General features: G+C 58.3%; 51 protein-coding genes, 1 tRNA gene and 6 pseudogenes (2 of these 58 running past the window's edge). 38 read left to right on the top strand and 20 right to left on the bottom strand.

The window, feature by feature from the left end; genetic code table 11:
- Both ACXPVS_RS08480 and ACXPVS_RS08475 read right to left on the bottom strand, forming a co-directional pair.
- Nucleotides 1-13 (bottom strand): annotated as a pseudogene (locus ACXPVS_RS08480) (terminase); its annotated part reaches 218 nt to the left of the window's first position; the annotation flags it as partial.
- A 124-nt stretch (nucleotides 14-137) separates the two neighbouring features.
- A complete protein-coding gene (locus ACXPVS_RS08475; protein WP_458509518.1) occupies nucleotides 138-1,619 on the bottom strand; it encodes a methyl-accepting chemotaxis protein in 1,482 nt (493 codons plus the stop codon).
- 178 nt (nucleotides 1,620-1,797) lie between these two features.
- Here ACXPVS_RS08475 and ACXPVS_RS08470 point away from each other — a divergent pair, with 178 nt between their 5' ends.
- From ACXPVS_RS08470 to ACXPVS_RS08440, 7 genes and pseudogenes are all read left to right on the top strand, one after another.
- Entirely contained in the window at nucleotides 1,798-2,328 is a 531-nt protein-coding gene (locus tag ACXPVS_RS08470) for a hypothetical protein (RefSeq protein WP_458509517.1), read from the top strand.
- Between the two features lie 64 nt (nucleotides 2,329-2,392).
- Nucleotides 2,393-2,584, top strand: a complete 192-nt coding sequence (locus tag ACXPVS_RS08465; RefSeq protein WP_008148797.1) for a PLDc N-terminal domain-containing protein — start codon at nucleotides 2,393-2,395, stop codon at nucleotides 2,582-2,584.
- Between the two features lie 214 nt (nucleotides 2,585-2,798).
- Nucleotides 2,799-3,032 (top strand): hypothetical protein, encoded by a 234-nt coding sequence (locus tag ACXPVS_RS08460; protein ID WP_458509516.1) that lies wholly within the window; start codon nucleotides 2,799-2,801, stop codon nucleotides 3,030-3,032.
- Between the two features lie 213 nt (nucleotides 3,033-3,245).
- Nucleotides 3,246-3,587 carry a ribonuclease E inhibitor RraB gene (locus ACXPVS_RS08455; RefSeq protein ID WP_008148805.1) on the top strand — a complete coding sequence of 114 codons (342 nt, stop codon included), beginning with the start codon at nucleotides 3,246-3,248 and terminating at the stop codon, nucleotides 3,585-3,587.
- A gap of 396 nt (nucleotides 3,588-3,983) precedes the next feature.
- Nucleotides 3,984-5,393 (top strand): circularly permuted type 2 ATP-grasp protein, encoded by a 1,410-nt coding sequence (locus ACXPVS_RS08450; protein ID WP_458509515.1) that lies wholly within the window; start codon nucleotides 3,984-3,986, stop codon nucleotides 5,391-5,393.
- Between the two features lie 12 nt (nucleotides 5,394-5,405).
- Nucleotides 5,406-6,280 (top strand): annotated as a pseudogene (locus ACXPVS_RS08445) (alpha-E domain-containing protein); the annotation flags it as partial.
- A 68-nt stretch (nucleotides 6,281-6,348) separates the two neighbouring features.
- A pseudogene (locus tag ACXPVS_RS08440) lies at nucleotides 6,349-7,072 on the top strand (transglutaminase family protein).
- Nucleotides 7,073-7,077: 5 nt separating this feature from the next.
- On the opposite strand, the gene ACXPVS_RS08435 reads toward ACXPVS_RS08440, so the two are convergent.
- Nucleotides 7,078-7,899, bottom strand: coding sequence for a c-type cytochrome (locus tag ACXPVS_RS08435; protein ID WP_458509514.1), 822 nt, complete (start codon nucleotides 7,897-7,899; stop codon nucleotides 7,078-7,080).
- A 582-nt stretch (nucleotides 7,900-8,481) separates the two neighbouring features.
- Between ACXPVS_RS08435 and ACXPVS_RS08430 the strand changes: the two genes are divergently transcribed.
- From ACXPVS_RS08430 to ACXPVS_RS08420, 3 genes are all read left to right on the top strand, one after another.
- The gene (locus ACXPVS_RS08430) at nucleotides 8,482-9,687 is read left to right on the top strand and encodes an acetyl-CoA C-acetyltransferase (RefSeq protein WP_458509513.1); all 1,206 of its coding nucleotides are present in this window, start codon (nucleotides 8,482-8,484) and stop codon (nucleotides 9,685-9,687) included.
- Between the two features lie 24 nt (nucleotides 9,688-9,711).
- On the top strand, nucleotides 9,712-11,856 hold the full coding sequence (locus tag ACXPVS_RS08425) for a 3-hydroxyacyl-CoA dehydrogenase NAD-binding domain-containing protein (RefSeq protein ID WP_458509512.1): 2,145 nt from the start codon (nucleotides 9,712-9,714) through the stop codon (nucleotides 11,854-11,856).
- 95 nt (nucleotides 11,857-11,951) lie between these two features.
- Nucleotides 11,952-12,683, top strand: a complete 732-nt coding sequence (locus ACXPVS_RS08420; protein ID WP_458509511.1) for an amidotransferase — start codon at nucleotides 11,952-11,954, stop codon at nucleotides 12,681-12,683.
- A gap of 26 nt (nucleotides 12,684-12,709) precedes the next feature.
- Here ACXPVS_RS08420 and ACXPVS_RS08415 read toward each other — a convergent pair whose 3' ends face one another.
- From ACXPVS_RS08415 to ACXPVS_RS08405, 3 genes are all read right to left on the bottom strand, one after another.
- Complete coding sequence (locus ACXPVS_RS08415) at nucleotides 12,710-13,681, bottom strand: magnesium and cobalt transport protein CorA (RefSeq protein WP_458509510.1); 972 nt, start codon at nucleotides 13,679-13,681, stop codon at nucleotides 12,710-12,712.
- Nucleotides 13,682-13,843: 162 nt separating this feature from the next.
- Nucleotides 13,844-14,566 (bottom strand): lysophospholipid acyltransferase family protein, encoded by a 723-nt coding sequence (locus tag ACXPVS_RS08410; protein WP_458509509.1) that lies wholly within the window; start codon nucleotides 14,564-14,566, stop codon nucleotides 13,844-13,846.
- Nucleotides 14,567-14,779: 213 nt separating this feature from the next.
- Entirely contained in the window at nucleotides 14,780-15,469 is a 690-nt protein-coding gene (locus ACXPVS_RS08405; protein WP_458509508.1) for a crotonase/enoyl-CoA hydratase family protein, read from the bottom strand.
- A 64-nt stretch (nucleotides 15,470-15,533) separates the two neighbouring features.
- Here ACXPVS_RS08405 and ACXPVS_RS08400 point away from each other — a divergent pair, with 64 nt between their 5' ends.
- The 9 genes and pseudogenes from ACXPVS_RS08400 (at nucleotide 15,534) to ACXPVS_RS08360 (ending at nucleotide 21,365) form a co-directional block, all read left to right on the top strand.
- A complete protein-coding gene (locus tag ACXPVS_RS08400; RefSeq protein ID WP_185049171.1) occupies nucleotides 15,534-15,683 on the top strand; it encodes a hypothetical protein in 150 nt (49 codons plus the stop codon).
- Between the two features lie 93 nt (nucleotides 15,684-15,776).
- Nucleotides 15,777-15,866 (top strand) — tRNA-Ser (locus tag ACXPVS_RS08395).
- Between the two features lie 760 nt (nucleotides 15,867-16,626).
- Complete coding sequence (locus tag ACXPVS_RS08390; RefSeq protein ID WP_458509507.1) at nucleotides 16,627-17,169, top strand: hypothetical protein; 543 nt, start codon at nucleotides 16,627-16,629, stop codon at nucleotides 17,167-17,169.
- Nucleotides 17,170-17,633: 464 nt separating this feature from the next.
- Nucleotides 17,634-17,921, top strand: a pseudogene (locus ACXPVS_RS08385) (cell envelope integrity protein TolA); the annotation flags it as partial.
- Nucleotides 17,922-18,850: 929 nt separating this feature from the next.
- Entirely contained in the window at nucleotides 18,851-19,171 is a 321-nt protein-coding gene (locus ACXPVS_RS08380; protein ID WP_458509506.1) for a YbjQ family protein, read from the top strand.
- Between the two features lie 608 nt (nucleotides 19,172-19,779).
- On the top strand, nucleotides 19,780-20,151 hold the full coding sequence (locus ACXPVS_RS08375; protein ID WP_458509505.1) for a bacteriocin: 372 nt from the start codon (nucleotides 19,780-19,782) through the stop codon (nucleotides 20,149-20,151).
- A gap of 182 nt (nucleotides 20,152-20,333) precedes the next feature.
- Nucleotides 20,334-20,762, top strand: a complete 429-nt coding sequence (locus tag ACXPVS_RS08370) for a glycine zipper domain-containing protein (RefSeq protein WP_458509504.1) — start codon at nucleotides 20,334-20,336, stop codon at nucleotides 20,760-20,762.
- 128 nt (nucleotides 20,763-20,890) lie between these two features.
- Complete coding sequence (locus tag ACXPVS_RS08365; protein WP_458509542.1) at nucleotides 20,891-21,079, top strand: hypothetical protein; 189 nt, start codon at nucleotides 20,891-20,893, stop codon at nucleotides 21,077-21,079.
- A 106-nt stretch (nucleotides 21,080-21,185) separates the two neighbouring features.
- Nucleotides 21,186-21,365 (top strand): hypothetical protein, encoded by a 180-nt coding sequence (locus tag ACXPVS_RS08360; RefSeq protein ID WP_458509503.1) that lies wholly within the window; start codon nucleotides 21,186-21,188, stop codon nucleotides 21,363-21,365.
- 154 nt (nucleotides 21,366-21,519) lie between these two features.
- Here ACXPVS_RS08360 and ACXPVS_RS08355 read toward each other — a convergent pair.
- Nucleotides 21,520-21,720, bottom strand: a pseudogene (locus tag ACXPVS_RS08355) (hypothetical protein); the annotation flags it as partial.
- A gap of 260 nt (nucleotides 21,721-21,980) precedes the next feature.
- Here ACXPVS_RS08355 and ACXPVS_RS08350 point away from each other — a divergent pair.
- Nucleotides 21,981-22,676, top strand: coding sequence for an HAD-IA family hydrolase (locus ACXPVS_RS08350; protein ID WP_458509502.1), 696 nt, complete (start codon nucleotides 21,981-21,983; stop codon nucleotides 22,674-22,676).
- Nucleotides 22,677-22,746: 70 nt separating this feature from the next.
- On the opposite strand, the gene ACXPVS_RS08345 is transcribed toward ACXPVS_RS08350, so the two are convergent.
- Nucleotides 22,747-23,493 carry a 3-oxoacyl-ACP reductase family protein gene (locus ACXPVS_RS08345; protein WP_458509501.1) on the bottom strand — a complete coding sequence of 249 codons (747 nt, stop codon included), beginning with the start codon at nucleotides 23,491-23,493 and terminating at the stop codon, nucleotides 22,747-22,749.
- A 265-nt stretch (nucleotides 23,494-23,758) separates the two neighbouring features.
- Here ACXPVS_RS08345 and ACXPVS_RS08340 point away from each other — a divergent pair, with 265 nt between their 5' ends.
- Both ACXPVS_RS08340 and ACXPVS_RS08335 read left to right on the top strand, forming a co-directional pair.
- Nucleotides 23,759-23,965 carry a hypothetical protein gene (locus ACXPVS_RS08340; protein ID WP_458509500.1) on the top strand — a complete coding sequence of 69 codons (207 nt, stop codon included), beginning with the start codon at nucleotides 23,759-23,761 and terminating at the stop codon, nucleotides 23,963-23,965.
- Between the two features lie 144 nt (nucleotides 23,966-24,109).
- Nucleotides 24,110-24,724, top strand: coding sequence for a YitT family protein (locus ACXPVS_RS08335; protein WP_458509499.1), 615 nt, complete (start codon nucleotides 24,110-24,112; stop codon nucleotides 24,722-24,724).
- A 16-nt stretch (nucleotides 24,725-24,740) separates the two neighbouring features.
- On the opposite strand, the pseudogene ACXPVS_RS08330 reads toward ACXPVS_RS08335, so the two are convergent.
- Nucleotides 24,741-24,829 (bottom strand): annotated as a pseudogene (locus ACXPVS_RS08330) (aspartate/glutamate racemase family protein); the annotation flags it as partial.
- An 84-nt stretch (nucleotides 24,830-24,913) separates the two neighbouring features.
- Nucleotides 24,914-25,654, bottom strand: coding sequence for a phosphoadenylyl-sulfate reductase (locus tag ACXPVS_RS08325; protein WP_458509498.1), 741 nt, complete (start codon nucleotides 25,652-25,654; stop codon nucleotides 24,914-24,916).
- A gap of 173 nt (nucleotides 25,655-25,827) precedes the next feature.
- Here ACXPVS_RS08325 and thrH point away from each other — a divergent pair, with 173 nt between their 5' ends.
- Nucleotides 25,828-26,445 carry a bifunctional phosphoserine phosphatase/homoserine phosphotransferase ThrH gene (thrH, locus tag ACXPVS_RS08320; protein ID WP_458509497.1) on the top strand — a complete coding sequence of 206 codons (618 nt, stop codon included), beginning with the start codon at nucleotides 25,828-25,830 and terminating at the stop codon, nucleotides 26,443-26,445.
- Nucleotides 26,446-26,505: 60 nt separating this feature from the next.
- On the opposite strand, the gene pabB is transcribed toward thrH, so the two are convergent.
- From pabB to rloA, 4 genes are all read right to left on the bottom strand, one after another.
- The gene (pabB, locus tag ACXPVS_RS08315; protein WP_458509496.1) at nucleotides 26,506-27,843 is read right to left on the bottom strand and encodes an aminodeoxychorismate synthase component I; all 1,338 of its coding nucleotides are present in this window, start codon (nucleotides 27,841-27,843) and stop codon (nucleotides 26,506-26,508) included.
- A 145-nt stretch (nucleotides 27,844-27,988) separates the two neighbouring features.
- A complete protein-coding gene (locus tag ACXPVS_RS08310) occupies nucleotides 27,989-28,975 on the bottom strand; it encodes an alpha-L-glutamate ligase-like protein (protein WP_458509495.1) in 987 nt (328 codons plus the stop codon).
- Nucleotides 28,975-30,510 carry an osmotic stress tolerance membrane protein RloB gene (gene rloB, locus ACXPVS_RS08305; protein ID WP_458509494.1) on the bottom strand — a complete coding sequence of 512 codons (1,536 nt, stop codon included), beginning with the start codon at nucleotides 30,508-30,510 and terminating at the stop codon, nucleotides 28,975-28,977. Before rloB ends, ACXPVS_RS08310 begins: the two co-directional genes overlap by 1 nt.
- A 5-nt stretch (nucleotides 30,511-30,515) precedes the next feature.
- Nucleotides 30,516-31,052, bottom strand: a complete 537-nt coding sequence (gene rloA / locus ACXPVS_RS08300) for a retropepsin-like aspartic peptidase RloA (protein ID WP_458509493.1) — start codon at nucleotides 31,050-31,052, stop codon at nucleotides 30,516-30,518.
- A gap of 302 nt (nucleotides 31,053-31,354) precedes the next feature.
- On the opposite strand from rloA, the gene ACXPVS_RS08295 reads away from it, so the two are divergent.
- The 6 genes from ACXPVS_RS08295 (at nucleotide 31,355) to prpD (ending at nucleotide 39,590) form a co-directional block, all read left to right on the top strand.
- On the top strand, nucleotides 31,355-32,074 hold the full coding sequence (locus ACXPVS_RS08295; RefSeq protein ID WP_177327884.1) for a GntR family transcriptional regulator: 720 nt from the start codon (nucleotides 31,355-31,357) through the stop codon (nucleotides 32,072-32,074).
- A complete protein-coding gene (gene prpB / locus ACXPVS_RS08290) occupies nucleotides 32,071-32,961 on the top strand; it encodes a methylisocitrate lyase (RefSeq protein ID WP_458509492.1) in 891 nt (296 codons plus the stop codon). Before ACXPVS_RS08295 ends, prpB begins: the two co-directional genes overlap by 4 nt.
- A gap of 54 nt (nucleotides 32,962-33,015) precedes the next feature.
- Nucleotides 33,016-34,143, top strand: coding sequence for a bifunctional 2-methylcitrate synthase/citrate synthase (gene prpC / locus ACXPVS_RS08285; protein WP_458509491.1), 1,128 nt, complete (start codon nucleotides 33,016-33,018; stop codon nucleotides 34,141-34,143).
- Nucleotides 34,144-34,208: 65 nt separating this feature from the next.
- Complete coding sequence (gene acnD, locus ACXPVS_RS08280) at nucleotides 34,209-36,806, top strand: Fe/S-dependent 2-methylisocitrate dehydratase AcnD (protein ID WP_458509490.1); 2,598 nt, start codon at nucleotides 34,209-34,211, stop codon at nucleotides 36,804-36,806.
- A gap of 54 nt (nucleotides 36,807-36,860) precedes the next feature.
- Complete coding sequence (prpF, locus tag ACXPVS_RS08275) at nucleotides 36,861-38,063, top strand: 2-methylaconitate cis-trans isomerase PrpF (RefSeq protein WP_458509489.1); 1,203 nt, start codon at nucleotides 36,861-36,863, stop codon at nucleotides 38,061-38,063.
- Nucleotides 38,064-38,105: 42 nt separating this feature from the next.
- A complete protein-coding gene (gene prpD, locus ACXPVS_RS08270; RefSeq protein WP_458509488.1) occupies nucleotides 38,106-39,590 on the top strand; it encodes a 2-methylcitrate dehydratase in 1,485 nt (494 codons plus the stop codon).
- Here prpD and ACXPVS_RS08265 read toward each other — a convergent pair.
- The gene (locus ACXPVS_RS08265; RefSeq protein ID WP_458509487.1) at nucleotides 39,583-40,512 is read right to left on the bottom strand and encodes a DMT family transporter; all 930 of its coding nucleotides are present in this window, start codon (nucleotides 40,510-40,512) and stop codon (nucleotides 39,583-39,585) included. The genes prpD and ACXPVS_RS08265 overlap by 8 nt on opposite strands.
- A 92-nt stretch (nucleotides 40,513-40,604) precedes the next feature.
- Here ACXPVS_RS08265 and ACXPVS_RS08260 point away from each other — a divergent pair, with 92 nt between their 5' ends.
- A complete protein-coding gene (locus ACXPVS_RS08260; protein WP_458509486.1) occupies nucleotides 40,605-42,050 on the top strand; it encodes an aminotransferase-like domain-containing protein in 1,446 nt (481 codons plus the stop codon).
- Here the strand turns inward: ACXPVS_RS08260 and ppsR are convergent.
- On the bottom strand, nucleotides 42,043-42,861 hold the full coding sequence (ppsR, locus tag ACXPVS_RS08255; protein ID WP_046053150.1) for a posphoenolpyruvate synthetase regulatory kinase/phosphorylase PpsR: 819 nt from the start codon (nucleotides 42,859-42,861) through the stop codon (nucleotides 42,043-42,045). The genes ACXPVS_RS08260 and ppsR overlap by 8 nt on opposite strands.
- Before the next feature lie 175 nt (nucleotides 42,862-43,036).
- Here ppsR and ppsA point away from each other — a divergent pair, with 175 nt between their 5' ends.
- The 8 genes from ppsA (at nucleotide 43,037) to ACXPVS_RS08215 (ending at nucleotide 51,091) form a co-directional block, all read left to right on the top strand.
- Complete coding sequence (gene ppsA / locus ACXPVS_RS08250) at nucleotides 43,037-45,412, top strand: phosphoenolpyruvate synthase (RefSeq protein WP_458509485.1); 2,376 nt, start codon at nucleotides 43,037-43,039, stop codon at nucleotides 45,410-45,412.
- A 96-nt stretch (nucleotides 45,413-45,508) separates the two neighbouring features.
- Nucleotides 45,509-46,498 (top strand): alpha/beta fold hydrolase, encoded by a 990-nt coding sequence (locus ACXPVS_RS08245; protein ID WP_458509484.1) that lies wholly within the window; start codon nucleotides 45,509-45,511, stop codon nucleotides 46,496-46,498.
- 121 nt (nucleotides 46,499-46,619) lie between these two features.
- On the top strand, nucleotides 46,620-47,111 hold the full coding sequence (gene rraA / locus ACXPVS_RS08240) for a ribonuclease E activity regulator RraA (RefSeq protein ID WP_415770364.1): 492 nt from the start codon (nucleotides 46,620-46,622) through the stop codon (nucleotides 47,109-47,111).
- A gap of 23 nt (nucleotides 47,112-47,134) precedes the next feature.
- Nucleotides 47,135-48,130 (top strand): zinc transporter ZntB, encoded by a 996-nt coding sequence (locus ACXPVS_RS08235; protein ID WP_458509483.1) that lies wholly within the window; start codon nucleotides 47,135-47,137, stop codon nucleotides 48,128-48,130.
- 63 nt (nucleotides 48,131-48,193) lie between these two features.
- Nucleotides 48,194-48,442 (top strand): hypothetical protein, encoded by a 249-nt coding sequence (locus ACXPVS_RS08230; RefSeq protein ID WP_008146303.1) that lies wholly within the window; start codon nucleotides 48,194-48,196, stop codon nucleotides 48,440-48,442.
- A 2-nt stretch (nucleotides 48,443-48,444) separates the two neighbouring features.
- Nucleotides 48,445-49,269, top strand: coding sequence for a mechanosensitive ion channel family protein (locus tag ACXPVS_RS08225; protein WP_458509482.1), 825 nt, complete (start codon nucleotides 48,445-48,447; stop codon nucleotides 49,267-49,269).
- A gap of 89 nt (nucleotides 49,270-49,358) precedes the next feature.
- Complete coding sequence (gene sigX, locus ACXPVS_RS08220) at nucleotides 49,359-49,949, top strand: RNA polymerase sigma factor SigX (RefSeq protein WP_458509481.1); 591 nt, start codon at nucleotides 49,359-49,361, stop codon at nucleotides 49,947-49,949.
- A gap of 107 nt (nucleotides 49,950-50,056) precedes the next feature.
- The gene (locus ACXPVS_RS08215) at nucleotides 50,057-51,091 is read left to right on the top strand and encodes an OmpA family protein (RefSeq protein ID WP_458509480.1); all 1,035 of its coding nucleotides are present in this window, start codon (nucleotides 50,057-50,059) and stop codon (nucleotides 51,089-51,091) included.
- Between the two features lie 86 nt (nucleotides 51,092-51,177).
- On the opposite strand, the gene cobA is transcribed toward ACXPVS_RS08215, so the two are convergent.
- The 4 genes in view from cobA to nirB are tightly spaced (at most 10 nt apart) and all read right to left on the bottom strand, a layout consistent with a single transcriptional unit that may run on beyond the window.
- A complete protein-coding gene (gene cobA, locus ACXPVS_RS08210) occupies nucleotides 51,178-51,942 on the bottom strand; it encodes a uroporphyrinogen-III C-methyltransferase (RefSeq protein ID WP_458509479.1) in 765 nt (254 codons plus the stop codon).
- Between the two features lie 10 nt (nucleotides 51,943-51,952).
- Entirely contained in the window at nucleotides 51,953-54,667 is a 2,715-nt protein-coding gene (locus ACXPVS_RS08205; RefSeq protein WP_458509478.1) for a nitrate reductase, read from the bottom strand.
- Entirely contained in the window at nucleotides 54,667-54,984 is a 318-nt protein-coding gene (gene nirD, locus ACXPVS_RS08200) for a nitrite reductase small subunit NirD (RefSeq protein ID WP_458509477.1), read from the bottom strand. The genes ACXPVS_RS08205 and nirD overlap by 1 nt, the downstream gene beginning before the upstream one ends.
- Nucleotides 54,981-56,692 carry the 3' portion of a nitrite reductase large subunit NirB gene (nirB, locus tag ACXPVS_RS08195; RefSeq protein ID WP_458509476.1) on the bottom strand. 757 nt of this gene lie beyond the right edge of the window, so the window shows 1,712 of its 2,469 coding nt (coding positions 758-2,469); the start codon falls outside the window, past its right edge — the gene reads right to left on this strand; the stop codon is at nucleotides 54,981-54,983. Before nirB ends, nirD begins: the two co-directional genes overlap by 4 nt.

The raw sequence follows: 56,692 nt of genomic DNA, 5'->3' as shown, positions 1-56,692 counted from the left end.
GACGTTTGCCCATGAGGGTAATCCTTGGTTCGTTGAGGCTCGTGAACAAAGCATAGGCCGCTCCGAACCCGTCGGCGAGTCAAGGCTGGCTATCGGCGTGATAGGTGTCATGTTCAATATTGATGTTGAACAGGCCTTTACAACTTGAGCTGCCCTATCGCCTTGCTCAACTCCCCGGCCAACGCCGCCAGCTCATTGCTGGTAGTCGCCGACCCCACGGTCTGCTGCACGGTGTTCTCGGTCACATCCCGAATGCTCACCACCGCTCGATTCATCTCTTCCGCCACGTGGCTCTGCTGCTCGGCCGCCACCGCGATCTGCGTGTTGCTTTCGCGCATTTGTGCCACGGCGCTGGTGATTTGCGCCAACGCTGCGCCGGCTTCCTGAGCCTGCTGCACGCAATCGTCGGCCTTGAACGAGCTTTCCTGCATGAAATCCACCGCGTCCCGAGTTCCGGCCTGCAACGCCGAAACCATGATCGTGATCTCGTCCGTGGAGGTCTGCACACGTTTGGCCAGGTTACGCACTTCATCGGCGACCACCGCAAAACCGCGACCCATTTCACCGGCGCGGGCCGCTTCAATCGCTGCGTTCAGCGCCAGCAGGTTGGTCTGCTCGGCGATGCTGTGAATCACACTGACCACGCCGTTGATCTTCTGACTGTCCTCGGCCAGACGCTGAATCATCTCGGCAGTCTGTTGCACCCCGCTGGACAGGCCGGCAATCGACTTCTGCACCCGACTGACCACTTCCTGCCCGCTGCCGGCCAGGGTGTCGGCGGTTTGCGAGAGGTCGCGGGTGGCGCCGGCGTGCTGGGCAATGTGATAGACCGTGGCCGTCATTTCGTTGATCGCCGTGGCGGCCTGATCGGTTTCGCTTTGCTGGCCGAGCATGCCGTGACGCACCTCGTTCATGCTCGACGCCAACCGCGCCGCGCCGACATCCAGTTGCCGGGCGGTGCTGGCGACGGTGTTGACCACTCGCTGGTATCCAGCCTGCATGGCGTTGAAGGCATTGGCCATCTGCCCGACTTCGTCAGTGCACGCCAGCGGCACGCGGGCGGACAGGTCACCGGTTTTCTCGACGTGAAGCATCACATCCTTCAGCGTATTGAGCTGGCTGAGCAGGAAGCGGATCAACAATTGCGAAGCGCCGAGCATCGCCAGCATCAGGATCGCCACGGCTACGGCATAGTGGGTGAAGCGCTCGCCAAATACCTGGGTCAGGCTCGGGCCATGAGCAATCACCGCGACCTGGTTGCCATCCGTGCGCGTAAACACTTCAGCGCCCATCAACAGGTTGTTGCCGAACAGCGGCATGGCATTGATTGCGACCCAGCCGTTGGTGTCGGCCAGCGCCAGTAGCGGCTGCCCGTTCAGCAACGGTGCCTGCCCGCGACTGAACGTCAGCACGTTATCGGCTGGTGGCAGCGGCTGCCCGGCGGGCCAGGCGTTGAGCAGTCGCGCCTGGGCTTGTGCCGATGCCTGATAAGCATCGCTGCGGGCCTGTTGTTCGAGCTGTACGGCGTACAACACCAGCAACAAGGTTGTGACGAAGGCGACGGCGTTGACCGCCCAGAATTTGTATTTCAGCGAGATATTGCTAAGCCAGGCACCCATGGAGGTCTTCTCTGATAGCGGAAACAGTTTTGGCAAGGTGCCAGTATTGTGCCGCTACGCAGGGCGCCGGATCTTGATGTGGGTCAACGTTCCTGGCCATGCTTGCACACAGGAATTGCGTGGCGTAATGCGCTATCCTTCGCGCCTTCAAAATTCCCTCGTTACAGGATTCCGCCCCATGAAAGCCGCACTCGTCGAACTCATCAGCAAAATAAGCTCCGGGTGCATGAGCGACGACGAAATCCTGAAAGTCGCTGACGAAGCAGCCCAGGCCTACGCCGATCCTGAGGCTTTTCTGACGGCCAATCCGGATATCAACTACGACGAAACGTTCCCGATTCCGCTGGGCGAGTGGGTCGTCGTCGGCAGTTTGCCAGAGACTGTGCTGTTCCAGGCCGACACCTACATGGACCTGTTCGCCCAGATCGTTTCCTCGTTCGGGCCCGGCGTTGATTTCAATATCAAACCCAAGCAACTGGCCAAGACTGAAGCCCTGACCGCGCTCAATCGCATTCAGGTGCAGATGGGCAGCATGAGCAAGGAAAACGGCGGTTACACGCTGATGAACTTCAGTCAGTTGCTCGACGACGAACTGCAAGTGGTGCTGGTCTACGGTAACGACGTGCCGCGCGTACTCGAGTTGTGCGCCCAAGTCGGCATCGCTGCCGCACCCTCGCTGGAAGCCCTCAAAATTGCCGTCCACGTTTAAAAAAAGGAACCCTCGCAAGGCGCGGCTATCCTAAGAGTGCAAACCACTCTTTGGGAGCGACACCATGGGTTCCACTTTCAACGGTCTGATTGGCCTGATTATTCTTGCCCTGGATATCTGGGCAATCATCAACGTGCTCAAAAGTGGTGCCGACACAGGGATGAAAATCATCTGGGTGCTGCTGATCCTGCTGCTGCCAGTGCTGGGCCTGATCATCTGGGCCATTGCCGGTCCCCGGGGCAATGTAAGGATCTGACAGTTGCCGCTGTACGTTCTGCCGGCGGTGAGCAAACCAGGCAACGACTGATTTCGAGCAAGCCAGAAAGGGCCGTCTCAGGTTGTGTGAAAACACACCGGGGGTGGCCCTTTTTCGTGCTTGACTTAATAGAGGGAGCGGTTGAACGATTGGCCGGGAAATAATGTCGAGATAGTGGTAAGCCCATTCACGGTTTTGATCGAGGAGGCACCTGATGCAAAAGTGGAAAGTCACTTTCGTTGATGATCACGGTGAAAAAGTTAGTGAGGTGTTCGAGAGCGATGAGTGCCCGAACAACGAGCAGGCCGCGAAGCTCATTCGCGCCCGGCGTCTGCCTGTGGCTGCCGAACTGGACCTCAACGATCTGGAAGGGCGCATCGATAATCCGACTGTCAGAAATTTGAAGACCCAGTACAGCATTGAAATCCTCAGCATCACGCCAATCTGAACATCTCCTGTCTCATTCCTAACCAGGCCTTGGCAACGGCTCTATCTTGCGGCTACTCTGCAATCGAGATCAGCGAACGGATCGCTAAGGTCTGGTCTTGTCAGCTACATGCTTGCTTCCCACCGGCAACGTTGTTGCCGCATCGCTCGCCCCATTCGGTTGCGGGTGCCGGGAATACGGAAAGTCTATCCATCAGTCTGAGGGGGACGTTTCATGAGCACAGCCTATCAAGAAGACATCAGCACCAGCGTCTTGCGCCGCATGAAAGAAGGCGGTTTCGACTTTTCACGATTCCATCCCATCGAGTTCTACGCCATTTTCCCGGACGAGGAGCGGGCGCGCAGGGCGGCAGGGCATTACTGTGGTGAATCCTTGAATGCGCAAATCAGTGTGCGCGACGATGGCGCGTGGTACCTGGAACTGAGCAAAGTGATGTACGCCACCTATGACGGCATCGGCGACTTTGAGCAGGATTTCGAGGCGGTGGTCGAGCCTTTGGGCGGCATCATCGAAGGATGGGGCGTCAAGCAGGAGGTACGAGGGCGACTCGCATAACTTATGAACAGTGACGACACTCAGCAACGGCTGACCTCAGGGTTGGCCGTTTTCGTTTGTGCGGGGCAGAAACTGCACCAGGCAAAACCCTGAAACAAGAATCCGGCGCAAAAAAAACCGCCTGAGCAGGCGGTTAAAGGGAAGTTCGTCAACATTTTCAGTGAATGCGCGGATTATCCGCAGGGACTCCCGGGCAGTGAAATCAACTCTAGCTATGCTGGTGATAGGCGACAACATTGCTTCGCAATGAAGCGGGGGCGATCAGGTGGGGGCATTTACCGCACAGGATTGGTGCGGTGCGTGCGGTGCGATTTCCCAACCGATTGATATCAAAGCGTTTATGCCGATGGCACGGGCTTTGCGAAGCCCAGATGTCCGGGTGACAAGGAGTACGGCATGATCCGCACCTATTTTGATGAGATGTACGATGCCGGCGGCCAGGTCCGCCCGCATTATCGGGAATTTGCCCGTTGGCTGGCCGAAACGCCTGACGAGCTTTTGGCGCAACGGCGACGCGAGGCCGATCTGTTATTTCATCGCGCTGGGATTACCTTCACGCTCTATGGTGATGAGCAAGGGACCGAACGCCTGATTCCCTTCGACACCATCCCCCGCAGCATCCCCGCCAGTGAATGGCGAGTCGTCGAGCGCGGCTGCATTCAACGGGTCAAGGCGTTGAACATGTTCCTCGCCGACCTTTATCACGAGCAGCGCATTATCAAGGCCGGCATCATCCCGGCCGAGCAAGTGCTGGCCAACGAGCAATACCAGTTGGCGATGCAAGGGCTGGATTTGCACCGCGATATCTATTCCCACATCTCCGGTGTCGATCTGGTGCGCGACGGCGACGGTACGTACTACGTGCTTGAAGACAATCTTCGTACACCGAGCGGCGTGAGCTACATGCTTGAAGACCGCAAGATGATGATGCGGTTGTTTCCCGAGTTGTTCGCGGCCCAGCGCATTGCCCCTATCGACCACTATCCGAACCTGTTGCTCGACACCCTGAAAAGCGCCAGCCCGATTGATAACCCGAGCGTGGTGGTACTGACGCCGGGTCGTTTCAACAGCGCGTTCTTTGAACATGCGTTTCTGGCGCGGGAAATGGGCGTTGAACTGGTGGAAGGCGCGGACCTGTTCGTGAGGGATGACAAGGTGTTCATGCGCACCACGGACGGGCCGAAAGCCGTCGACGTGATCTACCGTCGCCTCGACGATGCGTTCCTCGATCCGCTGGCGTTCAACCCGGACTCGATGCTTGGCGTTCCAGGGCTGCTGTCGGCATACCGTTGCGGCAATGTTGTGCTGGCAAATGCCATCGGCACCGGGGTCGCGGACGACAAGTCGGTATACCCATTCGTCACGGACATGATCCGTTTCTACCTGGATGAAGAGCCGATTCTGAAGAATGTGCCGACGTGGCAGTGTCGTAATCCCGCCGAATTGTCCCACGTACTGGCCAATCTTCCGGATTTGGTGGTCAAGGAAACCCAGGGCTCCGGCGGTTACGGAATGCTGGTCGGGCCGGCAGCGACGGCGGCGGAAATCGAATCTTTTCGCGCGCGGATCAACGCCAAGCCCCATGCGTACATCGCCCAGCCGACGTTGTGCCTGTCGACCTGTCCGACTTTTGTCGAAAACGGCATCGCTCCACACCACATCGACCTGCGCCCGTTTGTATTGTCTGGCCGCGAAACCCGGGTTGTGCCCGGCGGCTTGACCCGTGTTGCCCTGCGCGAAGGCTCCCTGGTGGTGAATTCATCCCAGGGCGGTGGAACCAAGGACACCTGGGTGGTCGAGGATTGAAGGAAGCCTGCCATGTTAAGTAGAACTGCCTCGGATTTGTATTGGATGTCGCGTTACCTGGAGCGGGCGGAAAACCTCGCACGGATGCTCGACATCAGTTATTCGCTGTCGCTGATGCCGCAGGATGGCCGGGGTGATGGCCTGCATGAACTCGCCATGCCGTTGCTGATCACCGGCACCCTGGACGACTACCTGGAACGCCACGGCGAATTGCACGCGGAACGGCTGCTGCATTTCTTCGCCCTGGACGCGGCCAACCCGGCGAGCATCTACAGCTGCCTCGGCGCCGCGCGGGCCAGTGCCCATGCGGTGCGTGGGCGAATCACCGCCGACATGTGGGAAAACATCAATGCCACCTGGCTGGAAATTCGCGGGATAGCGGATCAAGGCTTGAGTCGCTACGGCATGAGCCGATTCTGCGAGTGGATCAAGGAACGTTCCCACCTGTTCCGGGGCGCGTCCTACGGCACGATCATGCGTAACGATGCGTTCCGCTTTATTCGTCTTGGGACGTTTATCGAAAGGGCCGACAACACGTTGCGCCTGCTCGACGCCCGCTACGAAATGGCTGGCGATCAGGCCGAGGCGGTCAGCGATGGCACCGCTCACGCGTATTACCAGTGGAGTGCTTTGCTGCGGGCGTTGTCCTCGTTCGAGGCCTATACCGAGATCTACCGCGATGCGCCCGGTGCCCGGCATGTGGCGGAATTGCTGTTGCTGCGCGCTGACGTGCCACGATCATTGCGAGCCTTGAAGAAATCGACCAGATCCTTGCCCAGCTGCCAGGGGCCAACGGCCGTCCGGCGCAAAGCCTGGCAGCGGAAATGGACGCACGCCTGCGCTACACCGGCATCTCCGAAATTCTCGACGAAGGCCTGCACGCCTGGCTGACCGAGTTCATCCCGCTGGTGCGCCAGTTGGGTAACGCCATACACAGTTCCTACCTGGAGGCTGCATGAGACTTTCCATTAGCCACGAGACCACCTATCACTACGAAGATCAGGTGCGGGCGAGCATCCAGTACCTGCGACTGACCCCCCACGACAGTGAGCGCCAGCATGTGCTCAGCTGGCAGCTCGACTTGCCGCGCCCGGGGCCAGGTGGACATCGACGAATTGCGTGAGGCGGAGCATGAAAGCCAGTCGGCGCTGCCGTTCTTGCGCTTCACGCGCCTGACCGAAGCCGACGAAGCCCTGCGTGGGTTCGCCGAGAAAGAATGCAAGCAGCGCCGGGATCGCACGGCGCTGATCGACTTGATGCATGGCCTGAACCAGCACATGACCTACACGCCGGGGTCCACCGAAGTGGACACCAGCGCCGCCCAGGCCTTCGCCGGGCGTTCGGGTGTCTGTCAGGACCACACCCACGCGTTTCTCGCCTGCGCTCGCAGCCTGGGCATTCCTTCGCGTTATGTGTCGGGCTATTTGTACAGCGAGAACAGCGAACACCTGGCCAGTCACGCCTGGGCAGAAGCCTGGCTCGATGACGCGTGGTACAGCTTTGACGTGACCAATGAATTGGCGCGGCCTGAGCGTCATCTGAAACTGGCGGTGGGCCTGGATTACCTGGATGCCTGCCCGGTGCGTGGCATGCGGCGTGGCGGTGGTTGCGAGCAGATGCACGCGAAGGTGTTTGTTTCGCCAACGCCGATGCCCGTGATCTCAGTGCAACAGCAGTAAGGGTGTCAGGGTTTAACCTTGCGCCCTGCCATGTGCTTCAAATACCCCACCAACCTCTCCAGATCCCCGTCCGGCAACACCGCCGCCGAGAAACCGGGCATCTTCGCCTGAGGCCACTGCCGCAAGCTCTGCGGATCACGAATGTAGCGTCTGAGGAAATCCGCGCCGAAGTACTCGGTCGGGTTAAACGGAATATTCAGGTCAGGCCCAAACTGCGCATCCCCGGCGCCGTTCAATCGATGACACGCCAGGCAATTCTTCTGAAATAGCGCAAAGCCCTTGTTCACTGGATCGTCAGCTTTCAACGCCGGATCGGGCAGCAGGGCAGGGAAGCGTTCGGCCACCGGAGCCAAGCGCCGGATGCTCGCCACTTGAAAGGGCCATTGCTCGGGACTGATATCGCCCGCCTGAGGATCGGTCCAGACCAGATAGAACGGCCCGGCGCCGGGTTTGCCTTCCGACAGCGGTGGCCACGGCTTGGCGGGTTCTTCAATCGCCAGCCATGCGCGCGCACCCTGGGTATTGAGCAACGGCGCGGCTGACAGTTCTGCGGCAAAACCATCCAGGGCTACCGCCTGTAAATGGTCTTCAGGCTTGATGCCCGTCAACAACGCAGCCAACGGAACAGCGCGATAGCGCATGTCCCGTTTGTAGGAAACGTCGTTATTGATAGTGAGGGTCTGAACCTGAGGATGCTTGAGCAATTCCTCGGTTTGCCAGGTGCGACTGCTCGCGCCCAGCTCAAGGTTCAGCTGTGCGGCAGACAGAGGCGTGCTGAGCAGCAAGGCCCCGAACAAAATGAGCGTTTTCAAAGGATCGCCGTCCATGTCGTGGAAGTGCCGCAAAGATTGGCACACCCGCGCTGACCCGGGTAGCGAACCACTCACCTTTTTAAGAGGGCGAAATAAAATCTGTAGCGAAATCAGCCGATCACCTTGGTCAGATTCGGCAAAATCAACAACAGCGTAGTGGCGAAAAGAATGAGCCCGGCTTGACGTACTTTCGATTGTTTGAACATGGCTTGACCGCCTTTATTGTTATTTCCTGATGCCTGCCTGCATTTCTCCATGACGGCAGGACGTTGCACTTCCTGTTTGACGAGCGCCTCGGCAAAACCCGACGACAACTTCGTACAAGTTCACCTTAGAGCCCGCGTCACGCTTGCTTTAGATCCATTTCGTATGGGGTTCACATAAATTGCTCTTAAAAAGGCATGAGGCCTATTGCCAGCTTCTTGGGCGCCCGTTGGCTAGACAGCTTGGTGTCCTGAATCGGTTAACTCAGTCCTTGCCTACCGTCCGTCTGAGCGTGACCGTCAACGTCTGTGAGCACTGCGGTCATTGAATCCAGGGCCGCTCGGCCTAAGGTGGGGACTCTGCATTTACTCCCCGCTCAGGTTCGAGGCCGTCATGACCCACGCTCTGATTTTCGACGCGTTACGCACCCCCCGCGGCAAAGGCAAGGCCAACGGCGCCTTGCACAGCCTCAAACCTGTGAATCTGGTAGCCGGGCTGCTCACCGCGCTGCAGCAGCGCACGTCTCTGGATACCCGTCAGGTCGACGATGTGGTACTTGGCTGCGTGACGCCCATCGGCGACCAGGGTTGCAACATTGCCAAAACCGCGACCCAAGTGGCGGATTGGGATGTCAGCGTGGCGGGTTTGCAGATCAACCGCTTTTGCGCCTCGGGGCTGGAGGCGGTGAACCTTGGGGCGATGAAAGTGCGTTCCGGCTTCGAAGACCTGGTGGTGGTCGGTGGTGTTGAGTCCATGTCCCGCGTGCCGATGGGCAGCGATGGCGGCGCTTGGGCGCAGGACCCGCAAACCAGTTTTCACAGCCATTTCGCCCCTCAAGGCGTGGGCGCTGACCTGATCGCCACGCTGGAAGGCTTCAGCCGTCAAGACGTCGATGCCTATGCGCTGCACTCCCAGCAAAAGGCTGCGCGGGCAAGCGCCGACGGTTCGTTCAACAAATCGCTGGTGCCGGTGCAGGACCAGAACGGCATTATCCTGCTCGATCACGATGAATTCATCCGCGCCGAATCAACCATGGAAGGTTTGGGCAAGCTCCAGCCGAGCTTCGAGATGATCGGGCAAATGGGTTTCGATGCCACCGCGCTTCGGGTCTTCAGCCATGTTGAGCGGATCAACCATGTGCACACGGCGGGTAACAGTTCCGGGATCGTCGATGGCGCGGCGCTGATGCTGATCGGTTCAGAGGCCAAGGGCCGGGCGCTGGGTTTGCAACCGCGGGCGCGGATCGTCGCCACGGCGATCACCAGCACCGATCCGACCATCATGCTCACCGGTCCCGCGCCGGCCACCCGCAAGGCACTGGCCAAAGCCGGGTTGCGGGTCGAAGACATTGATCTGTTCGAGGTCAACGAAGCGTTCGCCTCGGTGGTGCTCAAATTCATCAAAGACATGGCGATCGACCCGGACAAGGTCAACGTCAACGGCGGCTCCATCGCCATGGGCCATCCGCTGGGAGCCACTGGCTGCGCGATCCTCGGCACGCTGCTCGACGAACTGGAAACCCGGCGCCTGCGCTATGGCCTGGCGACGCTGTGTGTCGGCGGCGGCATGGGCATCGCCACCATCATCGAACGCCACTGAGCCCCGACTTCAAGGAAACCTTCCATGACCGAAGCCATTCGCTACGAAAAAGGTCAGGACCAGATCGTCGTCCTGACCATCGACATGCCGGGCCAGAGCGCCAACACCATGAACGCGGTCTACCGCGAAGCCATGGCCGCGTGTGTCTCCAGGCTCGTTGCCGACCAAGACACCCTCGCTGGCGTGATCATCACCTCGGCCAAAAAAACCTTCTTCGCCGGCGGTGACCTCAACGAACTGATCAAGGTCGGCAAGCCTGAAGCCAAAGCCTTCTATGACAGGGTGCTGATGCTCAAAGGGCAATTGCGAACCCTGGAAACCCTCGGCAAGCCGGTGGTCGCCGCGATCAACGGCGCCGCGTTGGGCGGCGGTTGGGAAATCTGCCTGGCGTGTCATCACCGGATTGCGCTGGACGATTCTTCGGTGCAAGTCGGCCTGCCGGAGGTGACCCTCGGCCTGCTGCCGGGCGGTGGCGGGGTCGTGCGCATGGTGCGGATGCTCGGTATTGAAAAAGCCTTGCCCTATTTGCTGGAAGGCAAGAAAGTGCGGCCGAGGCAGGCGTTGCGGGCTGGTTTGATTGATGAACTGGCGGCGGATCGTGATGAACTGCTGGCCAAGGCTCGCGCCTGGATTATCGCCCATCCTTCAGCTGTGCAGCGCTGGGACGTGAAGGGCTACCAGATTCCCGGTGGTACGCCGTCGGACCCGAACGTCGCGCAGATGCTGGCCATCGCGCCGTCGATCCTGCGCAGCAAAACCCAGGGCTGCCTGCCCGCGCCAGAGAAAATCCTCTGCGCTGTGGTAGAAGGTGCTCAGGTGGATTTCGACACTGCGCACCTAATCGAAACCCGTTATTTCACCGAATTGACCACCGGCCAGGTGTCGAAAAACCTGATAGGTACGCTCTGGTTCCAGCTCAACGAAATCAATGCCGGCGGCTCGCGGCCTAAGGGCTTTGCACCTTACGTGACGCGTCGCGTGGGCGTGCTGGGCGCAGGCATGATGGGCGCCGGCATCGCCTTTGTCAGCGCCTCGGCCGGCATCGACGTGGTGCTCAAGGACATCAATCTTGCGGCGGCACAGAAGGGCAAGGCTCATTCGGCGGCGTTGCTGGACAAGAAGGTTTCTCGTGGCCAATTGAGCGCTGATCAGCGCGATGCAGTGCTGGCGCGAATTCACCCCACCGAACGCGACGCCGATCTGGCCGGTTGTGATCTGATCATTGAGGCGGTGTTTGAAGATCGCGATCTGAAAGCCAACGTCACTGCGGCGGCGCAAAAAGTCGTTGGCCCGGATGCGGTGATTGCTTCCAACACGTCGACCTTGCCCATCAGCGGCCTCGCGACCGCCGTGCCGGATCAGAGCACGTTCATCGGCCTGCATTTTTTCAGCCCCGTGGAGAAAATGCCCTTGGTGGAAATCATCAAAGGCGCCCGCACCAGCGACGAAACCCTGGCTCGCGGGTTCGATTTCGTCCTGCAAATCAAGAAAACGCCGATTGTGGTCAACGACAGTCGCGGTTTTTTCACCTCGCGGGTGTTCGGCACGTTCACCAACGAAGGCATCGCCATGCTGGGCGAAGGCGTGAGCGCGCCGATGATCGAGACCGAAGCGCGCAAGGCCGGCATGCCGGTCGGACCTCTGGCGATCTCCGACGAAGTGTCCCTCAGCCTGATGAGCCATATCCGCCAGCAAACCGCCAAAGACCTGCAAGCAGAAGGGAAACCGCTGATTGAGCACCCGGCGTTCGCCGTGATTGACTTGCTGCTCAACGAATACCGGCGTCCGGGCAAGGCTGCCGGGGGTGGTTTCTACGAGTATCCGGCGGGTGGGCAAAAGCATTTGTGGCCAGAGCTGAAAAGCCGTTTCGAGAAGGCTGACGGGCAGATTTCGCCGAAGGACGTGCGTGATCGGCTGCTGTTCGTGCAAGCCATCGAAACCGTGCGCTGTGTGGAGGAGGGGGTGTTGACCTCGACGGCGGACGCCAACATCGGCTCGATCTTCGGGATCGGCTTCGCCGCCTGGACCGGCGGCGCGCTGCAGTTCATCAACCAGTACGGCGTGAAAGATTTCGTCGCCCGCGCCCAGTACCTGGCGGAGCAGTATGGCGCGCGATTCGCACCCCCTGCGCTATTGCTGGAGAAAGCGGCCAAAGGGGAGGCGTTTTAGGGGGCGGGCGACGCATTCCGGGGCTTGCCTTGCCACGGTGTTTCAAGGCAGGCTCTAGGGTGTGCATTATTCCCATCACGTGTCAGGTATTTTTCATGTCGTTACGCATCTGCATTCTGGAAACCGACATCCTGCGTCCGGAACTGATCGATCAATATCAGGGTTACGGGCAGATGTTCCAGCGTCTGTTTTCGCAGCAACCCATCGCTGCCGAGTTCACGGTGTACAACGTGATGCAGGGCGACTATCCCAGTGATGAGCTGGCCTTCGACGCCTACCTGGTCACCGGCAGTAAGGCCGATTCCTTCGGCACCGACCCGTGGATTGAAACCCTCAGGGCTTACCTGCTGACCCGCTACGCGCGCGGCGACAAACTGCTGGGCGTGTGCTTCGGCCATCAACTGCTGGCGCTGCTGCTGGGCGGCAAGAGCGAGCGCGCGACCCAGGGCTGGGGCGTGGGCACCCACAACTACAAACTCGCCGCCAAGGCGCCGTGGATGAGCCCGGTGAGGGAAGCGCTGACCTTGTTGATCAGCCATCAGGACCAGGTCACCGCGCTCCCGGAAAACGCCACGGTCATCGCTTCCAGCGATTTCTGCCCGTTCGCCGCGTACCACATCAACGATCAGGTGCTGTGCTTCCAGGGACATCCCGAATTCATTCACGATTACTCGCGCGCGTTGTTGGATATTCGTCAGGAAGCGCTGGGCGAGCAGATTTACTCGAAAGGTATGGCGAGCCTTGAACACGACCATCACGGCACAACCGTTGCGGAGTGGATGATGCGATTTGTGGCACACAAGCCTGAAGCTGGATCGGCTCAATGAGCTGACAACCAATCTGTGGCGAGCGGCTAAAGCCAGCCCGATTTCTTGAAGCTCGCCCATAAACCCACACAACCCACTGTAATAAACCCCAACACCGCGAAATACCCGTATTGCCAACTCAACTCCGGCATGTTCTGGAAGTTCATCCCGTAAATCCCCGCCACCGCCGTCGGGAACGCCAGAATCGCCGCCCACGCCGCAAACTTGCGCTGCACCACGCTTTGGCGTGACGCTTCCAGCAACACCCCAACCTCAATGGTCTGGCTGGCAATGTCCGCCAGGGTTGTCAGGTCTTCCATCTGCCGCGTGACGTGGATCTGCACATCGCGAAAGTACGGGCGCATGTTCTTGTCGATAAACGGAAAGTTCAGCTTTTGCAGTTCTTCACCGATTTCTACCATCGGCGCGGCATAACGGCGTAAGCGCAACACATCGCGACGCAAGCTGTGGAGCTTCTGGATGTCGTGTTCATTGAGGTGGCTACACAGCACGTTGATCTCAAGCGCATCGATCTCGGCATGGATCGCTTCGCCCATCGGCTGGTAGTTTTCGATCACGAAGTCGAGGATGGCATAGAGTACGAAATCTTCCCCGTGCTCCAGCAACAGCGGGCGCGCCTCGCAGCGCTGTCGCACATGGGCGTAGGACGCGGAGTGGCCGTTGCGTGCGGTAATGATGTACCCATTTCCGGCAAAGATATGAGTTTCGATGAACTGCAGTTTGCCTTCATGCCGGATCGGCGAATACGTGACGATGAACAGCGCATCGCCAAAGGTTTCCAGTTTCGGTCGACTGTGCTTTTCCAGGGCGTCTTCGATGGCCAGTTCGTGCAGGTTGAACTGGCGTTGCAGATTGAAAAGCTCTTGAGCGTTTGGTTCTTCAAGGCCGATCCACACAAAGTGGCCAGGCTTTGCAGCCCAGGCAGCGCCTTCGTCGAGGGTGATATTGGTGACTTTCTTACCGGCGCTGTAAACCGCAGCAGCAACAACTCTACCCATGATAGTGATTCACTTCTTATTGGCAGCTTTCTATTAGCAAAGAGGGAACTGGCAGGCAGTCACCAGCTTAGCCCTGTCTGCTGCATGAGAGTCAGTGAAATCTGTTGAGTTCGTTGGTAAAAACTCGCAGGCAAAAGAAAACCCGCGCCGGGCGGGTTTCTTTTAATCGGCTTGCAGTTGCCGATCCATCGACGCGATGCACTCGCGCATCTGCTCGCGGCACTGGGCAATCAGCAGCGGCATGTCATCCAGGCTCAATCCAGTCGTAGGAATCGCCGGTAGTGAGCGGATCAGAATCTTCCCACTGCGCCAACGGTTCAATCGCATGTGTTTAACGTAACTGCTGACGCACACCGGAACAATCGGCACGCCGGCGGCAATGGCCATTTGAAAGGCGCCTTTCTTGAACGGCAGCAACTCTTCGCCCAAGTTGCGCGTGCCTTCCGGGAACACCCAGATCGACGTGTCTTCATTCTGTAACGTGTGGGTAGTGGTCAGCATCGACTGACGCGCTTTCTGCGCATTGCCGCGATCGATCAGCACATTGCCCGCCAGCCAGAACAACTGACCGAACAGCGGCACCCACTTCAGACTCTTCTTGCCGATACACACGGTGCGGCGGGGCACCACGTTGCCGAGCACAAACAGATCGTAGTTGGACTGGTGGTTGGCGATGATCACGCAGCTGTCGGGTTTATCCATCAGCGGTCTGACGTCGGCCTTCACCCGTAGACGCAAAATGCACATCGCCGGCCATGCATAAAGACGCGCGCACAAACGGCTGTTGTCAGGATTGAACGGTCGGCACAGGCCGAGAATCACCCCAAGCACACCGGCCAGAATAAAGTGCAAGCCCATCAATAACATACGAAACACAAACAGCATTTACAGACCCACCGGGACAAAAGGTGGCGCAGTGTACGGATGTGCACTGTTTTCGGCAATTACCACTATAGAGGTGGGAGATGGGCGATGTTTGAGCGCATGTTTCCGACTTGTGGGCCAGGCGCGATCTAGAGCGCTTGTAGGCTTTTAAACGGAGCGCGTAAGAAAAAGCCCGACACGGCGGTCGGGCTTTTCGGTACGGCACGTTTGGGTTTAAACCAAAACCTCCTGATCCTGGATGATCGCGCTGTCCAGCGTCTCCAGCAGCGCCTTGCGGACTTTGAGCTTGGTGTTCTTGTGAGCGATCATGTTGATCTTCTTCAACTGACGAGCCGCCGCCAACGCCGCGCCTTGCAGCGCTTCGGCCGACACCACCAGGTCGAGGAAACCGGCATCCACGGCACTCTGCGGATTGAACATCTCGGCATTGATCACCGAACGGTGGAACGCCGACTTGCGCAGACGATCACGGGCCAGTTCGATACCGGCGTGGTGCATGGTCATGCCGATCTGCACTTCGTTCAGACCAATGCTGAACGGGCCGTCGACACCAATGCGGTAATCCACCGACAACAACAGGAACGCGCCCTTGGCCACCGCATGCCCAGGGCACGCGACGATCACCGGGAACGGGTGCGCCAACAGACGACGGGCCAGCGTCGAACCGGCCGTTACCAGCGCCACGGCTTCTTTAGGGCCGGAGGTCATCACTTTCAAATCATAACCACCCGACAGAATCCCGGGTGTACCGGTAATGATCACCACCGCACGATCAGTCACCGCCTGATCCAGCGCGGCGTTAAACGCAACAATCACGTCCGGAGAGATGGCATTGACCTTGCCATTGCTCAAGGTCAGGGTCGCGATACCGTCTTCGAGATGGTAGGAAATCAACTCACTCATGACGCTATTCCTTTCAATAAAGTAGGGCAGACGTTACCCACCGCCGCAGGCCAGGTAAAGCACCGTGACTGACCGCCCAGTCACCCTTTCCCCGCCCGGCAAGCGTCGCCCGCCACGTCAGCCGCGCATTCCCCTCTATATAGAGGAGGGCGCGAAGCCGGAGATTGGCGGGTTTGCCATGGACTGGAACCTGCTCGAACGACTAAAACGCTAACCGCATGAAAATTCTGCAAAAAAAATTTGCCATCGGAAAAGCTTTCGACTACATTAGCGCGCCTCGACAGACAGAACATGTTTGACGAGATACGGTGAAGTGTCCGAGTGGCTTAAGGAGCACGCCTGGAAAGTGTGTATACAAGAAATTGTATCGAGAGTTCGAATCTCTCCTTCACCGCCACATTTAGAAAAGCCCCGCAAATCAATGGTTTGCGGGGTTTTTTGCTTTCCGATTGTACTACTCCTTTGTACTACTGTTTTCGGCGGTTAAGTCGGATCATCTGCTTCCTAGACTCGGTTTGCGAATGTGTTCGTCCTGGGTCTTCGCAAAGGTGGTTTCTTTCCGACTGTCGGCGGTGTATTGATATCCGCTTTGCAGGGCTTTCTAAGGATATTTCTACAAAGTGTTTAGAATAGGGTCGGTCAGGCCGTATAATGGAACGTATACTCGTCCTTCAAAGCGTGATTTTTAACTTTTCGTTGGGGTGGTTACGCTCCCAGCAAATAATTGTATAAAATTCAAAAGCGCTATTTTTCGTGCATGGACTTCGGTCTAAACAAGTTTGACTTGCAAACACTGAAATATTCCCCAATCCCGCGTACTGCTGGGCGTTGGCTATATTCTGTGGGTGGGATATTTACTTCTCTGTAGTATCTTGTGTAATGCAGTTGAATGCAGGGCTGATCGAATTGGTGTTATGTAATTTTAAGGTGTTCTTTCATTCATCCAGCTAGGAAATAGATTTAATCGAAAAGTCATCATGTCAAACAATAAAAAATATTACCTCCAGGATCGCTTCATGGGGGTCTCAGTCAAGTGTAACGCTGAATATCCATCGTTAATCAAGATCATAGAAACGCTGCATGTGATGGTATATAGGTGCACTAAAGCCTACGCTAGACAACGCGGATATCATGTTAGGCTTAGGTTTACAGAGAAAATGGATAGCCGTAAATTCAGCGCTCGCCTTTCTACTTTCTTCAAAAGAAAATCCGACTACGTGCCAATGCGCTTAATGGTCGTGGAATACGATGAGGGTGGAGAAGGGTTACACTATCACGTTGCTATAATACTGGACGACAGGTGGGATCGGAGATCAAGTCTTGAGCACTTCATGGCCCGGCTATTTACTGGCGGTTTTTTAGCGAACTACGAGGTTATATGCCCTGATATTGACCCTTTTGGGCATCACCTTTGGACCTTAGAAGAAAAAGATAGCTATTTTGAATGGATGACCTATCTGGCTAAGGTCGCAACCAAGGCCGATACAGGTCAAGTTTGGAGTTCTTGCCGCGTTGTCAGTCGTGCGTTGAAAGAATGGAAGCTCGCTGGTAAACCTGGTTTACGGAAACAAATACTCGACCAACATCCGAATGATAGTATCGCGACTGTTGATGTTTTTGAACTCATGCAATTGGTTGATGTGTCATCAGTAGTTATGTTGCCGTGTACGGTCTCTAGCGTGCTATGTGAGGCGATTTGAGCGGTCACCCTGCGGGGTTGTACTGGTGTTGTGTTTTAGCCTTCCAGTGGCTTTTATAGGCTGTTCCAGGTGTGCCTTGAATTAACATAACTTATATTTGTGCTGCTTCTATGTTGTCATGCTTGGGTACCCGCTGACTGGTAACAAATATCACTGGAATGTATTTGGGTGGATTGACTAGACAGTCATCGTCAGTAACTGCAAAACTTTCTTTACGGGCATTATGCCATCATCATATGCTTGCCGCATCATCAACCCATCAATTCTGCGGTAGCGACATGAAAGCTAAAAAGATATTTTCTGGATGCATCATTGGAATGACCTTGGCGACAAATTCATTTGCTGACATCGCTAATAAGTCTGCCCAAATCGATGCATCCCCTCGCCGACTGTACCTCGCCCAGAAACCAGTACAACAGCCAAGTCTAGCTAGTCCTGTAACGTCAAATTACGCTGAGATAGTGAATAGCATTGATGATTTGATCATAGCGCGAGTAGTTGAAAACTGGGCTCGCCCACCGTCGGCGCGAAATGGCATGGTGGTCGTGGTACAGGTTGAGATGGTGCAGGACGGCACGATGAGGTCAGTCAATGTCGCCAAGTCCAGTGGAGATGTTCCTTACGATAACTCGGTGGTAGCGGCAGTCAAAAGTATCGGTCGCTTGTCGGAAATGCAGAAACTCAAACCGAGTGATTTCCAGCCATACCGTTCATTCAAGCTGACATTCTCACCTGGAGATCTAGCCTTGTAATCAATGGCACCCGGCATGCGCGTCGGGTGCGTCGACGAATTGGCCGCACATGGTGGGAGTCACCATAGCCAAATAACCCCTGGCGACCCCTCAGCGTCTTTCCGCAAGGGCTTGGACAATCAAAACTCTGCTCGTTCGATAATCCCGGCAGCCAACATTCCATCACCACCCACTCAAGGATGATCACCATGCCAGACAATGCAGAGGCCAACATCCCCAAACCGGACTGTAAATCGCGCTTCTACGCGAACTCCACATCGGCTGACGTGCCGATAAATTTCAGATTTAACGTAGACGCGCGCACTTCAATTTTGGCGAAGCGTTTTTACACGCTCTGGGCCGTTCTCTGCCGGTCATCACTACGCGTGTGCTGGTCAAGTTGAATGCAAACGGTTGGTCAGCACGGATGCAATTGACTGGTCAGTGACAATGCAAATCGGTGGTCAAGTCCAAGCAATTACGCATTGAGTCTTGTTAAGTGGAATGACAGACCTTCAAAGACGTCTTCCTTGGAACTCAATGCTACTCACGCACGCACGTTATGCAGGAATCCATCATGGAACCGGCAGAACTGGAAAAGGTTCATGTGGCGATCGTCAAGCTGATGGCTAAGCAGCCAGGCTGAACGCCGAGGCTGGGAAGACGACCTGTGACACTTTTTGGTATCCGGTGGCTGTGGCAACTCCACCGCATCAATGAATAAGACTTTCCCCGATGCCATAGCCAGCGACCCCGCGAAATCAGGCAGGATGGTCGGCTGGCCACCATCTGCTGATCGCACCGTGCGCTTCGATGACCTGGGATAAATCCCTGCCGGTCGCCAGTCTCGACTAACGATCCGGTCACCTTGCCGGCGTTTGATGCGTTGGCTCAACATCTGTCCAGGTTGCCTTGGGTAATTACCCCCGGGCCATGAAGAAGGAAATTTAATGATCACCACCACAACCCACACTATCGAAGGCCGACCAATCACCGCCTATCTGGACATCGTCAGCGCCGAGTCGGTGCAGGGTGTCAACGTTATCCGCGATATGTTCGCCGGGATGCGGGATTTTTTCGGTGGGCGCTCCCAGACATTGGAGCGAGCGCTGAAGGAAGCACGGATTCAGGCAACCGACGAGTTGAAAGAACGGGCGCGGGCGCTTCAGGCTGATGCGGTGGTGGGGCTTGATTATGAGATCAGCATGCCGGCCGGGAAGGGCGGGATGGTGGTGGTGTTCGTGACCGGTACGGCGGTCAAGTTGAGGTGAGTGTGTGACGAGGCCGTTCGTCGGGGATGCAATAATCTGAACTACAGGTCCAGTAATGACTGACTAGTCTCAAAAGCGTTGAAGGTCGATATTTTTCAGGCAAATAGGGCTTGCCGGTGTCGACCCTTTTTTTGAGAGGGGAAAGGTATGGCTGATTCGTATATCGAAGAAGACGGGTCTGAGTTTCCGATCAACAGTTGCGTGCAGTGTGGTCAAGCGGAGTATGTGTCGGGCTTTGGCGAAGACCGGGACCAGGTCGCCAAAGTAAAATCCAAGGTGCCCCGAACCGAAAAGGCGAATTTCTTGCCAAAGAGGGTGACGGCGCCTTCCAGGAAGTAAGCGACAACCGGACAGCCCCCGCCATTGAGCGGGGTTTTCATTTTCACAAAGTTTTCACACCTGCCTACGTAGGCTCAACTCATCCGTTAGAAAGCAGTACCTGGCCCGTTCCCCAGCGGGCTTTTTTTTGCCTGTCATAAAACCTTTTCTATAAACGCTGTCCAACCGTCGCCTATTGCGAGGTTGTACCCGTGCGTGTCTGGACGTTGTCTCCTCTAAAGCATTCAATCTCGCCCCTTTCGGTTACCCCTTTTTTTGAGGTTCTTGTCATGCGTTTAACACTGCCTGCTTTGGTTTTGGGGCTTTTGGTTGCTCAAGGTGCGATGGCTGCGGGTGATGGCACTGCCGCCATTGGTGGTGGTTTGGGTGGCGCGCTGGGCAATGTGGTCGGCCAGAGCATGGGCGGCAGCACCGGTGCAGCGATTGGTGCTGGTGTAGCGGGCGCGGCCGGCAGCGCTGTTGCCGCACGCAAAGGTAGCCGCACTAAAGCCGCTATTGGTGGTGGTGTTGGCGCAGCTGGCGGTTCGGTGATCGGCAACAGCCTGGGCGGCAAGACCGGTTCGACCATTGGCGCAGGCGTGGGTGGTGCGTTGGGCGGCGGCGTGGGCAGCAACCTGGCCAAAGGTCACAAGCGTCACTGATCCTGATCGATCAGCTCAAAAAACCCGGCTTGCTGCCGGGTTTTCGTATCTGGATATTTCTTGTTCGCGTTCTTCGAATGTACAGCTGTCCAACGATCAACGTTGGCGTGATGAAAAAGCTAGACTCACGCCATCCGTAACACGTTCTCTTACCCCCGATACGGAATTTAGAGGTTCATATCATGCGTATGACATTGTCCACGTTGGTTCTGGGACTTTTGGTCGCTCAAGGTGCAATGGCCGCCGGTGACGGCACCGCTGCAGTTGGCGGTGGTATTGGCGGTGCGCTAGGTAACGTGGTCGGCCAGCAAATGGGCGGCAGCACGGGTGCCGCGATTGGCGCCGGTGTAGGCGGCGCGGCAGGTAGCGCGGTCGGCGCGAACAAAGGCAGTCGCACAGAAGCGGCTATTGGTGGTGGTTTGGGGTCGGCTGGTGGCTCGGTGATCGGCAATAGCCTCGGCGGTTCTACCGGTTCGACCATTGGCGCCGGCCTGGGCGGCGCGGCGGGTGGGGCGGTAGGCAACAACTTGGGTAACGATAGCGGCAGTTCGCACTCCGGTAGCGGCCACAAGCATAAGCATAAAAACAAGCACAAGAACAAACATCACTGATTCGACATCGAGCGACACCAAAAACCCGGCCCCGCGCCGGGTTTTTCATTTTTGGTCGTAGGATTCTGGAACGTTTGGTCGTACGTCGCCTCGAACTTCATACACCCCAGAATGTTGTGAGGTATGCCATTACTCCTGAAACCGAAGGCAAGGAAGAAAAAGGCCCGAGCGGGCTTCCGTTCATTAACGATCCGGGGAACGAAGACCCTGGCTCACTGATGGATGACGCAACGGTGCCGCTCAATGATTCCGATGATGCGGGCGACGTCGGAAATATCGAGTTCGAAGGCGAGGAAGAGGACGAGGACGAAGATTGACCCTGCTGTGCAACGGATTCGACCGATCGTCTCTGTGATCGAACGCAATGCAGGGCGCAATCCTCGGTACTTCGGGGCCTGGTTTTCAGGCCCCGTGAGGTGCCTTATGAGCGCTGATCGGAAAGACTCCGACATCGACGATACCTCCGAATATTCGTTGCCTTCACCGACCGATTCCCTAAGTCGTGATCAACGTCCGCCTGATCACGACACCGCTGTAAAGCAGTTGCCGTCTGATGAAGTGAAGCGTGGGGATGTGGAGGCTTACCCTGATGACCCGAGCTGAACCTACGATGTGGCGCAGTGCCGCTCGTCGATGGTGAGCCCCCTTAAAAAGTGGTCGTTGCCAGACATCAGGTACGCACTTTTTGAAGGAGATACACCATGATCAGATCAAACCTGACGACCCTGGCGGGATCGGCGTGTTGTCGGCCGGCTCAATACATCGGCTCGCCAAACGTCTGCTCTCCCGCCATGTCGCAAAGCAATGGGTCAAGCCTCACCGGCGTATTGCCGATCGGCACGAAACGCGCCGCCTCAAACATATGCACCCGAGTCAACGGGTCGCCGGCCGGGCACGCGGCGACTACCCGCAGCCCGAGGGTGTTATTCAAGGCCAGGACCTTGTCAGGTACGAACATCCACAGTCTCGCGCGCGGATCAATTCAGAACGCGGGACTCTGCGTGGGGTCGAGGTGAAAAAAAGTCGGGAAGTAGGTGTTTTGTGTAGGGGAATCGTTAAATGACGGAGAGCACTTCGGCGCAGGTTTTAGTGCCGATCAGGCATTGGCCGTTGCCCTATGCTTGCCGCGCTCGCTATGCTGCTGAATCCTTTAATCGATCGCGGCCCCGGCTGTACCTGAGCCGCCTCGGGATGTCATTAGAAAACGGATCAGATGCGATGAATGCACCGCTGAATGAATGTGGCCCGATCAAGGCCGTGATATTCGATATGGACGGCTTGTTGCTGGACACCGAGGGCATTTACACCGAAGTCACGTCCATGATTGCCGCGCGTTACGGTCGGGTTTTTGACTGGAGCGTCAAGCAGAACATCATCGGCCGCGGCGCGGGTGATCTGGCGCGTTATGTGGTCGAGGCGCTAGACCTTCCGATTACCGCCGAAGAGTTTCTGGTGATCCGCGAACCGTTGATGCGCGAGCGTTTTCCTACAGCGCTGGCGATGCCTGGCGCACAGGAGCTGGTTCGACACTTGAAGGCCAACAATATTCCGATCACGGTGGGCACCAGTTCTTCGCGTCAATCGTTCGGTCAGAAAACCACCTTGCACCGCGACTGGTTCGCACTGTTCGATTTCATCGTGACGGCTGATGATCCGGAAGTTGGCGCGGCTAAACCGGCGCCGGATATCTTCCTCACGGCCGCGCGGCGCTTGGGGGTCGCGCCTGAGAATTGCCTGGTGTTCGAGGATTCGCCGTTCGGTGTCACGGCGGCGAAAGCGGCGGGAATGACTGCGATTGCGATCCCGGATGCGGCGATGGCTGATGAAAAGTACGCACACGCCGATGGCATTCTTCGTACGCTGAAGGCGTTTAAGCCAAGCGCCTGCGGTTTGCCAGCGCTCGAATGGGCTTAAAGCTGCGCACATAAAAGCGCCGGCAACCTGATCAGGGTTGCCGGCGTGTTTTTATGCGTGATTGATAACCTCAGGCGCCGAAACCACCGTCGATGGTCAGACTGGCGCCGGTGATGTAGCCGGCTTCCGGACCGACGAGGTAGGCGACGAAACTGGCGATTTCTTCCGCTTTGCCGTAACGCCCCACCGCCATCAACGCGATCAGGTTTTCGGCGAAGTCACCACTGGCCGGGTTCATGTCAGTGTCGACCGGGCCCGGTTGCACGTTGTTGATGGTGATGCCGCGCGGGCCGAGGTCGCGCGCCAGGCCTTTGGTCAGGCCGACCAGCGCCGACTTGCTCATGGCGTACGGGCCACCGCCGGCGAAGGGCATGCGGTCGGCATTGGTGCTGCCGATGTTGATGATGCGACCACCTTCGGTCATGTGTTTGGCGGCGGCCTGGGTGGCGATGAATACGCTGCGCACGTTGATCGCGAGGGTCTGGTCGAAGTCTTCGAGTTTGAAATCTTCCAGCGGTGCAACGGCCAGCACGCCAGCGTTGTTGACCAGGATGTCCAAACAACCAAAGGCTTTTACGGTGGCGGTCACAGCGTTGCGGATGGCTTCGGCGTCGGCGCTGTCAGCTTTGATCGCGAGGGCTTTGCCGCCGTTACCGATGATGCTGTTTTGCAATTCTTCGGCTTTGGCCGTTGAGCTGACGTAGGTGAAGGCGACTGTCGCGCCTTCAGCAGCCAGGCGTTTGACAATGGCGGCACCGATACCGCGGGATCCGCCTTGAATCAAAGCCACTTTGCCGCTGAGGTTCTGAGTAGTCATATCGATCTCCAAAGTACCGAGGCGAGATGCGTCGGTTGATAAAGCCTAGTATCGATTCGGTAGTCTGCTACAGGTTATACAGGGTCATTAATACCCTGCGTCAGGGTTTTTTTGACCCGGTGTATTGTAGTTAAAATCACCCTGGTAATTTCAATCTATTGATAAATAGACAGTTAATGGTTGGCATGAATAATGACTTATATAAGTTCAAGCCTACCTTCAGCGAAACGAATCAAAATCGTCTCGCACCCACGGGGTGATTCTTATGTTTGAAGTATTCGGTGGCAACCTTGAACAAAGTGCCGAGCATTTTGCGGCCTGTCTGGCTGATTCCAAATGCCCGGTCGGCGTGGACGATACGCGTTCAGGTCTGAGGGATAGCTGGTTGAAGGCCGGCCTGCAACGGGCCGGCATCGTCGCGTGCGTGCTGACTATGCTGGAGGTGGGTATTGTTTACTTAAGTGTGCGTTAATGGCGCATCGATAATAATTATATGTGTTCAATTGCCTTCGTTTTTATTGTTCTTGCGTGAGTTGTTGATCTTGAGTGGCCGGATTCTGGTTCGGATACCAAAGATCAATCTTGCCCCGAAACTTCCTGCGATTGAGCATTTTGTATGGTCCAAGTCACTACAACTCCCCGTGTGCAACACACCCTGCTAGAAGATGTTCTGGCCGTGCTGGTTGGTACGCTGATGGTCTCGTTCGGGATCATGTTGCTACGCCAGGCGGGTGCACTCACTGGCGGTACGGCGGGGATAGCCTTCCTCATTCATTACACGTCGGGTGTCTCATTCGGTACGGCTTTCTTCTTCATCAATTTACCGTTCTATTACCTCGCCATGCGGCGCATGGGCTGGGCGTTCACCCTCAAGACTTTTTGTGCCGTCGCATGGGTGTCGCTGTTCACTGACCTGCATTTGCGGTTTATCCATATTGATCAACTCCAGCCGATGTATGCCACGTTGTTCGGCAGTCTGATCATGGGATTGGGGTTCATTGTGCTGTTCCGGCACAAGGCGAGCCTGGGAGGGGTCAACATCCTCGCCCTCTACCTGCAGGACCGATTCGGTATACGTGCCGGCAAATTACAAATGGTCGTGGATGTTGTGGTCATGTTCGCTTCGCTGTACGTAGTAACTATGCAAGCGCTCATCATTTCAATCGCGGGAGCGGTGGTGTTGAATCTGATTATCGCGATGAATCATCGGCCTCATCGCTACGCAGCGTGACGGTTGACGCAAAGGCTCAGCGCCCAAACCGCCCCGGCCAGCCAATAATTTCTTCGGCCGCGGCGTTGCACGGGTCCGCACTTTGGACGTCGATAATCCCAACCGCGCCTTATTCGGGCGCTGAAAAAAGTGCACACACAAATGGAGCTTAGGCTGACATTCGTGTGTACACCTCTTCGAGGCAGGAGGTTACGCCTTGGATTTACTGATGATATTCCCCGCATGCAACCCGCATTCTTTCTGCGTCGCTTCTTCCCACCACCAGCGACCTTCCCGCTCATGCTGGTTCGGCAGCACCGGGCGGGTGCACGGCTCGCAGCCGATGCTGATAAACCCGCGCTCATGCAGGCTGTTGTAGGGCAGTTCCAGCATGCGGATGTAGCCCCAGATTTCTTCACTGGTCATTTGTGCCAGCGGGTTGAATTTGTACAGGGTGCGTTCTGGAGTGGAGAACGCGGTGTCGACTTCCAGCACCGCGACGGCGCTGCGTGTTCCAGGGCTCTGATCCCGACGCTGACCGGTGGCCCAGGCCGTCACACCCGAGAGCTTGCGACGCAGTGGCTCGATCTTGCGGATGCCGCAGCATTCGCCATGGCCGTCCTTGTAGAAACTGAACAGGCCCTTTTCCTTAACGAAAGGTTCGAGCTTGGTGTAGTCCGGCGACACCAGTTCGATGTCGATCTTGTAGTGCTCGCGCACCTGATCGATGAAGCGGTAGGTCTCGGGGTGTAAGCGGCCAGTGTCGAGGCTGAACACGTTGACGTTCTTGTTCAGCTTCCAGGCCATGTCCACCAGCACCACGTCTTCGGCGCCGCTGAAAGAGATCCACAGGTCATCGCCAAACTCGGCGAACGCGAGTTTCAGGATGTCCTGGGCGGATTTGTTGGCATAGGTCGTGGCAAGTTCCACGACGTCGAACGTTGGACTCATCAGGGCGGCTTCCTACAGGTCGGTGGCGCTGGGCGCTCTATATAGGGCTGATGGTAACAAAATCCTGCAGCCGCTGGCGCGCCCTCTGCGTTGCACCGGTCAGCCTGAGTCGCTAGAGTTCGGCAGTCCTTTTGCTTGCTCGACTCAACAATCATTACAAATGGGAGTGTCTTGTGGAAATTGCCTGTCTGGATCTTGAAGGTGTGCTGGTCCCGGAAATCTGGATCGCCTTCGCCGAAAAAACCGGGATCGAGTCCCTGAGGGCGACTACCCGGGACATCCCCGACTACGACGTGCTGATGAAGCAGCGTCTGCGGATCCTCGACGAGCACGGCTTGAAGCTCACGGATATCCAGGAAGTGATCGCCACGCTGAAACCGTTGGATGGCGCCATCGAGTTCGTCAACTGGCTGCGTGAACGCTTTCAGGTGGTCATTCTGTCGGACACGTTCTACGAGTTCTCCCAGCCGTTGATGCGTCAACTGGGCTTCCCGACCTTGCTCTGCCATCGTCTGATTACGGACGATTCCGGGCGGGTGGCGAGCTATCAATTGCGTCAGAAAGATCCCAAGCGCCAGTCGGTGCTGGCCTTCAAGAGCCTTTACTACCGGGTGATCGCGGCGGGGGATTCCTACAACGACACCACGATGCTGGGCGAGGCGGATGCGGGGATTTTGTTTCATGCGCCGGACAATGTGATTCGCGAGTTTCCGCAGTTTCCGGCGGTGCACAGCTTTGAAGAGTTGAAGCAGGAGTTCATCAAGGCTTCGAATCGGGCGTTGAGCCTGTAACTACCGCTGCTCGTTCACCAATCGTTCCTGCGCAACGCGTGGGAACGATGATGGTGTCGGTTACAGGTTTTGGAGGGTGTCGAGTAATACCTTCACCTTGGTAATCGATTCCTGATACTCGGCCTGCCACTCGGAATCCGCGACGATCCCGCCACCGCCCCAGCAACACACCTGCCCATCCTTGACCAGCAAACTGCGAATGGCGATGGAGCTGTCCATCTCGCCGCGCACGTCCAGATAGAGCAAAGAACCGCAGTACAACCCGCGACGCGTCGGCTCCAGCTCGTCGATGATCTGCATCGCGCGAATTTTCGGTGCACCGGTAATCGAGCCGCCAGGGAAGCTGCCAGCGATCAGGTCCAGGGCGTCCCGGTCATCCGCCAGTTCTCCGGTGACGCTGCTCACCAGGTGATGCACGTTCGGGTAGCTTTCCAGGCTGAACAACTCCGGCACCTGCACCGAACCGATACGGCACGTACGGCCGAGGTCGTTGCGCAGCAAGTCGACGATCATCAGGTTTTCTGCGCGGTCCTTGGGACTGGCCAGCAGTTCGGCGGCGTTTGCCGCGTCTTCGGCGGCGGTCAGTCCGCGAGGGCGGGTGCCTTTGATCGGGCGGGTTTCCACACGGCGTTCGCTGACTTTGACGAAGCGTTCTGGCGACAGGCTCAACACCGCGCCGCCGTCGGGCAGACTCTGAAAACCGGAAAACGGCGTCGGGCATGCCGCCCGCAGCGCGCAATACGCGGCCCATGGATCGCCCTGGCACTGCGCGCGGAAACGCTGGGCGAAGTTGACCTGGTAACAGTCACCGGCCTGGATGTAATGCTGAATGCGTTCTAATGCGTGGCGATACTGGTGAGCGCTCAGGTCGGCCTTCATCGGGGCTTTCAGCTTGAAAGGCTCGACGGCTTCAGCCGTAGGTTCACTGAACAGTGTGATCAGACGCTGACGTTCGCTGTCGATCAACGAGGGGTGGAAGACCAGCTGACTGGTACGCAGTTGGTGATCGGTGATCAGTGCCCAGTCATACAGCCCGAAACGTGCATCGGGTAGTTGCAGATCGTCCTGCGCCTGACTGGGCAGGTGTTCCAGGTGCCGACCGAAGTCGTAGCTCAGGTAACCGATTAAGCCGCCCGCGAAGGGCAGGTCAACAGGCACCGTCGCTTCACCGAGTCGTGTCAGGTTGTCACGAAGGCGCTGCAGGAAATCGTCGCCGCTTTCGTCAGGCAACACCGCCAGTTGCTCCAGCGGCCAGGCACTGAGCAGGTCATGACGTCCACGCTCGGCATTCGGCCGGCCACTGTCGAGCAGCACGGCACCGGGGGCATGACGAATCGCCGCAAAGTACTCGGCGGGGTTGGCGCAATAGGGGAGCGAGTGTACGAAACAGGTCAACATGGGCGGGGCAGATCAGCCATCGAGGCGGGGTGGCGATTGTAGTCTCCTCCGGGAATTGCTCCTAGAGGGGATGTCGGGGATTGCTAGATTGGGGGGCTGTTTGATCGTTCCCATCCAGCGCGTGGGAACGATCAATGCGAGGAGGTCAGCCCTCGGTGGCCGGAATATGCCCAAACATTTGCTGCACAAACTCAACCCGTTCCTGCACCGTCTCAACAACCCCGCGAGCCTTCAACGCTTCCAGCCGCGCTTCAACCGCATGGGTGCGCAACGTCAGCCCGTAATCATTGGCAATCTGAATGTTCAACCCAGGCCGGGCATTGAGTTCAAGAATCAGCGGCCCTTTTTCCTGGTCCAGCACCATGTCGACACCGATGTAACCCAGCCCGCACAACTCATAACAGCCGGCAGCGAGATTCATGAAACCGTCCCAGTAGGGCAGTTGCACGCCATCCACCGCGTTGGTGGTGTCCGGGTGCTTGTTGATGATGTTGTTCAGCCAGGTGCCGCGCAACGTCTGCCCGGTCGCGAGGTCGACACCGACGCCGATGGCGCCCTGGTGCAGGTTGGCCTTGCCGCCGGACTGGCGCGTCGGCAAGCGCAGCATGGCCATCACCGGGTAACCCATCAGCACGATGATGCGGATGTCCGGCACACCTTCATAGCTGATGCTTTTGAAAATCTGGTCCGGGATCACTCGGTATTCGATCAGCGCGCGGTCGCGGTGCCCGCCCAGGGAATACAGGCCGGTGAGGATGCTCGAGATATGGTGCTCGAGTTCCTCATGGTCGATGATCTTGCCGGACACTGTGCGATAGCGCCCCTCGAACCGGTCGGCAACCACAATGATGCCGTCACCGCCCGCGCCCTGGGCCGGTTTGATCACGAAGTCATTGTGCTCGCCGATGATGTCGTTGAGTTTGTCGATTTCTTTCTCGGTGGAGATCACGCCATACAATTGCGGCACATGAATGCCGGCGGCGATGGCGCGTTCTTTGGTGATGATCTTGTCATCGACAATCGGGTACAGACTGCGCTTGTTGTACTTGAGCACGTAGTCCGCGTTTCGCCGATTGATCCCCATGATGCCCCGGGCTTCCAGGGCCTTCCAGGTCTTCCAGAAGCCGAACATCAGCTGTCAGCCTTATTCAGGAAGGCCTTGAAACGCACCAGTTCGGTCAGGCGGTAGCCGCGATAGCGACCCATCGCCAGCATGAAGCCCACCAGGATCAACAGAATCGCCGGGAAGGTGAACACGAAGTAAACCAGCTCCGGAACGCTCATGATCAGGTGCGCCAGCGACGCGGCGAACAGCGTACCGATCGCCACTTTCATGGCGTGGCCGGAACCGCGTTCTTCCCAGGTAATCGACAGACGTTCGATGGTCATGGTCAGAATTACCATCGGGAACAACGCCACTGACAACCCGCGTTCCAGGCCGAGTTTATGGCTGAACAGGCTGATCGCCGCGATCAGCACCACCACGAAAGTCAGGACCACGGACAGCCGCGGCAGCATTTGCAGCTTCAAGTGTTCAAGGTAGGAGCGCAGCGACAGGCCCAGTGCGGTGATGATCGTAAACAGCACGATACCGAAGCCGAGCTGGGTTTCCCGGAACGCCAGGGCGATCAGCACTGGAGTAAAGGTGCCGAGGGTCTGAACGCCGATCAGGTTGCGCAGGATCAGAATCACCAGCACACCGATCGGGATCATCACCATGATCATGAAGGTTTGCTGGGTTTGCAGCGGCAGGCCGTACAGCGAGTATTCGAGGAAGTTGGCGTCGGTGTTTTCGTCGGTCAGCTTGGCCAGGCGAATGGCGTTCATTTCGCTGTTGCTCAGGCTGAAGGTCACGTTGGCCTTCTTGCCGCCATCGACGGTGATCAGGTTTTCGTCGCCGGTCCACCACAACAGGCGGTCGGTAGGCAGGCCCTGTTCACCGGTGTCCGGGTTGAAGTTCAGCCATTCGGTGCCGTTGAAACTGCGCAGCCAGAGTTCCGGTGTTTGCGGCTGGTCGGACACCAGGCGAATGGTGTGAACCTTTTCCACCGGCACGTGCGCGATGGACAACACCAGCTCGATGATTTTCGCCTTGTTTGCGGCGGACGAATCGCCGCCCAACAACAGCTTCACATTGTCGTCGTTGAGATTATTGACACGCTTGATGGCTTCGCCGATGAAGGTTTCGACGTCGGCCGAGTGCTGTCGGATCGGTGCGAGCAGGGCTTCGGCGGCGATTTTTTCCGCGCCTTCGACGGCGATGCTGTCGCGGAAGGTCGGCCCTTTGGTCTTGGATTTTTCACTGGTGTAGCGCTTGGTCAGTACCAGGCGGTAATAAAGGGTCTGATTGCCCTTGGCCCGACGTGCCGACCAAGTGACTTTGCGGTTGCCGTCGGCCCGGTTCACGGCCACGCCGTAGTTATTGGAAATGAAGCTCTCATTGAGGCTGACGTAATCGCGGCTCAGCGGTGGCACGAACATTTGAATCTTGACCGGGTCCTTGGTGCTGGCGACGAACTCGACTTTGGCGTCGATGTTCCACAAGTCGTCGGTGGCGTCTTCGGTCACGGGAATGCCGAGCACGAAGATCTGATAGGCCGTGACTGAAATACCCAGCACCACCAGGATGGCAATCAGGAATTTCAGGTGAAGGGTAAGAGAGCGCATTGGATTTACTCTGCGGTATGTGCGTCGGTGGCGCAGGCGGGTTTGCCAGCAGCGTATTTAAGACTGGGGTCGACCAGCGCATCGAAGCGTTTCAGCGCTTCGGAGCCGATCAGGAGCGGGTATTGGAAGGCGCTACGGTCGGTCAAGTTCACTTCGATACTGCGTAAAGCCGAACCCATGCAGATATTCAGCTCGATCACCGGACGGGCGGTGTACTTCTTGCCTTCTTCCGGGTCGTAGTCGCCGGCCCGGCGCTTGATCTTGCTGACGCGGGCCAGTGGCCGTTCGATCGGGTGCGAGTGAGCAGCGTCGATCGCCAGATAGAAGCGCACCCAGGATTCGCCATTGCGTTTGAAGCGTTTGATGTCACGGGCACTCAGGGACGCGGTTTTCGCCCCGGTGTCGAGTTTGGCGGCGACCTCCAGATTGATGCCGTTCAGGGAGGCGTACTCGTTAAGACCGTAAACGGTCTTTCCCCCCGCCGCGGCTACGCCTGGCAGGCAAAGAAGACAAAGGAAGGTGGGGAAGGGCTTGAGTCTCATAAATCCTGATGCGCAGCGGTCCGTACTTCGATTCAAGGCCCTGGCATCGCTGCGCAAGCTCCCTCGTATGCCTATCAACTATTTATGACAAGCCGTGCAGATGTCACAAACAAATGCGGGCGGCATTCTAGCACGGTGGTTTTATGGCGCCAGCACCGGGAGGCGGCTATAAACAGAGGGGCTGCTTCGTTAAGGATTCGTTGGTTATTAGACGATTGTCGACAATGTCTATTTATCCTTTGACTAAAAGGTCTGTATTCGCTAGTTTTTGCGGAATCAGCTTTGAAGGTGTCGACAATATGCTGGATCAACTCGATCCCCCGGTCATTGCCCAAGACGATTCAGAGACTCTTTCCGAGAACGTCTTCCGCCGCATTCAGGCGGCCATCGTCAAGGGCGAGATCGCCCCGGGCAGCAAGATCTCCGAGCCGGAACTGGCACGCACCTATGGCATCAGCCGGGGGCCGCTGCGTGAGGCGATCCACCGTCTGGAAGGCCAGCGCCTGCTGGTTCGCGTGCCGCACGTGGGGGCGCGGGTGGTTTCGTTGAGCCATGCCGAGCTGCTGGAACTCTACGAGATCCGCGAGTCCCTCGAAGGCATGGCCTGCCGTCTGGCGGCCGAGCGCATGACCCTCGAAGAAATCGACGAACTGCGCCGTGTCCTCGAAACCCATGAGCGCGATGCGGCGTTTCAGGCCGGTGTCGGCTACTACCAGCAGGAAGGCGATTTCGATTTCCACTACCGAATCATCCAGGGCAGCGGCAACCGCACCCTGACGCAAATGCTCTGCGGCGAGCTCTATCAACTGGTGCGCATGTACCGCATCCAGTTTTCCACCACGCCCAATCGCCCGCGTCAGGCCTTTGCCGAGCACCACCGAATTCTCGACGCCATCGCCGACCGTGACGGTGAGTTAGCCGAGTTGTTGATGCGCCGCCACATCGGCGCCTCCAAACGCAATATCGCCCGTCACTATCAGGACGGCGCAAACCAGACAGCCACTGAACGAGGTGAGTCATGAGTTCCAGCAAGAGCACTCCAGGCCAGCGATTCCGCGATGCGGTCGCCAGCGAACATCCGCTGCAAGTGGTCGGCGCGATCAACGCCAATCACGCGCTGCTGGCCAAGCGCGCCGGTTTCAAGGCTATTTATCTGTCCGGTGGCGGGGTGGCTGCCGGCTCCCTCGGCGTTCCGGACCTGGGCATCACCGGTCTGGATGACGTGCTGACCGATGTGCGCCGCATCACTGACGTTTGCGACCTGCCGCTGTTGGTGGACGTGGACACCGGTTTCGGTTCCTCGGCGTTCAACGTCGCGCGCACCGTCAAGTCGATGATCAAGTTCGGCGCAGCGGCGATTCACATCGAAGACCAGGTCGGCGCCAAGCGCTGCGGTCACCGCCCTAATAAAGAGATCGTGTCCCTGCAGGAAATGGTCGACCGCATCAAGGCCGCCGTCGATGCGCGCACCGATGACAGCTTCGTCATCATGGCCCGCACCGATGCGCTGGCAGTGGAAGGCCTGGAATCTGCGCTGGATCGCGCCGCCGCGTGCATCGAAGCCGGTGCCGATATGATCTTCCCGGAAGCCATCACCGAGCTGGACATGTACAAACTGTTTGCCAGCCGCGTGAAAGCGCCGATCCTGGCCAACATCACCGAATTCGGCGCGACGCCGCTGTACACCACCGAGCAACTCGCCGCTGCTGATGTGTCGCTGGTGCTGTACCCGCTGTCGGCGTTCCGTGCGATGAACAAAGCCGCAGAAAACGTCTACACCGCGATCCGTCGCGACGGCACACAACAGAACGTCATCGACACCATGCAAACCCGCATGGAGCTTTACGATCGCATCGACTACCACACCTTCGAGCAGAAGCTCGATGCGTTGTTTGCCGCGAAGCAGTAATCGCGACTTCCACAACTTGCCGATTCCCTAACAAATTCAAGATTGGAGACTGCAATGGCCGAAGCAAAAGTACTCAGTGGCGCCGGGCTCCGTGGCCAGGTCGCCGGGCAAACGGCACTGTCCACCGTGGGCCAGTCGGGCGCAGGCCTGACCTATCGTGGCTACGACGTTCGCGAACTGGCGGCTGACGCGCAATTCGAAGAGGTGGCCTACCTGCTGCTTTACGGCGAACTGCCGACCCCAACACAACTCGCCGCTTACATCAGCAAACTGAGCAATCTGCGCGACCTGCCGCAAGCGCTCAAAGAAGTGCTGGAGCGCATCCCCGCCGACGCCCACCCGATGGACGTGATGCGCACCGGTTGCTCGTTCCTGGGCAACATCGAACCAGAGAAAGACTTCAGCGCACAACATGACGTTACCGACCGCCTGCTGGCCGCGTTCCCGGCGATCATGTGCTACTGGTATCGCTTCAGTCACGACGGCAAGCGTATCAATTGCGTGACCGACGAAGCGTCCATCGGCGGCCACTTCCTGCACCTGTTGCATGACAAGAAACCGAGCGAACTGCACGTCAAAGTGATGAACGTTTCGTTGATCCTCTACGCGGAACACGAGTTCAACGCGTCGACCTTTACCGCCCGTGTTTGCGCCTCGACCCTGTCGGACATGTATTCCTGCGTCACCGCCGCCATCGGCTCGTTGCGCGGCCCATTGCATGGCGGCGCCAACGAAGCGGCGATGGAAATGATCGAGCGCTTCAGCTCGCCGCAAGAGGCGATCAAAGGCACCCTCGGCATGCTCGAGCGCAAGGACAAGATCATGGGCTTCGGTCACGCGATCTATAAGGACAACGATCCGCGCAACGAGGTGATCAAGGGCTGGTCGAAAAAACTCGCTGACGAAGTGGGCGACACCGTGTTGTTCCCGGTTTCCGAGGCCATCGACAAGACCATGTGGGAACAGAAGAAGCTGTTCCCGAATGCCGACTTCTACCATGCGTCGACGTACCACTTCATGGGCATCCCGACCAAGTTGTTCACACCGATTTTCGTCTGCTCGCGCCTGACCGGCTGGGCGGCGCACGTGTTCGAACAACGTGCCAACAACCGCATCATCCGCCCGAGTGCCGAGTACGTCGGCGTCGAACAGCGTAAGTTCGTGCCAATCGAACAACGCTGATGGGAAGGGGGAGTCGTTCGCGGTTCCCCAGCCCTCTTTGAATTCACCGTGACCGAGTCCTGACGATGAACACTGAATTCCGTAAACCGCTGCCCGGCAGCCATCTGGATTACTTCGACGTCCGCGCGGCTGTCGAGGCCATCCAGCCCGGCGCCTACGACACGCTGCCGTACACCTCCCGCGTGCTGGCGGAAAACCTGGTGCGTCGCTGCGACCCGGCCACGCTCACCGATTCCCTGAAGCAATTCATCGAGCGCAAACGCGACCTCGACTTCCCGTGGTTCCCGGCCCGCGTGGTGTGCCACGACATTCTCGGCCAGACCGCGCTGGTCGACCTCGCCGGCCTGCGTGACGCCATCGCCCTGCAAGGTGGCGACCCTGCGCAAGTGAACCCGGTGGTGCCGACGCAATTGATCGTTGATCACTCCCTGGCCGTCGAGCGCGGTGGTTTCGATCCGGAGGCGTTCGAGAAGAACCGCGCCATCGAAGACCGTCGCAACGAAGACCGTTTCCACTTCATCAACTGGACCAAAAAGGCCTTCAAGAACGTTGATGTGATCCCGCCGGGCAACGGGATCATGCACCAGATCAACCTGGAGAAAATGTCTCCGGTGATCCAGGTGCGCGACGGCGTGGCATTCCCCGACACGTGCGTCGGCACCGACAGCCACACCCCGCACGTCGATGCTCTGGGCGTGATCGCCATTGGTGTCGGCGGCCTCGAAGCGGAAAGCGTGATGCTCGGCCGCGCGTCCTGGATGCGTCTGCCGGAAAGCGTCGGCGTTGAACTGACCGGCAAGCTGCAACCGGGCATCACCGCCACCGACATGGTGCTGGCGCTGACCGAGTTTCTGCGTCAGCAAAAAGTCGTCGGTGCGTGGTTGGAGTTCTTCGGCGAAGGGGCCAGCGCCCTGACCCTCGGCGACCGCGCGACCATTTCCAACATGGCCCCGGAATACGGCGCCACCGCTGCGATGTTCTACATCGACCAGCAGACCATCGACTACCTGAAACTCACCGGCCGTGAAGACGAGCAAGTGCAGCTTGTAGAGCACTATGCCAAGACCACAGGCCTGTGGGCTGACAGCCTGAAAGGCGCGCAATACGAGCGCGGGTTGACCTTCAATCTGTCCTCGGTGGTGCGCAACATGGCTGGCCCGAGCAACCCGCACGCCCGCGTCGCCACCTCGGATCTCGCCGCCCAAGGCATTTCCGGTCAGTGGACCGAAGTGCCCGGCCAAATGCCGGATGGCGCGGTGATCATCGCCGCCATCACCAGCTGCACCAACACCAGCAACCCGCGCAACGTCATTGCCGCCGGGCTGCTGGCGCGCAATGCCAACACGCTCGGGTTGACCCGCAAGCCGTGGGTCAAATCGTCCCTGGCACCCGGTTCGAAAACCGTGGCGCTGTACCTGGACGAAGCCGGCCTGACCACCGAACTGGAACAACTCGGTTTCGGCATCGTGGCCTTCGCCTGCACCACCTGCAACGGTATGTCCGGCGCGCTGGACCCGGTGATCCAGCAAGAGATCATCGACCGTGACCTGTACGCCACTGCCGTGTTGTCCGGCAACCGTAACTTCGACGGCCGGATCCATCCGTACGCCAAGAACGCGTTCCTCGCTTCGCCGCCGTTGGTGGTCGCTTACGCCATCGCCGGCACCATCCGTTTCGACATCGAAAAAGATGTGTTGGGCCTGGACGTAAACGGCAAAGAGATCCGCCTGAAAGACATCTGGCCGAGCGACGAAGAAATCGACGCGGTGGTCAAGGCTTCGGTCAAGCCGGAGCAGTTCCGTCAGGTTTACATTCCGATGTTCGCCATCCACGAAGACACCGGCCCGAAAGTGACGCCGCTGTACGACTGGCGCGAGATGAGCACCTACATCCGTCGTCCGCCGTACTGGGAAGGCGCGCTGGCCGGGGCTCGTCCGCTCAAGGGCATGCGCCCGCTGGCGGTGCTGCCGGACAACATCACCACCGATCACCTGTCGCCTTCGAACGCGATCATGCTCGACAGTGCCGCCGGTGAATACCTGGCGAAAATGGGCCTGCCGGAAGAGGACTTCAACTCTTACGCGACCCACCGTGGTGATCACTTGACCGCGCAACGCGCCACCTTCGCCAACCCGAAATTGTTCAATGAAATGGTTCAGGAAAACGGCAAGGTCAAGCAGGGTTCGCTGGCTCGTGTCGAGCCGGAAGGCCAAGTGATGCGCATGTGGGAAGCCATCGAAACCTACATGGAGCGCAAGCAGCCGCTGATCATCATCGCCGGCGCCGACTACGGTCAGGGCTCGTCCCGCGACTGGGCGGCCAAAGGCGTGCGTCTGGCGGGTGTGGAAGCGATCGCGGCCGAAGGTTTCGAGCGCATTCACCGCACCAACCTGGTGGGCATGGGCGTGTTGCCGCTGGAATTCAAACCAGGCACCGACCGCAAGACATTGGGTATCGACGGCAGCGAAACCTACGACGTGATCGGCGAGCGCACCCCGCGTGCCGAGCTGACACTGGTGATCAACCGCAAGAACGGCGAATGCGTCGAAGTGCCGGTGACCTGCCGCCTCGATACCGCCGAAGAAGTGTCGATCTACGAGGCCGGCGGCGTGCTGCAACGCTTCGCTCAGGACTTCCTCGAAGAATCGGCAGTTGCCGTTTAATACGATGAGTTCGGGCGGGACCATGCGGTCCCGCTCGATCCTAAAAGGAACATCATGGCTCACGCACCTCAAATCAAAATCGCCGCCACCTACATGCGCGGCGGCACCAGTAAAGGCGTGTTCTTCAGCCTGAAAGACCTGCCCGAAGCGGCACAGGTTCCAGGCCCGGCGCGCGATGCCTTGTTGCTGCGGGTGATCGGCAGCCCCGACCCGTATGACAAGCAAATCGATGGCATGGGCGGCGCGACCTCCAGCACCAGCAAAACCGTGATCCTGTCGAAAAGCATCAAGGCCGATCACGATGTCGATTACCTGTTCGGTCAGGTGTCCATCGACCAACCTTTCGTCGACTGGAGCGGCAACTGCGGCAACCTGTCGGCGGCGGTCGGTTCGTTTGCCATCAGCAATGGTTTGGTGGACGCCAGCCGCATCCCGTACAACGGCGTTGCCGTGGTTCGCGTGTGGCAGGCCAACATCGGCAAGACCATCATCGCCCACGTGCCGATCACCAAGGGTGAAGTGCAGGAGACCGGTGATTTTGAGCTCGACGGGGTGACCTTTCCGGCGGCCGAAGTGCAGGTCGAATTCATGGACCCGGCGGCGGAAGAAGAGGGTGGCGGTGGTTCGATGTTTCCTACCGGTAACCTAGTGGATGACCTCGAAGTGCCCGGCGTCGGAACGCTCAAGGCGACCATGATCAATGCCGGTATTCCGACGATTTTCGTCAATGCCGAAGACATCGGTTACACCGGCACCGAGCTGCAAGGCGCGATCAACAGTGATCCGAAAGCGTTGCTGATGTTTGAAACCATTCGGGCTTACGGTGCGCTGCGCATGGGTCTGATCAAGGAGTTGGACGAAGCGGCCAAACGTCAGCACACGCCTAAGGTTGCTTTTGTGGCCAAGCCAGCGGACTACATTGCTTCGAGTGGCAAAGCGATTGCGGCGGGCGATGTCGATCTGCTGGTGCGGGCGCTGTCCATGGGCAAGTTGCACCACGCGATGATGGGCACGGCGGCCGTGGCTATCGGTACCGCTGCGGCGATTTCCGGCACGTTGGTGAACCTCGCCGCAGGTGGTATCGAACGTCATGCCGTGCGCTTTGGGCATCCGTCCGGCACTTTGCGTGTGGGGGCTGAAGCCAGCCAGGTGAACGGCGAATGGACGGTGAACAAAGCCATCATGAGCCGCAGTGCGCGGGTGTTGATGGAAGGCTTTGTCCGTATTCCCGGCGAACTGACTGAGATGACCCCCTGAACCGAGGTCCCATTAACGAACCACTTCAAGAGTGAATCGAACATGAGCACCAACGTCGACCAGAACACTCGCCCCGACTACGACACGGTCCTGCAGGACATAGCCGACTACGTCCTCAACTTCAAGATCCAATCCGCCGAGGCCCTCGACACCGCCCGCAACTGCCTGATGGACACGTTGGGCTGTGGCCTGCTGGCCCTGCGCTTCCCCGAGTGCACCAAACACCTTGGCCCGATGGTGGAAGGCACTGTCGTCCCGTTCGGCGCGCGCGTCCCCGGCACCCGTTATCGCCTCGACCCGGTCAAGGCGGCGTGGGACATCGGCTGCATCGTTCGCTGGCTCGACTACAACGATACCTGGCTCGCGGCGGAGTGGGGGCATCCGTCCGATAACCTCGGCGGCATTCTCGCGGTGGCCGATCACTTGTCGCAAAAAAGCCTCGCCAATGGCGATGCGCCGCTGACCGTTCGCGTGGTACTCGACGCCATGATCATGGCTCACGAAATCCAGGGGGTGATCGCGCTGGAAAACGCCTTCAATCGCGTAGGCCTGGATCACGTCATTCTGGTGAAAGTCGCCTCGACCGCCGTGACCGCCAAACTCATGGGCGCCAATCGTGAGCAGTTGTTGTCCGCGTTGTCCCATGCGTTCGCCGACGGTCAGGCGCTGCGCACCTACCGTCATGCGCCGAATGCCGGATCGCGTAAATCCTGGGCGGCCGGCGACGCGTCCAGCCGTGGCGTGCGTCTGGCGGACATCGCGATGCGTGGCGAAATGGGCATTCCGGGCGTACTGACTGCCAAACAATGGGGTTTCTACGACGTGCTGTTCAGCCACACCAACAACGACCTGGCACTCAAGCCCGAAGACAAGCGCACGTTCAGTGTCTCCCGACCGTACGGCAGCTACGTGATGGAAAACGTGCTGTTCAAAATCAGCTTCCCGGCCGAGTTCCATGCGCAAACAGCGTGCGAAGCGGCGGTGACGCTGCACCCGCAAGTCAAAAATCGCCTGCATGAAATCGACAAAATCGTCATCAGCACCCACGAATCGGCGATCCGCATCATCTCCAAGGTCGGCCCGCTGGCCAACGCTGCGGACCGTGATCATTGCATCCAGTACATGACTGCCGTGCCGCTGGCGTTCGGCAATCTGGTGGCCGAGCAGTACGAGGACGACTTCCACGCGGCGCATCCGATCATCGATGTGCTGCGCGAAAAAATGGTCATCGTTGAAGATCCGCGCTACACCCGCGAATACCTGGAGGCCGACAAACGCTCCATCGCCAATGCGATACAGGTGTTCTTCAAGGACGGTTCCAGCACCGAAAACGTGGTGGTGGAGTACCCGATCGGCCATCGCCGTCGCCGCGCCGACGGCATTGCGCTGCTGGAAAACAAGTTCAAGGCGAACCTGGCGACGCGCTTCACCGCCCAACGCAGCGCCGAGATTTTTGCGTTGTGCAAGGATCAGGTTGCCCTTGAAGCAATACCGGTCAACCGTTTTATGGACTTGTTTGTCATCTAAGCCACTGCTCCACAGGCAATTTGGTGATCGCAAACCCCGTCAGCAAAATCGCCGAGTACATCATCAGTTCCCGGGACAAGGTTTGCCCCTCGTACCAGGCGCCGATGATCACCGCGAACACCGGAAAGATGATGAACACAAACGACAGAATGATCGGGCTCAGTCGCTTGAGCAGCAGGAAGTAAACGATAAACCCGCCCACCGACGCCACCAGTCCCAGATAGAGCAGGGCGCTCCACGAACGCGCGGTGATGGCATTGAACTCCGGCGCTTCGACACTCAATCCGGCGACAAACAGCATCGCCCCGGCGATGCCAATGGGTAGCGTGTTGTAGGTGATGACGCTGATCGCGGTGCCGTGTTTTTTCGTCACCACGTAACACAGCGCATGCATCGCCGCAGCGCAGAGAATCGCCAACACCCCGAACAATTCGGCATGGTCCAGATGCAACCCCTGGCTGCGGATGATCATGAACAGGCTGCCGAAACCAATGGCGATGCCGAGCACTTGCGAGGGGTAGATGTTCTCCCGCAGAAACAGCGCGCTAAACAGCAGGATGAACACTGGCATGCAACTGAACAACAGCGCCGTCAGGCCGGACGAAACGTGCATCTCGCCGTAGTTGAGCAAGTAATATGGCAGGCTGAAATACGACAGCGTGACGAAGACAAAGAACCAGCGGCTTTCCCTGGGAAATAGCAGCGGCTCACGACGGATCAGGGCGAAGCCGAGAAATAACGGAAAAGCGATCAGGAACCGCAGGCCGGCGGCGGTCAGCGGCGGCACGCTTTCAACGGCAATCTTGATCCCCAGCCATGTTGTGCCCCAGCTCACGCACACGATCAGAAACAACACGCTGGTGATCAGGGCGGCGAGCCAGGGTTTTGCGGTACTTGAAGGTGCATTGAAGGCAATGGACATGCGCGAGCTCCTTTTATGTTTGGAATTGACCTTCATCTGCAAAAGGTCTATCCCTGATTGAACCTGTTTCAAGCACGCTATTCGGGGCTGGAATGACTGTCAAAACAAGTATTGCCATGGTGTCAATGCTGCGCGATGGCCTGGCGAACGGTCTGGGTGTGAAATACAAACGCCTCGCCGACGCGATCGAAAAAGGCCTCGCTGAAGGGCTGATCGAGCCCGGCTGCAAATTGCCGCCGCATCGGTTGCTGGCGGATAGCCTCGGCGTGACCATCGGTACCATCAGCCGCGCTTACGGTGAACTCGAACGTGTGGGGTTGGTGGTCGCGCGGGTGGGCGACGGCACCTATGTGCGTCAGTGCGGGATAGAACGGCCGCGGGACGGTGGCTTTCGCAACGTCAGCGATGAACCGCGGGCGTTTTTTGACATGAGCCGCAATCAACCGATTCCGGGGCAGGAAGCGCTTTTTTTGAGTCGGAGCCTGCAAGCGTTGTCCCTTGATCCTGAGGCGTTGCAACACCTCGGCGGCTACACCGTCGATGCCGGTTTGCCGCGCTATCGCGCAGCGGGCGCGCACTGGCTCAGGCATAAAGAGTTTGTCCCGAACGCCGAGCAGGTCGTCTGCGTAAACGGCGGCCAGCACGGTCTGTTGTGTGCCTTGATGGGGTTGCTCAAAGCGGGTGATACGTTGGTGACGGAGCACCTGACCTACCCAGGGTTGATCAGCGTCGCACGCCAGCTAGGGATAAAACTCATCGGTATCGGGATGGACGATGAAGGACTGATGCCCGATGCCCTGGAGGAGGTTTGCCGCAACCATCGTGTGTCGGCGCTGTATTGCACACCGACGATCCAGAATCCTACGGCTGCAGTGATGTCCGTCGCACGGCGGGAGGTGATTGCAGAGGTTTCTCGGCAGCACAATCTGTTGATCTTTGAAGACGAAGCCCACGCGGTATTGGCTCAACAGCGACCGTTACCCTTGAGCTATTTCGCCCCGGAGCGCTCGGTGCTGATCGGCAGCCTGAGCAAGGCGGTTTCGGCAGGGTTGCGAGTCGGTTACCTGCATGCGCCGCTACCGTTGATCGCACGCTTGAGCGCCGCTGTGCGCGGGACGTGCTGGATGGCCAGCCCGTTGTCACTGGAGGTGGCGAGCCTGTGGATAGAAAACGGCATTGCCGAGCAGTTGCTGGGCCAACAGATTGTCGAGATCGGTCGGCGCAAGGCGTTGGTGAGTGGTGTGCTGGACGGCTTGGCGTACAAAACCCATTCCCATAGCCCGCACTTCTGGATCGAAGTGCCCGAGCCGTGGCGGGCTTCGCAGATTGCTGAGGAACTCAAGGAGAATAATTATTTGGTGGCGACTGCCGAGATGTTTGCGGTCGGGCATGGGGCGGTGCCGCAGTGTGTTCGGGCGAGTGTTGGTAATTCAGCGGGGGATGACAGGTTGCTGCTCAATGGCTTTGCAACACTCAGAGCAACCTTGCAGCCCGAACCGCCTCAAACCGGCGGCTTGCAGCTGCTTTCCTCTACTTGAACCGTCGCTCCACACCTTTCTCTACCAGAATCTTCGCCGAAATCTCTTCCACCGAAAAATGCGTGGAGTTGATGTGCGGAATGTTCTCGCGGCGGAACAGGTTCTCCACCTCGCGCACTTCGAATTCGCACTGGGCGTAGCTCGAATAGCGACTATTGGGCTTGCGCTCGTTGCGGATCGCGGTGAGGCGGTCCGGGTCGATGGTCAGGCCGAACAGTTTGTGCTGGTGGGCACGCAAGGTGCCTGGCAGTTGCAGGCGTTCCATGTCGTCTTCGGTCAGCGGATAGTTGGCCGCGCGGATGCCAAATTGCATGGCCATGTACAGGCACGTCGGCGTCTTACCACAACGCGACACGCCCACTAGGATCAGGTCTGCCTTGTCGTAATAATGCGTGCGCGCACCGTCGTCGTTGTCGAGGGCGAAGTTCACCGCCTCGATCCGCTCCATGTAATTGGAGTTACTGCCAATGGAGTGGGACTTGCCGACGGTGTAGGAAGAATGCTCGGTCAGTTCCTGTTCGAGAGGCGCCAGGAAGGTCGAGAAAATGTCGATCATGAAACCATTGGATGTTGCGAGGATCTCACGGATGTCCTGATTGACAATGGTGTCAAAGATGATCGGCCGAAAGCCGTCGGTTTCGGCGGCTTTGTTGATTTGTTGTACCATGGCTCGCGCTTTATCCACGTTGTCGATGTAGGGCCGCGTGAATTTGCTGAAGGTAATGTTTTCGAACTGCGCCAGCAGGCTTTGGCCTAGGGTCTCGGCGGTGATGCCGGTGCCGTCGGAAATAAAGAAAGCAGATCGTTTCATTTGCACCTTGGGCCTTAAGCTAGTGACGAATCTTGGATATAGTAGGCGCGATTTGCCGGCCGCCAGTGGCCTGCATTCTCACTTATTTTCCAGGTCCAGGCCATACAGCTGGCCAACGCTCCTGTCGAGCCGCCGGCTTCTGAGCTTTTCCAACACAGTTAGTGGAGAGATCACCTTGGTAGAGTACGTAGTTTCCCTCGATAAGCTCGGCGTCCATGATGTAGAGCACGTGGGGGGCAAGAACGCATCCCTCGGCGAGATGATCAGTAATCTTGCAGGTGCCGGCGTATCGGTGCCCGGTGGCTTCGCCACGACAGCTCAGGCTTATCGTGATTTTCTGGAACTGAGCGGCCTGAACGATCAGATCCATGCCGCCCTCGACGCCCTGGACGTCGACGATGTCAATGCCTTGGCCAAGACTGGCGCCCAGATCCGTCAATGGATCATGGACGCCGAATTCCCCGAGAAGCTCAACGCCGAGATACGCACCGCGTTCGCCACGCTGTCGGCCGGCAACCCTGACATGGCCGTGGCCGTGCGCTCTTCCGCTACCGCCGAAGACCTGCCGGACGCTTCCTTTGCCGGTCAGCAGGAAACCTTCCTGAACATCCGTGGTGTCGAAAACGTGATTCGCGCCGCCAAAGAGGTGTTCGCGTCCCTGTTTAACGACCGCGCCATTTCCTATCGCGTCCACCAGGGCTTCGACCACAAGCTGGTAGCCCTGTCGGCTGGCGTGCAGCGCATGGTCCGCTCTGAGACCGGCACCGCCGGCGTGATGTTCACCCTCGATACCGAATCGGGCTTCCGTGACGTGGTGTTCATCACCGGCGCCTACGGCCTGGGTGAAACCGTCGTACAAGGCGCGGTGAACCCGGATGAGTTCTACGTCCACAAAGGCACGCTGGCAGCCGGTCGTCCGGCCATCCTGCGTCGCAACCTGGGCAGCAAGGCCATCAAGATGATTTACGGCGAAGTCGCCACGGCCGGTAAATCGGTCAAGACCATCGACGTCGACAAGGCTGATCGCGCACGTTTCTGCCTGAGCGACGCCGAAGTCAGCGAACTGGCCAAGCAAGCAATGATCATCGAGAAGCACTACAAGTGCCCGATGGACATCGAATGGGCCAAAGACGGCGACGACGGCAAGCTCTACATCGTTCAGGCCCGTCCTGAAACCGTGAAGAGCCGCACCTCGGCCAATGTCATGGAACGCTACCTGTTGAAAGAAACCGGCACCGTGCTGGTTGAAGGTCGCGCCATCGGCCAGCGCATCGGCGCCGGCAAGGTCCGCATCATCAAGGACGTGTCCGAGATGGACAAAGTCCAGCCCGGCGACGTACTGGTCTCCGACATGACCGACCCGGATTGGGAACCGGTCATGAAGCGCGCCAGCGCCATTGTCACCAACCGTGGCGGCCGTACTTGCCACGCGGCGATCATCGCTCGCGAGCTGGGCATTCCGGCCGTGGTCGGTTGCGGCAACGCTACCCAGCTGTTGAAAGACGGCCAGGGCGTGACCGTTTCCTGCGCTGAAGGCGACACCGGCTACATCTTCGAAGGCGAACTGGGCTTCGACATCAAGAAAAACTCCGTGGACGCCATGCCTGATCTGCCGTTCAAGATCATGATGAACGTCGGCAACCCGGACCGCGCCTTCGACTTCGCACAGCTGCCGAACGCCGGTGTGGGCCTGGCCCGTCTGGAGTTCATCATCAACCGCATGATCGGTGTTCACCCCAAAGCGCTGTTGAACTACGACGGTCTGCCGCAGGACATCAAGGACAGCGTCGACAAGCGCATCGCCGGTTACGACGATCCGGTTGGCTTCTATGTCGACAAACTGGTTGAAGGCATCAGCACCCTGGCCGCTGCGTTCACCCCGAAAAAGGTCATCGTGCGTCTGTCGGACTTCAAGTCCAACGAATACGCCAACCTGATCGGCGGCAAGCTCTACGAGCCGGAAGAAGAAAACCCGATGCTGGGCTTTCGCGGTGCTTCGCGTTACATCAGCGAAGCGTTCCGTGACTGCTTCGAACTCGAGTGCCGCGCCCTCAAGCGTGTGCGCAACGAGATGGGCCTGACCAACGTTGAAATCATGGTGCCGTTCGTCCGTACACTGGGCGAAGCTAGCCAAGTGATCGATCTGTTGGCCGAAAATGGCCTGGCCCGTGGCGAGAATGGTCTGCGCATCATCATGATGTGCGAGCTGCCGTCCAACGCGATCCTGGCCGAAGAGTTCCTCGAATTCTTCGACGGCTTCTCCATCGGTTCCAACGATCTGACCCAGCTGACCCTGGGTCTGGACCGTGACTCCGGGATCATCGCGCACCTGTTTGACGAGCGTAATCCGGCGGTCAAGAAGCTGCTGGCCAACGCAATTCAAGCCTGCAACAAGGCTGGCAAGTACATCGGTATTTGCGGTCAGGGTCCTTCGGACCACCCTGATCTGGCCAAATGGCTGATGGAGCAGGGCATCGAAAGCGTTTCGTTGAACCCCGATTCCGTGCTGGAAACCTGGTTCTTCCTGGCTGAAGGTCAAGCGTCGGCTTGATGGTGTGAGTGAAAGGGCCGATCAGTGATCGGCCCTTTTAGAGATTCAAGTAGGGCGGGCTCCTCTGGACGCCGCCCTTTTTTGTGCAAGAGCATTATGCAAAGCAGCAGCAACCTATTTCCTGTCGCCCTGATCAGCGCCGAGCGGCGCGGCGATCTGAGCGAAGACGTCTATCGTCTGAAACCCGGCAACAGCCCTGACGGCACCGTTGAACTGGCTGTGACGCGCCTCGGCATGGCCGATGAGCCGGCCGTGCGTGGCGTGCCGGTAATTCTGTTGCACGGCAGCTTTTCCAATCGCCGGTTCTGGTTTTCCCCGAAGGGGCTTGGACTGGGCGCGTATCTGACGCGTTTGGGGTTCGATGTATGGATTCCCGAAACGCGCGGCCACGGCCTGTCCCAACGTAACCAGAACTACCGCAAGAACCGCGTTGCCGACTACGCCCGTTACGATTTGCCGGCCATTGGCGCGTTCGTGCGCGAGCAGAGCGGCCAGATCCCGCACTGGATCGGTCACTCGCTGGGCGGGATTACGCTGGCGGCCGCACTGGGTGGCGAGTACATCGGCGAGCCGGTGGTGGCTTCGGCGGCGTTTTTCGGCACTCAAGTCAGCCGCACCTACTGGCCGTTGAAAATTCCGCCGGTGGAGTGGAGCGGGCGCTTTATCCTCAAGCGTTTTGCCCAGTTGTCCGGTTCACGGCTCAAGCGCGGCCCGGAGGACGAGCCGATTGGCCTGGCGCTGGAAAGCATGCGCTGGTATGGCCTGTTCGGCCGCTTTGGCGATGCCGACAAGGATTGGTGGGCCGGATTGGCCGACGTTCAGTTGCCGGTATTGGCCGTGAGTGCCGCAGGTGACCATCAGGACCCGACCTGGGCTTGTCGCAAGCTGTTCGATCAGGTGGGTTCCGGGCATAAGCAATTCATCAACCTGGGTCGCGAACAGGGCTTTGGCGATAACTTCGGTCATGTGGAGATGCTCGTCAGCAAAGCCGCCCAAACTGAAGTCTGGCCGCTGGTGGCGCGTTGGTTGGAAGATCAGCAGACGCCATTGCTGGGTGAAAAACCGGATCTGGCCACGGCGGTCTGAGCCTGATGCTCTAACAAGGGCATTTCGCTCCGGTTGGCATGCGGCTAAGATATGACGCGTTGAGCTTTTCTGGTCACTTTGCGACATCCTCGATTGTCTTCCTCTTTACAGGAGTTTCTCGATGAACCATTACCTCACGCCTGACCTGTGCGACGCCTACCCGGAGCTGGTGCAGGTGCTGGAACCGATGTTCAACAATTTCGGCGGCCGTGATTCCTTCGGCGGGGAAATCGTGACCATCAAGTGCTTCGAAGATAACTCGCTGGTCAAGGAACAAGCCGAGCTCAAGGGCAATGGCAAAGTGTTGGTGGTTGATGGTGGCGGCTCCCTGCGTCGTGCGCTGTTGGGCGACATGATCGCCGAGAAAGCCGCGAAAAATGGTTGGGAAGGGCTGGTGATCTACGGTTGCATCCGTGACGTCGACGTCATTGCGCAAACCGATCTAGGTGTTCAAGCGCTCGCCAGCCACCCGATGAAGACCGACAAGCGCGGTATCGGCGACCTCAACGTAGCCGTTACCTTCGCCGGCGTGACCTTTCATCCTGGCCATTACATTTATGCGGACAACAACGGTGTGATCATCTCGCCGAGCCCGCTGAAGATGCCTGAATAAGCGATTTCAACCCAGGGGTGAGGATGTTCGAGGAAGAAAACGCGCAATGGGGCCTGGTGCACGCCCTGGTGCTGGACGGTAAAGGCGGTGCGCGTTCGATGGCCCGGACTGAACTCGATGACTTGCAGCTGCAGGCCCATGAAAGCCTGTGGCTGCACTGGGATCGCAGTCACCCGCAAACCCGGACCTGGTTGCGAGAATCCAGCGGTCTGAGCGAATTCAGCTGTGATCTGTTACTTGAAGAAAACACCCGACCGCGTCTTTTACAGCTTTCGGACAGCGAACTGCTGCTATTTTTGCGTGGGGTCAATTTGAATCCGGGCGCCGAGCCTGAAGACATGGTCTCGGTGCGGATTTTTGGGGCCGCCCAGCGGGTTATTTCTCTGCGTTTGCGTCCGTTGCGCGCCACCGATGAGTTGCTGGTGCAGCTCGCCGAAGGCAAAGGACCGAAAACGGCGTCAGAACTCATCCTTTATATGGCGCAAAACCTCACCAACAAGGTGCAGGATCTGGTCAGTTGCCTCTCGGAAGTGGTCGATGAGGAAGAGGAAAAGCTGGATGCCGACGAACGGTATACACCCGAGCATGGAGCCGTTTTGCAGATCCGTCGCAGGGCCGCTGCGCTCAAACGTTTTCTTGCGCCGCAGCGGGAAATTTTCGGTCAGCTGACACGGATAAAGCTGCCTTGGTTTGTCGAAGATGATGGTGATTACTGGAACGAATTGAACAACAGCCTGACTCGGTATCTCGAGGAGCTGGAATTGACCCGGGAGCGGGTGGGCTTGGTCCTTGAGGCCGAAGATAGACGTTTGAGCGTGCGAATGAACCGCACGATGTACCGCTTCGGGATCATCACCGGGATCTTTTTGCCGATGAGTTTTCTGACGGGGCTTTTAGGTATCAATGTCGGAGGGATTCCGTTCTCTGCAAGTCCCTATGGCTTCCTGATTGCTTGCCTGATGATGGTCTCGGTGGCGCTGGGGCAGTGGTGGTTGTTCCGACGTTTGCGCTGGGTTTGATGATGCGTCATGTGACCCGAGCAAATTTGACTGCGTCTTTCACAGACATCACGAGAGGTGCGTATGCACGATCCGTTTGAACAGTCTTTGCGTGACATGCTCAAGGCATCACCGTCCACCCGGGATGACGATGCGTGCCTTGGACGTGTACTGAAAACCGCCAACCGCCAGGTCGGCGCCGGTGATCTGTTCAGCCTGCTGGGCCGCTGGCTGCCCGCGCTGATGATCGCCCTGAATAACGGATCGGCCCATGTCGCTCCGGTTTCCCGTCACCGTAAACCTACCGTTCGCACTGCTGATAAGGCTGATTGAATATGGAACTTGATCTCTGGACTCAGAGCCTCGTCGCTGCAATGACTGCGTTATGGACCAAGGTTGCGAATTTCATCCCGAACCTGTTCGGCGCATTGGTTGTGCTGCTGTTGGGTTTCGTCGTTGCGAAACTTTTGGACACTTTGTTGTCCAAGTTGCTCGCCAAGCTGGGGCTTGATCGCCTGATGGGCGGCACCGGACTGACCAAATTGCTGTCCCGGGCCGGCCTTCAAGTGCCGATCTCTACCTTGATTGGCAAGATTGTCTATTGGTTCGTTCTGCTGATTTTTCTGGTTTCTGCCGCAGAATCTCTTGGACTTGAGCGAGTTTCGGCTACGCTAGACATGCTTGCGCTGTATTTGCCGAAAGTATTCGGCGCCGCGCTGGTGCTGCTGGTGGGTGTTCTGCTCGCCCAATTGGCCAATGGGCTGGTACGTGGTGCAGCAGAGGGCGTAGGGCTGGACTACGCTGCGGGCCTGGGGAGAATTGCCCAGGGCCTGGTAATTATCATCAGTATTTCGGTCGCGATCAGCCAGTTGGAGGTCAAGACTGATCTGCTCAACCACGTGATTGTGATCGTATTGATTACCGTTGGTCTGGCGGTTGCGCTGGCCATGGGGTTGGGAAGCCGGGAAATTGCTGGCCAGATTCTTGCGGGAATCTATGTGCGTGAGTTGTATCAGGTTGGGCAACAAGTGCGTGTTGGCGAGGTCGAAGGTCAGATCGAAGAGATCGGTACGGTTAAAACCACCTTGCTGACCGATGAGGGTGAGCTCGTCTCGCTCTCCAATCGGATCCTCCTGGAACAGCATGTGAGTAGCCGCTAACCCGGCAAACCCTGCTAATGTATGCCGCCGCAAAAATGCCCTGAAAAGGGTTGCGGCGGACATTGACCTGACTGTCGGCCCGACTTGTTTTGAATAAAGCTCAATCGCTGTCCACGCGCTACGACCCCCGCGAGCTCTCTGATGAGGAGTTGGTCGCGCGCTCGCATGCCGAGCTGTTTCACGTAACGCGCGCCTATGAAGAACTGATGCGGCGTTACCAGCGAACATTATTTAACGTCTGCGCGCGATATCTTGGGAACGATCGTGATGCAGACGATGTCTGTCAGGAAGTGATGTTAAAGGTGTTGTATGGCCTGAAGAACTTCGAGGGCAAATCGAAGTTTAAAACATGGCTATATAGCATCACGTACAACGAATGCATCACGCAGTATCGGAAGGAACGGCGAAAGCGTCGCTTGATGGATGCTTTGAGTCTGGACCCCCTCGAGGAAGCGTCTGAAGAAAAGACGCCGAAACCCGAGGATAAAGGTGGACTCGATCGCTGGTTAGTGTATGTGAACCCGATTGACCGTGAAATTCTGGTGCTACGATTTGTCGCAGAGCTGGAATTTCAGGAGATCGCAGACATCATGCACATGGGTTTGAGTGCAACAAAAATGCGATACAAACGTGCTCTAGATAAATTGCGTGAGAAATTTGCAGGCATTGCTGAAACTTAGTTCGGCGCAAATATCTCTTACGTGTAGGCAAGGTCTGATAGACTTGCCGCCGAGTTGTCCCCCGGTTTGCGGGACTGCTTTACAATCACCAGATGGGGATTTAACGGATGAAACTGAAAAACACCTTGGGCTTGGCCATTGGTTCTTTGATTGCCGCCACTTCGTTCGGCGCACTGGCACAAGGCCAAGGCGCAGTTGAAATCGAAGGCTTCGCAAAGAAAGAACAATTCGACAGCGCTCGTAACTTCAAGAACAACGGCAACCTGTTCGGTGGCTCGGTTGGTTACTTTCTGACCGACGACGTTGAACTGCGTCTGGGCTACGACGAAGTGCACAACGCGCGTTCCGACGACGGTCGTAACATCAAGGGCGCTAACACCGCTCTGGACGCTCTGTACCACTTCAACAACCCGGGCGACATGCTGCGTCCGTACGTATCGGCTGGCTTCTCCGATCAAAGCATCGGTCAGAATGGCTCCGGCGGTCGTAACCGTTCCACTTTCGCCAACGTTGGCGGCGGTGCCAAGCTGTACTTCACCGAGAACTTCTACGCCCGTGCTGGCGTTGAAGCTCAATACAACATCGACCAGGGCGACACCGAGTGGGCTCCAAGCGTCGGTATCGGTGTGAACTTCGGTGGCGGCTCCAAGCCTGCTGCTGCTCCAGTTCCAGCACCGGCTGAAGTCTGCTCCGACAGCGACAACGATGGCGTTTGCGACAACGTTGACAAGTGCCCGGACACCCCAGCCAACGTAACTGTTGACGCTGATGGCTGCCCAGCAGTTGCTGAAGTTGTTCGTGTTGAACTGGACGTGAAATTCGACTTCGACAAGTCGGTAGTCAAGCCTAACAGCTACGGCGACATCAAAAACCTCGCTGATTTCATGCAGCAGTACCCATCCACCAGCACCACTGTTGAAGGTCACACTGACTCCGTCGGTCCTGACGCTTACAACCAGAAGCTGTCCGAGCGTCGTGCAAACGCCGTTAAGCAAGTTCTGACCAACCAGTACGGTGTTGAATCGTCCCGCGTTCAGTCTGTTGGCTACGGCGAATCCCGCCCAGTTGCTGACAACAAAACTGAAGCTGGTCGCGCTGTAAACCGTCGCGTAGAAGCGCAGGTTGAAGCTCAAGCTAAGTAATTAGCTCGCCGCTCTGAAAAGCCCGGCTTAGGCCGGGCTTTTCTTTGTCTGCGATTTGATGAGGGCAGGGTTGAAACGAGAGGGAGTCAGGCTGAATGATTGACCGCAGTCGCGGGCAAACCACCGTCCAGAATGGATACGCTCGCACAGGCCGCCACAGCACCGATCACCAGGATCGCCGGGCTTTTGAGCTCGAAGCCGTTGGCATCTTCTTCCATCGCTGTCAGGTCGCTCCGACATTCCCGTTGGTGTGGCAGGGACGCGTTTTCAATCATCGCCACCGGTGTATCCGCCGCCATTCCGCCGGCCAGCAGATGCTCACGGATCTCGCTCAGTTTTGCCACACCCATATACACCACCAGCGTGGTGCCACCTTGGGCCAGGGCTTGCCAGTTCAGGCTGCTGCCATCCTGAGTGTGGGCGGTGACCAGTGTCACGCCACGAGCAACACCGCGCAGGGTCAACGGAATATCGCATTGCGTCGCGCCGGCAAGCCCGGCGGTGATGCCATTGACCAGTTCCACTTCGACCCCCTGTTCGCGCAGCCACTGCGCCTCTTCGCCGCCCCGGCCAAAAATGCATGGGTCGCCACCCTTGAGCCGCACCACGCATTTACCGTGGCGGGAATAACGCAGCATCAGGCGATGAATGAATGCCTGAGGTGTGGAGCGACAGCCGCCGCGCTTGCCCACGGAAATGATCCGCGCCTGCGGGCAATGCTCCAGCACCGCGTCGTTGACCAGGTCATCGATCAGCACCACATCTGCTTCGCTTAACGCCCGCACGGCCTTGAGGGTCAACAATTCCGGATCGCCAGGACCCGCACCCACCAGCCAGACTTTTGCGCTCATAGTGTTTTCCTCACGAGGTGACGGCCACCGGCCGCGCGGTAGCGGCCAGTAAACGCTTGATTTCCGGGACGCAGGAGCCGCATTGCGTGCCACAGCCCAATTCTTGTTTCAAACCCTGCAGGTCCAGGCCGCGGCTGATGCCGGCGCAGACCGCGCTTTGGCTGACGTTTTTGCAGTTGCACAGGGTTTTGTTTCCGATGGCCGGGGTACTGGTGTTGCCCGGAGGTGCGCTCAGCGGTGCCAGCAGCCAGCGCCGCAGCTGTTCGTCAGCGCGACCTTCCAGCCACAGGCTTTGCAGCCAGTGTTGGGCAAGGGTTTCACCGGTCAGGCGAATGGCAGTGATCCGGCCGTTCTCGATCCGCACCCGTTTACCGATGGAGCGCCGTGGGTCGTCGTAGGCCAAAACCGGGCCTTCGTTGAGTCCCAGGCATTGATCGATATCACGCAGCAATTGCGGCTCGGGCGCGATGGCGCTGGCAGCGCGTATCAGCAGTGCGGGGCGTTCGCGGCCGGCCAAGCTGAGGCTCGCGTAGGAAAACGCCTCGCATAGTGGTCGTAGCGCCTCGAAATGTTGTTGAACATCGCCCTCGATCAGGGCGAATAGGTTCCACGGCAGTTGCACCGGTTCCAGGCGCACGCCGCTGTGTTTGAGTTCGGGTTGTTTCGATAGCGGGTCGAAGGCGGGAAGAGTGAGAGTGTTTACGCCGCCCTTGAGGAAGCGGTCCCCCCAATGCATCGGCAGAAAGGCCTGCCCGGGACGCACGCTGTCGTCGGCTCCGACGGCGACAATTACTGCGCCACGGCGACTTTTCAGGCCGACCAGGTCGCCCGATTGCAGCCGTTGCCGACGCAGTTCATCCGGGTGCAAACTCAACACGGCTTCGCTGACGTGGCCGAATAGCTGTGCGGCGGTGCCGGTGCGGCTCATGCCGTGCCATTGATCCCGCAGGCGGCCGGTGATCAGGGTCAGCGGGAAGCGCGCGTCGCGTTGTTCCTTGGCGGCGCGGTACGGGTCGGCCACGAATTGCGCGCGTCCACTGGCCGTTGGGAAAATTCCGTCCAGGTACAGCCGGGCCGTGCCTTCACTGGCGCCAGTGGGGAAGGGCCATTGCTGCGGACCGAGGCGGTCGATCAGTGCATGACTGATGCCGGACAAATCCAGATCACGCCCGCGCGTCAATTGCTTGTACTCGTCGAAAACCTGCGCCGGCGTTTCAAAGGCAAACAGGCTGGTTTGCCCAGGACGCAGATGTTTTTCCAGGCGCTGTGCGAAATCCACGGTGATCGACCAGTCAGAGCGGGCTTCACCGGGTGCGACGATCGCTTGGCGAACGTGGGAAATGCGACGTTCAGAGTTGGTCACCGTGCCGTCCTTTTCGCCCCAACTGGCGGCGGGCAGCAACAGGTCAGCAAACGCGGCGGTTTCGGTGGTGCGGAAGGCCTCCTGCAACACCACGAACGGGCAGGCTTGCAGTGCTTCGCGCACGGCGGTTTGATCCGGCATTGATTGCGCAGGGTTGGTGCAGGCGATCCACAGTGCCTTGATCTTGCCGCTGCGCATCTGCTCAAACAACTCGATTGCGGTGAGCCCGGTGTTTGCAGGCAGTTGATCCACGCCCCAATACGCCGCCACTTGCGCGCGATGTTCGGCATCGGCGGCTTCGCGATGGCCTGGTAGCAGGTTCGACAAGCTGCCGGTTTCGCGGCCACCCATGGCATTCGGCTGACCGGTCAGGGAGAACGGTCCGGCGCCAGGGCGGCCGATTTGCCCAGTGGCCAAGTGCAGGTTGATCAGTGCGCTGTTTTTCGCGCTGCCGGCGGTGGACTGGTTCAAGCCCATGCACCACAGCGACAGGAAACTCGGTGAAGTACCAACCCAGTTGGCGCATTGCTGCAGATGCTCGACGCTGATTCCGCAGAGCTGCGAAACCATCTGCGGGGTGTAATCGCGCACCAGGTTCTTCAGGTCGGCCAAGCCTTCGGTGTGGGCCTTGATGAAGTCGCGGTCGACCCAGTCTTCCCACAGCAGCAGGTGCAAAATCCCATGGAATAAGGCGACATCGGTGCCTGGCAGAATCGCCAGATGCAGGTCAGCAAGCTCGCAGGTGTCGGTACGACGCGGGTCGATGACGATGACTTTCATCTGCGGCCGACGGGATTTCGCTTCCTCCAGGCGACGGAAAAGTATCGGGTGGGCGTAGGCCATGTTGCTGCCGACAATCATCACGCAGTCGCTCAATTCCAGGTCTTCGTAACTGCACGGCGGTGCGTCGGCGCCCAGGCTGCGCTTGTAGCCGACCACTGCCGAAGACATGCACAGGCGCGAATTGCTGTCGATGTTGTTGGTGCCCACCAGCGCCCGCGCCAGTTTGTTGAACGCGTAGTAATCCTCGGTCAGTAATTGCCCGGAGATGTAGAACGCCACGCTGTCCGGGCCGTGTTCGGCGATAGTCTCGGCAAAAACGCGGGCGGCATGATCGAGGGCAGTGTCCCAGTCGGTGCGGCTGCGGGCCAGGCCTTTGCCCAGGCGCAGTTCGGGATACAACACTCGGGCTGCAAGGTCGCCAGTCAGGTGCAAGGTAGAGCCTTTACTGCACAGTTTGCCGAAGTTGGCCGGGTGGGCCGGATCGCCGTTGACGCCGAGAATGCGTTCGCCGTCATGCTCGATCAGCACGCCGCAGCCGACCCCGCAATAGCAGCAGGTGGAAGCGGTGATCTGGTTCATCAGCTTGCTTCCCGCAGGGCCAGCAACACCCGGCCATTCACGACCCGTGCTGAATGGTGGTGAGCGCAACCGATGTCCGGGGCCTGGGCTTCACCGGTCTGAAGGTCGATCTGCCAGTTATGCAGCGGGCAGGCGACCCGTTTGCCATAGATCAAACCTTGGGACAGTGGCCCGCCCTTATGCGGGCAGCGGTCATCAAGTGCGAAAACCTCATCGTCGCTGGTACGAAAAATCGCGATGTCACCTTTCGGGCCGGCGATGATCCGCGAGCCCAGCGCATTAATTTCTTCCAGTGCACAGATATCCAGCCAGTTCATGCCGGCACCTCCAGATTCATCACCGTGATGACGTCGAATTCTTTCTTCAGCAACGGTTGTTCCAGGCGTTCCTTCCACGGGTCCTGCTCGAACGACAAGGAGAATTGCAAGCGATCGTTGAGCGCCTTGCGTCGCTCCGGGTCTTCCAGCACGGCTTTCTTGACGTGTTCCATGCCGACCCGTTGCAGGTAGTGCACGGTGCGTTCGAGGTAGAAAGCTTCTTCGCGATAGAGCTGCAGGAACGCGCCGTTGTATTCACGCACTTCTTCGGCGGTCTTGAGCTTGACGAAGAATTCCGCGACTTCGGTTTTGATCCCGCCGTTGCCACCGATGTACATCTCCCAGCCCGAATCCACGCCGATAATTCCGACGTCCTTGATGCCCGCTTCCGAACAGTTGCGTGGGCAACCGGAGACGGCCAGTTTCACTTTGTGTGGCGACCACATGTTGAACAGGTCGTGCTCAAGCTCGATGCCCAGTTGCGTGGAGTTCTGGGTGCCGAAGCGGCAGAACTCGCTGCCGACGCAAGTCTTCACGGTGCGGATGGATTTGCCGTAGGCGTGGCCGGACGGCATGTCGAGATCCTTCCAGACACCCGGCAGGTCCTGCTTCTTGATCCCCAGCAAATCAATACGCTGGCCGCCGGTCACCTTGACCATTGGCACGTTGTATTTGTCGGCCACGTCGGCAATGCGCCGCAGCTCCGAAGGATTGGTCACACCGCCCCACATCCGAGGGACTACAGAATACGTGCCGTCTTTCTGAATGTTGGCGTGGGCCCGTTCGTTGATCAGGCGCGATTGCGGGTCGTCCTTGGCTTCGCCCGGCCAGGTGGAAATCAGGTAGTAGTTGAGCGCCGGGCGGCACGAGGCGCAGCCGTTCGGTGTGCGCCAGTTCAAATAGCTCAGGGTGACGGCGATGGTCAGCAGATGCTGCTCGCGGATGGCCTGGCGGATTTGCCCGTGGTTCAAGTCGCTGCAACCGCAAATGGCTTTTTCGCTTTTCGGTTTGACGTCTGCGGCTCCGCCCACGGTGTTGATCAGGATCTGTTCCACCAACCCTGCGCAGGATCCGCAGGAGCTGGCAGCCTTGGTGTGTTTCTTGACGTCGTCGACGCTGAACAACCCGTGTTCCTGAATCGCCTTGACGATGGTGCCTTTGCACACGCCGTTGCAGCCGCAGACTTCGGCGGTGTCGGTCATGCTCATGGCTTTGTCCTGGCCTTGATGTCCTACGTCGCCCAGGGCCAGCTCCATGGATGAAGAGCCGCCGAACATCAGGTGATCGCGGATCTGCGCGATGTCGTGATTCTCACGGATCTGTCGGAAGTACCAGCCACCGTCTGCCGTATCGCCGTACAGACAGGCCCCCACCAGCACGTCATCCTTGATCACCAGTTTTTTGTAGACCCCGCCGATAGGGTCGCAGAGGGTGATGGTTTCGGTGCCTTCGCCGCCCATGAAGTCGCCGGCGGAGAACAGGTCGATGCCGGTGACTTTCAGTTTGGTCGACGTCACCGAGCCCTTGTAGGTGGCGAAGCCCAGTTGGGCGAGGTGGTTGGCGCAGACCTTGGCCTGTTCGAACAGCGGTGCCACCAGGCCGTAAGCGATACCACGGTGGCTGGCGCATTCGCCGATGGCGTAGATGCGTGGGTCGTAGGTTTGCAGGGTGTCGTTGACCAGAATCCCGCGGTTGCAGGGGATGCCGG

The organism is Pseudomonas sp. Ma2-10 (genome assembly GCF_054330215.1).
This window is presented reverse-complemented; position numbering and strand designations above follow the sequence as displayed.

Coding starts and splice junctions, on each gene's coding strand:
- ACXPVS_RS08475 (WP_458509518.1), bottom strand. CDS start 1,619: ATGGGTGCCTGGCTTAGCAATATCTCGCTGAAATACAAATTCTGGGCG.
- ACXPVS_RS08470 (WP_458509517.1), top strand. CDS start 1,798: ATGAAAGCCGCACTCGTCGAACTCATCAGCAAAATAAGCTCCGGGTGC.
- ACXPVS_RS08465 (WP_008148797.1), top strand. CDS start 2,393: ATGGGTTCCACTTTCAACGGTCTGATTGGCCTGATTATTCTTGCCCTG.
- ACXPVS_RS08460 (WP_458509516.1), top strand. CDS start 2,799: ATGCAAAAGTGGAAAGTCACTTTCGTTGATGATCACGGTGAAAAAGTT.
- ACXPVS_RS08455 (WP_008148805.1), top strand. CDS start 3,246: ATGAGCACAGCCTATCAAGAAGACATCAGCACCAGCGTCTTGCGCCGC.
- ACXPVS_RS08450 (WP_458509515.1), top strand. CDS start 3,984: ATGATCCGCACCTATTTTGATGAGATGTACGATGCCGGCGGCCAGGTC.
- ACXPVS_RS08435 (WP_458509514.1), bottom strand. CDS start 7,899: ATGGACGGCGATCCTTTGAAAACGCTCATTTTGTTCGGGGCCTTGCTG.
- ACXPVS_RS08430 (WP_458509513.1), top strand. CDS start 8,482: ATGACCCACGCTCTGATTTTCGACGCGTTACGCACCCCCCGCGGCAAA.
- ACXPVS_RS08425 (WP_458509512.1), top strand. CDS start 9,712: ATGACCGAAGCCATTCGCTACGAAAAAGGTCAGGACCAGATCGTCGTC.
- ACXPVS_RS08420 (WP_458509511.1), top strand. CDS start 11,952: ATGTCGTTACGCATCTGCATTCTGGAAACCGACATCCTGCGTCCGGAA.
- ACXPVS_RS08415 (WP_458509510.1), bottom strand. CDS start 13,681: ATGGGTAGAGTTGTTGCTGCTGCGGTTTACAGCGCCGGTAAGAAAGTC.
- ACXPVS_RS08410 (WP_458509509.1), bottom strand. CDS start 14,566: ATGCTGTTTGTGTTTCGTATGTTATTGATGGGCTTGCACTTTATTCTG.
- ACXPVS_RS08405 (WP_458509508.1), bottom strand. CDS start 15,469: ATGAGTGAGTTGATTTCCTACCATCTCGAAGACGGTATCGCGACCCTG.
- ACXPVS_RS08390 (WP_458509507.1), top strand. CDS start 16,627: ATGGATAGCCGTAAATTCAGCGCTCGCCTTTCTACTTTCTTCAAAAGA.
- ACXPVS_RS08380 (WP_458509506.1), top strand. CDS start 18,851: ATGATCACCACCACAACCCACACTATCGAAGGCCGACCAATCACCGCC.
- ACXPVS_RS08375 (WP_458509505.1), top strand. CDS start 19,780: ATGCGTTTAACACTGCCTGCTTTGGTTTTGGGGCTTTTGGTTGCTCAA.
- ACXPVS_RS08370 (WP_458509504.1), top strand. CDS start 20,334: ATGCGTATGACATTGTCCACGTTGGTTCTGGGACTTTTGGTCGCTCAA.
- ACXPVS_RS08360 (WP_458509503.1), top strand. CDS start 21,186: ATGAGCGCTGATCGGAAAGACTCCGACATCGACGATACCTCCGAATAT.
- ACXPVS_RS08350 (WP_458509502.1), top strand. CDS start 21,981: ATGAATGCACCGCTGAATGAATGTGGCCCGATCAAGGCCGTGATATTC.
- ACXPVS_RS08345 (WP_458509501.1), bottom strand. CDS start 23,493: ATGACTACTCAGAACCTCAGCGGCAAAGTGGCTTTGATTCAAGGCGGA.
- ACXPVS_RS08340 (WP_458509500.1), top strand. CDS start 23,759: ATGTTTGAAGTATTCGGTGGCAACCTTGAACAAAGTGCCGAGCATTTT.
- ACXPVS_RS08335 (WP_458509499.1), top strand. CDS start 24,110: ATGGTCCAAGTCACTACAACTCCCCGTGTGCAACACACCCTGCTAGAA.
- ACXPVS_RS08325 (WP_458509498.1), bottom strand. CDS start 25,654: ATGAGTCCAACGTTCGACGTCGTGGAACTTGCCACGACCTATGCCAAC.
- pabB (WP_458509496.1), bottom strand. CDS start 27,843: ATGTTGACCTGTTTCGTACACTCGCTCCCCTATTGCGCCAACCCCGCC.
- ACXPVS_RS08310 (WP_458509495.1), bottom strand. CDS start 28,975: ATGTTCGGCTTCTGGAAGACCTGGAAGGCCCTGGAAGCCCGGGGCATC.
- rloB (WP_458509494.1), bottom strand. CDS start 30,510: ATGCGCTCTCTTACCCTTCACCTGAAATTCCTGATTGCCATCCTGGTG.
- rloA (WP_458509493.1), bottom strand. CDS start 31,052: ATGAGACTCAAGCCCTTCCCCACCTTCCTTTGTCTTCTTTGCCTGCCA.
- prpB (WP_458509492.1), top strand. CDS start 32,071: ATGAGTTCCAGCAAGAGCACTCCAGGCCAGCGATTCCGCGATGCGGTC.
- prpC (WP_458509491.1), top strand. CDS start 33,016: ATGGCCGAAGCAAAAGTACTCAGTGGCGCCGGGCTCCGTGGCCAGGTC.
- acnD (WP_458509490.1), top strand. CDS start 34,209: ATGAACACTGAATTCCGTAAACCGCTGCCCGGCAGCCATCTGGATTAC.
- prpF (WP_458509489.1), top strand. CDS start 36,861: ATGGCTCACGCACCTCAAATCAAAATCGCCGCCACCTACATGCGCGGC.
- prpD (WP_458509488.1), top strand. CDS start 38,106: ATGAGCACCAACGTCGACCAGAACACTCGCCCCGACTACGACACGGTC.
- ACXPVS_RS08265 (WP_458509487.1), bottom strand. CDS start 40,512: ATGTCCATTGCCTTCAATGCACCTTCAAGTACCGCAAAACCCTGGCTC.
- ACXPVS_RS08260 (WP_458509486.1), top strand. CDS start 40,605: ATGACTGTCAAAACAAGTATTGCCATGGTGTCAATGCTGCGCGATGGC.
- ppsR (WP_046053150.1), bottom strand. CDS start 42,861: ATGAAACGATCTGCTTTCTTTATTTCCGACGGCACCGGCATCACCGCC.
- ACXPVS_RS08245 (WP_458509484.1), top strand. CDS start 45,509: ATGCAAAGCAGCAGCAACCTATTTCCTGTCGCCCTGATCAGCGCCGAG.
- rraA (WP_415770364.1), top strand. CDS start 46,620: ATGAACCATTACCTCACGCCTGACCTGTGCGACGCCTACCCGGAGCTG.
- ACXPVS_RS08235 (WP_458509483.1), top strand. CDS start 47,135: ATGTTCGAGGAAGAAAACGCGCAATGGGGCCTGGTGCACGCCCTGGTG.
- ACXPVS_RS08230 (WP_008146303.1), top strand. CDS start 48,194: ATGCACGATCCGTTTGAACAGTCTTTGCGTGACATGCTCAAGGCATCA.
- ACXPVS_RS08225 (WP_458509482.1), top strand. CDS start 48,445: ATGGAACTTGATCTCTGGACTCAGAGCCTCGTCGCTGCAATGACTGCG.
- ACXPVS_RS08215 (WP_458509480.1), top strand. CDS start 50,057: ATGAAACTGAAAAACACCTTGGGCTTGGCCATTGGTTCTTTGATTGCC.
- cobA (WP_458509479.1), bottom strand. CDS start 51,942: ATGAGCGCAAAAGTCTGGCTGGTGGGTGCGGGTCCTGGCGATCCGGAA.
- ACXPVS_RS08205 (WP_458509478.1), bottom strand. CDS start 54,667: ATGAACCAGATCACCGCTTCCACCTGCTGCTATTGCGGGGTCGGCTGC.
- nirD (WP_458509477.1), bottom strand. CDS start 54,984: ATGAACTGGCTGGATATCTGTGCACTGGAAGAAATTAATGCGCTGGGC.